Source organism: Pseudoalteromonas sp. P80D2, from assembly GCF_036680945.1.
Classification (GTDB): domain Bacteria; phylum Pseudomonadota; class Gammaproteobacteria; order Enterobacterales; family Alteromonadaceae; genus Pseudoalteromonas; species Pseudoalteromonas shioyasakiensis.
Genome location: NZ_JAZDAR010000035.1, coordinates 1 through 57,671, shown reverse-complemented (window position 1 = coordinate 57,671; position 57,671 = coordinate 1). Strand labels below are relative to the sequence as shown.

Below are 57,671 nucleotides of genomic sequence, written 5' to 3'. Positions count from 1 at the left end.
GGCTGTGCATTAAAGTGGGTTTGTGGCCTTTTTCAAGCTCCCATGCGACATCGTAAAGTCCGGCAGCAAAGGCAGGACCAATTAATGCAAAGCCAACGACTGCAGGCAATATAACTAAGTGCGTATCAAACTGATAAACAAAATACATGATAGTCGCAGGTATCAAGGTAAATACTAATCCGTAGACTAGACTCAGTATGGGCGCATTAGCGATATCTTTAAATGCAAGTGCTAACCAATGAAAAGGCGCACCAATTGAAATTTTCGAGCTTTCTAAACAGCGTGCAAACTCATGGTGTTTACTCATAGAAGATGAAGCAGGCATAATATATCCTCTTTTATCGTTACTTCTTTAGGTTTAGGTTATCTGTGCAATTCTTGCAACATTGGTGATCTAATAGGACATCTGTCCTGTACTTTAAACACATATGATTAAAGTATTACGCTTTAGACAAAAATAAGGTTTAATAATGGAAAAGGTATTTCACTTAGGGCTTACTCGTCAGGACTTAAACGGCGCAACCCTTGCGATTGTCCCTGGCGACCCTGACCGCTCAGCACGCATTTCAACACTTCTCGATAACCCTGAATGCTTAGCGAAGACCCGTGAATTTCATGTATACCGAGGTGAGCTTAACGGCCACAGTGTTGTAGTTTGTTCTACCGGTATTGGCGGCCCATCTACATCAATTGCTGTTGAAGAGCTTGCTCAGCTAGGTATTGATACCTTTTTGCGTATTGGCACGACCGGTGCAATTCAGCCACACATTAACGAAGGCGACATTTTAATTAGCCAAGCTTCAGTTCGTTTAGATGGTGCTAGCCAGCATTTCGCACCACTAAGCTACCCTGCTGTGTCTGACTTCTTTGCAACACAAGCGATGGTAAATGCATGTGATAAGCTAGGAATTAATTTCCACATTGGTATTACTGCATCGAGTGATACTTTCTACCCGGGTCAAGAACGTTACGATACTTATTCTGGCTATGTTCCTCGCTCATTCCAAGGCAGCTGTGAAGAGTGGCAAAAACTAGGCGTGATGAATTATGAAATGGAATCAGCAACACTATTTACTATGTGTGCCGCCCTTGGCTTACGCGCAGCCTGTGTTGCAGGTGTATTAGTAAATCGTACTAAACAAGAAATTCCGAATGTTGACCACGGCGAGATTGAGAAAAAATCAGTCGCCGTCGTCATTGAAGCTGCAAAACTATTGCTAAACTAGTTTAGCAACACAGTGCTCAAATGCTGGTGGGTTTGCAAAGCTTGCCAGCACACTTTTAGCCACCTCATATTGATTTTCTGCCCCTTGTGTTTCTAACAAGGTGATTGACTTAACTGTTTTATCATCAAAGGTTAAGCCCGCAAGATAAAACTGACTCAATGCACTTTGTAATGGCGAAAGGCTTGGACTATAAGCAGCATTTTCAGCATAACTTCCGTAAAAGTCACCTTCATCAAAAGTCGTTAATTTTACCGCGCTAAAGTTACCTGTGTATGGCACGTATGCATTGAGTGCCAATTGAATAAGTTTAGCATCATCAATCGAAAGCTCAGTAAACTGTTTATCGCTTTGCTTATTAGAAAATAAACAGGCTTCATTGCCTAGGTCTTTTGGGCCAAATGAATAAGGTAATAACTCATGCAGATTAAAGTCACGTTCTGGCAATAAAATCTCAAGTGAGTCTGCGGTGCTCAATTCATTCATAAATTGACGGCAGTAACCGCAAGGTGCATCGCTAATAGCAATTTTTAACACTGCTTGCGCGCCATTAAGCCATGCATTATTAATGGCTGATTGCTCAGCATGAACGACCAAACTCAATGCTTGATGAGAAAACTCAACATTTGCGCCAAAATAGAAATTTGTTTCGCCTTGCTTGTTTAACCCAACTGCAATGGCGCCCACATTGAATTTAGAAATAGGCGCGACAGAAAATAAACTTGCGACGGGTACACAAGCTTTTAGTAACTCAAGTTGGCTAACTTGAAACTGCTGACAAAGAGAAGAAATATCAGATTGAGATAAGATGCCACGTTGCTGTTTAAGCTGGGCAAAAAGAGAATTTTTTTGTTGATCATTGAAGCTAAATGGCTCTGAATTTTGAGCTAGTTTGCTTGCATCTATCCTAGTTGCTGTCATAACAAATTATAATTATTAATTGGCTAAACAGTTTAAAAGGTTACGTAATGAATTGCTAGGTTTTGGCGGTAAACATCAAGGTAAATCGCACAATAAAAGCTAAAAATTAGCGGTATTTGTAAGCCCAGATATACACAATAAAATAGCGATGACTAGCTCGACTAATTATTGACGAACCAGCCAATTTTTTGCTTTGTTAAAACATTCAAAGTTTTCAGCTTGTAAGTTATAGCGCTTTGCTTTTTGCATAAATAAGTCGTGCATAAAACCATCAAAACTTACAACTATTGCTACAACAGCTTTTTTCAAAGAGTTTGCCACTTCCGGCATAATGGTGAATAAATCAGCAGGTGCGAAATTGTGCGTCATCTCAGACACATCAACGAGTATTTTCTCTGACCCATGTAATTCTGAATATTGTTGGGCAATTTGGTAAAAATTTATCACATCCTGTGCACTAGCAGTCCCTCTTAACGTCATCATCACGAGTGACGTCGATGCATCATAAGTGATGCAAGTAGACACGTTTGGCATAAGTTACTCTAAAAAAGCGTGGGGGTTGATTTGGCTTAACGGTAGCTGAACCAAAAAGCTGGGCTATTTTATTAATATCGCCTCTCTAGTCAATACCTAGCAATAAAATAGGTATGACCAGTTGTAAAATTCAGATTTTAGGATTAGATCTACTTTAAAGAGTTGTTATGCAAATTCATATCTTATTTACTTTAGACACAAGTATGAGTTTTCCTTTCATAGAATCAGCTTTTTCAGATAAACCTATATTTAGTTAAAATTTATAATATTTAGCGTTAATTAGACAGCAAAATGGGTGAGCGTTTTTTAAGCTCACTTTTAAATGGATTGGTGTGTCATGAAAGCGCGATTGGTTATATTATTTGGCTTTACCTTGTTGATTTTATTAATTTCAACAACACCTAAAGCGATGCCCATTAAAGAATTTGAAAAGCTTAGAACCTCAATAAGGCAAAGCTACGCCAGTTCACCTCAAGAAGGGCTTGAGTTTGTCAATGCGCTGATTGAAACTACCGAACTAACACTAGAACAAAAGATTATAGTCACTAATTATAAAGCTTGGTTTTTGCTTGAGACTGACAAGCTTGAACAAGCCATGGAAACCATTGTTAAGTACATGAATATGGTTTCTCAATCTGATGAAAAAGACCTCATGTATGGCTATTTTAATATTTCAGGGGGCATTTATGCGCGCTTAGGTCTATATGAAGAAGCCTTAGCGTACTATCGCGATGCCATGCCATTTGCACAATCTCGAGATGAGCGTTTAGTTTATCAAACCGAAAATAATATCGCTTTAGTAAAGCTACGTTTAAACCGTTATAAAGAAGCTGCCGACTCGTTCACATACTATCGAGATTATGCCCACAGTAAAAATCAAACTCTCAACGAATCATTTGCAAGTAATAATTTAGCGCTAGCTTTAATTGGGTTAAAACAGTATCCAGAAGCACTCAAGATTATCAATGAAGCTATTGGGCTGCAAAGCCAACACAACTACACCACTCACCTTGCTTCAAGCCTTGTTTTAAAAGCCAAAGTATTACGTTTTCAAGGTTTTTTAGAAGACTCAGAAAAGGTACTCAACGAGGCTTCAACGCTTATTGAAAATAAACAACTTGAGAATGAGCAACTTAATATTATTTTATGTTTAGCAGAAACGTATGAGGCACAAGGACATACTGATAAAGCACTCACAACGCTTGCATCCGTTGATACTCACACTGTTAGCCATACTAATTTTGAAACCCTATTATCGATTGCCAAATTAAGTGCAGAGCTTTACGAGCAACAAAAAAATTATGTAAATGCACTTAGCGCTTATAAACAATATTCGTACATTAACGCCGCTATTTTAACCAGACAAGCCAAAGTGAATTTAGCAAAAGCACTTGCAGAAGCCGATGTTGCCGCAAAAGAAGTAAGAATTTCTAACCTAACTCGTGCTGAGCAAATAAAAGCAACTAAAGCCAACGCATTTAAAGACCTCACGATTGTAGTAAGCATCTGTTTAGTTGTTATTTTATTTGGCTCACTTATCGCCATTAACAGCATAGACAAACAAAAACAAAAATTAACTAAAGCATTAGAGCAGTTAAAAGATACACAAGATCATCTGATTGAAATCGAAAAAATAGCCTCTTTAACAGCACTGGTATCTGGTATGGCGCATCAACTTAATACCCCTATTGGCACCATAGTGACCGCAAGTTCATTAATCGATGATTACATGGAAGGTTTAGAAGAAAAATTTAAAGCCCGAGAGCTCTCTAGCAAACATTTTCATAAGTTTATTACCGATACCAATAGCGCTAAAGAGTTGGTGATCAGTAGCATTAATCGACTTGCCGGAATTGTCGAAGAATTCAAAGCGCTCAATGTGTCTATTCACCTTGATAAACCAATGAGCAAAATACAGCTACCAAGCTTTATTAGTCATCGTTTATACCCTTTGAGTAAACATCTTGGTAAGCAAATTGAGTTTAAAATTCATGGTGATGAGGCTGTTATTACGTCATATCCAACTATCTTAAGTGATGTATTAAAAACCTTGGTTATTAATTCCTGCGAGCATGGCTTTGTTAATTCTGACCAAGGTGTTGTCGAGGTAACAGTTAAAGCCTATACACATGTGGTTGAAATTACTTACCAAGATAACGGCGTGGGAATAAACGACGAAATACTTCATGAAATATTTACGCCATTTTACACCACTAATTTAGGCGGAAATCATTTAGGGCTTGGTTTAAACGTGGTATTTAACGCGGTTAAATATAACCTAAGAGGGAAAATCGGCGCCGAGCCATGTAACCACGGCGCACGATTTGTTATTAGCCTACCAATCGATGCTCGATTGGTCGATGATACTAGCTATTAACCGGTATTACGCATACCTGCAGCGATACCTGTCATAGTGATCATCAAGGCATTATCAATATCGCCTTCAGATCCCTCGTCAGCTTCGCGTGAACGACGCAGTAACTCGACTTGTAATAAGTTAAGTGGATCTGTGTACGGGTTACGAAGTGCGATTGACTCTTTGATCCAAGGTTGGTCTGCAAGTAAGCTCTTTTGTGGGCTAAGCGACTGAACAAGCTCAATCGCCTCGCTCAATTCTTGACGTAGCTTCACGCCTAATGGCTTATATTGTTCAGTTACTAGTGCATCATCGTAATGCGCACTTAACCATGTATCTGCTTTACTAAATACCATTTCTAGCATCTCTAAACGAGCACGGAAGAATGGCCATTTTAAGCTCATTTCATGAAGTGTCTCGATGCCATACTTATCTAAAGCAGCTTTAAGGCCTGTTAATGCACCCAACCAAGCTGGAAGCATTAAACGGTTTTGGCTCCATGCAAAAATCCATGGAATAGCACGAAGGCTTTCTACTCCACCGTTCGGGTTACGCTTCGCAGGGCGAGAACCAAGTGGTAATTTAGAAAGCTCTTGCTCTGGCGTTGCCATTCTAAAATAAGGCACAAAGTTTTCATCATGGCGCACAACTTGACGGTAATGCTCACAAGAATCTGCACTAATAAGCTCCATAACATCACGCCATTCGCTCTTAGGCTCTGGTGGCGGCAACAAGTTACTTTCTAGAACTGCACCGGCATAAATATTTAAGCTTTGTAGCGCTACAGCAGGCAAACCAAACTTAAAGCGGATCATTTCACCTTGCTCTGTTACACGTAGGCCACCTTTTAATGAACCTGGAGGCTGTGAGCGAAGAGCTTGGGCAGCTGGCGCGCCACCGCGACCAACAGTACCACCACGGCCGTGGAATAAAATAAGTTCAATACCGCGATTTTCGGCTAATTGTACCAGCTTATCCATAGCTTCATATTGTGCCCAACCGGCAGCCATCATACCTGCATCTTTTGCTGAATCTGAGTAGCCGATCATGACATTTTGCTGGTTTTGAATATGACCTCGGTACCAAGTGTTATCAAGTAAACATTCGATAACCTCTTTACCATTATTTAAGTCGTCTAACGTTTCAAATAATGGCGCAACCGGTAAGTTAAACTTACAACCACTTTCTTTAAGCAATAACTGCACTGCCAGTACATCAGATGCGGTACGTGCCATCGAGATAATATACAAGCCAAATGTTTGAGCATCTTGCGCTGCGATTACATCGAATGTATCTAGCACCTCTTGTACTTCTGGGCTTGGTTGCCAATGTTTTGGAATTAGCGGACGTCGAGAGTTTAGCTCAGCAAGTAAAAACGCTTGTTTGTCTTCTTCTTGCCATTGATGGTAATCACCTAAACCTAAATAACGTGTTAGCTCAGAGAAAACATCACCATGACGCGATGAATCCTGACGTACATCAAGTTTTGCAAGGCGCAGACCAAAGCTATTAATACGGCGCAGAACATCAAGTAGCAAGCCATCGGCAACTACTTTCATGTTGGTCTTAATAAGCGAGCGATAACACACTTCGATTGGGTGTTTAATTTGCGCGATATCGGTAATTAAATCTTCAGAATCAGTGCGCTTTTTCTTAATTTTAGCGCCCAAATGCGTCACAGTTTCAGCAATTTGATTCTTTAATTTTTTAAGTACCGCACGGTAAGGTTCAAAGTCTTGGCCCGCAAGCTCAATAAGCTCATCGCTTGCATCCGACATAGATAACTCATTGCTTAGCGTTTCGATATCACGCGAATACAAATCAAGTGCCATCCAGCGACCATGATCAAGTACTTGCTGTGTGACTTCAGCAGTTACAAACGGGTTACCATCACGGTCGCCGCCCATCCAAGAAGTAAATTCAATTGGGCTGAAATCAATAGGTAGCTCTAAATCAAGCTCTGCTTTTACGTCTTCGCCAAACTCACGTAAGAAACGCGGAACAGCGTGCCATAAGCTATTTTCAATAACCGCAAAACCCCATTTAGCTTCGTCAATTGGCGTTGGGCGTGAGCGACGAATGTCATCGGTATGCCACGCTTGGCTAATAAGTTGGGCAATGCGGTTTAATAAATCTGCACGTTCACTAGGTAAGTTGTCTTTACGCTCTAAAGAGGCAAGGCAATCACTTAATTCTACGTGTTTATTGATCATTGTACGGCGTGTCACCTCAGTTGGGTGAGCCGTCAGAACTAAATTGATGTGGAGTTTTGAGAGTGTTTGCGCCAAGTGATTAGGATCAACTTGACCTTGCTTTGATGCTGTTGCTAACGCTTTTAATGTTTGAGTGAGAGGGTTTAGTTGGCAAAAACCAACATCATTAAAGCGAGATACGGTATGAAATTGTTCAGCAACATTAGCAAGATTCAAAAAATGATTAAATGAGCGTGCAACCGGTAATAGTTCTTCATCTGTGAGAGCGTGTAGTACTTCGATAAGCGCTTGTCTGTCGGCTTCGTTACCACTACGTGACGATTTAGATAAAGCACGAATCTCTTCTACCTTATCTAAAATGGCTTGTCCTTGTGCATCTTTAATGGTTTGACCCAGCATTTGTCCAAGCATACTAACATTACCGCGAAGTGCAGCGTATTGTTCACTCATTCTCATACTCCTTTCTTTAACTAAGTTGAAAGTACTTACTGCACAGTATTTAGCCAAGCACGAACGCAGCTAAACACTGATCCCTTTTATTAATATCATTGTCAGCGTTAATTTAATAGATCGAATTTTCTAACATACTCGTAAAAAAGAATAACCAATCTATAAACATAAAAGTGTAATAAATACGCAGCTTAGTCAGCTGCAAAGCGTTAAAGCCAGCTCAATTGGTAAAATGGACTTACCAATTTAAAAGGTAAAATCCCCGTAATTTAAGGCATCCTTAAAGTTTGCATGGTCAAATTTTTACCCGCCTTTTTTATGTGTTTGTAGGTTTAGATCAAGACAAACAGAGCTACTATCACTTTATTAGTTGGTGATAGTTTGAGCGAAAAAATTTTCAAATATTTTTATAACAGGTCAAAAATGCAACTCTATATTTTGTGCGGTGCAAGCAGTGAAATTGCAAATGCCTATTTCACCACTCTATATAAACGAATAAACACGGGTCATATCGTAACCATCAGTCGAGGTGAATTTAAGGCAAGTTTTAATGAATCTATAAGCAATGAGATAAGCCACCAGCATTTTATTACTGACTACTCAGAGCAAAGCTTAAGTGGTATTGCGAAAGAACTTGCCGGTGGCCAATATGATTTGGCCCAGTTGATGATATTTAACGGCCTATTGCATGATCCAGATAATGTGCCTGAACGTAAACTTGAACAAATATCTGAGCAGCACTTTATAAATAGCATGATGACAAATGCTCTACTACCAATTCGCTGTGTGACGTTATTCTCATCGCTTTTAAAGCCACAAGTTTCAACTGTGGTGTGTGCCCTTAGTGCACGTGTTGGTAGCATTCGTGATAACAAGTTAGGCGGTTGGTATAGCTATCGGGCATCGAAGGCGGCATTAAATATGTTATTTAAATCTGCAGCAATTGAACTTAGCAGACGCTATAAAAAATGCCACTGCGTGTTATTTCACCCAGGTACTACTGATACGCCATTATCAAAACCTTTTCAGGCAAATGTGCCCGAAGGAAAGCTATTTACCCCTGAGTTTGTAGCTGAGCAATTGTATTTATTGATAAGTGATGCTGACTATTTACAACAATCACACAACCCTGCCTACTTTGACTGGCAAGGAAAACCCATAGACTGGTAACAGGAAATTTATGCATTTAACAAAACAAGCCATTGCTGATTTAGAAAACCGCTACCGCGCCCATCTAATTAATAGTTTGTCGGGGTTTAAAAGTGCCAACTTAGTCGGCACACAAGATAATAATGGCCAAACTAATTTAGCCATTGTTAGTTCAGTATTTCATCTTGGGGCACATCCCCCTTTAGTGGGTATGATAATTCGCCCTCATTCAGTGCCTCGCCACACCCTAGAGAACTTATTAGCGACTAAGCACTACACGATTAACCATGTCAACAAAGACATTTATAGCAAAGCGCACCAAACATCGGCACGCTACGACAAGGACGAGTCTGAATTTGATGCAACAGGGCTTACTACTGAATACCTAAATGACTGTACAGCGCCTTTTGTTAAAGAAAGTAAGCTTAAATATGCGCTTGAGCTGAAAGAACACCACCACCTTGCAATTAATGGCACTGAGCTAATCATAGGTGAAATAACCGATATCTACTTAGATGAGGCTTGCTTGCAAGAAGATGGCTTTGTCGATATTGAAGCCATTGATACAGTCGCAGTGAGCGGGCTAGATAGTTACCATGTAACTGAACGTTTAGCCCGCTTAGCGTATGCTAAAAAATAATCTTTAATTTAAGCACTAGAGTATAAATGGCTTAGGCGCATGGGTTAACACCTCAAAGCCAGATTCGGTGACAACAATGTCATCTTCTAGGCGCACACCACCATAGCCTGGTATATAAATGCCAGGCTCAATGGTGATCACATTACCAACTTCAAGGTTGTAGTCTGTCAATGTGTTAATAAATGGCACTTCATGTAAAAACAGCCCTAAACCATGACCAAGACCTTTACCCGCATACTCGCCAAAGCCCCCCTCTGCAATTACATTGTTTGATATAACATTTAAATCTAAACAATTAACACCTGGTTTAACCATTTCAAGTGCCGCATTTTGTGCATCGAGTACGGTATTATAAATACGGGTTTGTTTTTCTGACGCTTCGCCAATGATGTAACTGCGGGTCATATCAGAGCGATAACCATTTACAACCGCACCAAAGTCAAGGGTTACAAAATCACCTTGTTTTAAAACCTGATCTGACGGGTTACCATGCGGCAAGGCTGAGCGTTCTGCAAACAGCATAATAGTAGCAAACGACATTCCTTCTGAACCGAGCTTTTGCATTCTAAATTCAAGCTCTAACGCAAGGTCACGCTCAGTTACACCCGGTTTAAAATAAGGTAGCGTTTGTGCTAATGCTTCATCAGCGATGGCTGCAGCAGCTTTAATTTGTGCAACTTCCCAGCTATCTTTAACGCGTCTTAGTTTTTCAATTAAACCGTTTACCGCTGTTAAAGTGTGGCCGCTTAGCTCATCTGCCACACCTTGCCAAATTGCTACCGTGACATAACTTGCATCAAATGCGACATGGCTGTTCGGGTTAAGGTGTCTATTTATACAATGGCCAAGGGTTTCGTTGTCTCTGTCTCGACAAACAATTTCGAACCCTGTTGTTTCAGCAATTGCACGTTGGTGGTATCTGTAATCAGTGATCAACACACACGCATTTTGAGTAATTAATGCATAAGCAGCATTACCGCTAAAACCACTTAAGTAACGAATATTTTCATGACCAAGTACTAACATGGCGCTGTAACCTTGTTGCTCTAGCAAGGCTTTAAATTCAGCTTGTCTTTTTAAGTAATTAACTTGCATTGTCGCTCCTTATTTTTTGCGCATGCTAACAGTTATGTCCATAAATACGAATATTATGCGATTAGTCGCAGTGAGTTTGCATCAGCTGTTTACTCAAGCCACAATGCACAAAAAACCAAGGAGTACACAATGACAACTTACGGTATTGGCACACAAACGCCAGAGCAGGCGCTTGACTCTTTGTCAGATATGACAACAGATTTAACCCCTATTCAAAATGACGAATTTCATGCACGTATCGCAAAAGCACAAGCGTATATGCAAGCAAACAATATTGATGCAATATACTTAAATGCAGGCACTAACCTAGCCTACTTTACAGGTATGCGTTGGTACGCAAGTGAGCGTTTAGTTGGCGCTATTTTACCTGCTAAAGGTGATGTGCAATACATAGCACCGTTTTTTGAAATCGGCAGCTTAAACGATTTTATGGTGATTGATGGCCCAATTCGTGGCTGGCAAGAACACGAAAACCCTTATCAACTGTGTGTAGATGTTCTTACAGAAATGGGCATTAGCAAAGATGGTACCCTTGGTATTGATGAAAGCGCACAGTTTTTCATCTACGACGGCATTAATAAAGCGAACGGCAATTACAATATTGTTAACGCACAGTGCGTAACAGCTCACTGCCGCATGCATAAGTCAGCCAGCGAACTTGCCCTAATGCAACGTGCAATGGACATGACTTTAGAAGTACATAAAGCAACGGCAAGTATGCTTTATGAAGGTATCACCACAACTGAGGTTGAAGCCTTTATTAAAAAAGCGCACCAAAAAGTCGGCGCACCGGGTAACTATTTTTGTATTGTGTTATTTGGTGTTGCGTCGTCTTTCCCGCATGGCGTTAAAAACCCGCAAACCCTTAAAAAAGGTGATGTGGTACTGATTGATACTGGCTGTAAAGTACATGATTACCTCTCTGACATTACCCGTACTTATGTATTTGGTGGAGCAACCGATCGCCAACGTACGTTTTGGCAACACGAAAAAAATGCCCAACTTGCTGCTTTTGCTGCCGCAAAAAATGGTGAGCCATGTGGCAAAGTAGACGATGCTGCAAGGCAGTACCTCGCCGAAAATGGCATGGGACCAGAGTATCAAACACCAGGCTGCCCACACAGAACAGGCCATGGCATTGGTTTAGATATTCATGAATGGCCATACCTAGTGGGTGGTAACCCTACCCCACTCGCAACAGGTATGTGTTTTAGTAACGAACCTATGTTAGTAATACCGGATGAGTTTGGTATTCGCTTAGAAGATCACTTTTATATGACAGACGAAGGCCCGCGCTGGTTTACCGAGCCTGCTCATAGCATTGATGACCCATTTGGTTTAGCTAAATAAAATTCAAATTAACTTTATAAGGCCAGTTTTCTGGCCTTTTTTGTATCTGAATTATTACAATCATTAACAGTGTGGACATTTTAGAGACAACCTATCAGCTTTTATCATGTTATGATTTCAAGAATTTAACCTAACATAATTACGGAGAATAAATGGGTTTACGTTTTAAAGTTCCACATACCCTGATACTGCTGCTGTGCATGATGGTTGTTGCGCTTATTGCTACTTGGTTAGTACCACAAGGTTTTTTCACTACTACATTAAGTGAATCAGGCCGAGAAATGGTTGTTGCGGGCACCTATCAAACAGTTGCTGAGCGCCATTACTTAACTCCATGGGATTTATTACAAGCCATACCTCGCGCTTTTGCTGCTGCTCAAGATGTTATTTTCTTTGTGTTAATTGTTGGCGGTGTATTAGCTGTTGCACGTGCCACAGGCACTGTTGATGCTCTCATTGGTAGGCTTTTAGAGCGACACGGTAAAAAACCACAACGATTAATCTTTATGGTGGTGTTTTGCTTTGCCTTAGCATCAAGCAGTATTGGTACCGCCGGCGAATATATTCCTTTTGTTATTATTCTTGTAGCGCTTTGTAAGGCAATGCGCCTAGATGCAATGACTGCCGTAGGTATGATAGTCGCAGGTTATGGTATTGGTTATGGTGTTTCGGCATTTAACCCATTTACGGTATTAATCGCACAGCAAATTGCAGGTATTCCTGTTTACTCTGGTCTGTGGTTACGTTTAGCTATATTCATTCCATTTGTGCTCATTGGTTTTCATCATGTTTGGCAATACACCAAAAAGGTAGCGAACGATCCGTCTAAATCGATGATGATTGGCGTGCCTTGCCCACTGGAAAATCAAACAGCAACAAGTTACCCAGCACTTGCCCTGCGCCATAAACTCATTTTAGGCAGCTTTATTATTACCCTTGCAATTGCAGTATGGGGCATCGCAACGAAGGGCTGGTACTTATACGAGCTAGGTGGTGTTTTTATTGCTTGGGGTGTGGTTGTCGCCATTTTAGGCAAACTGTCTGCTGATGAAGCAGCTAACAAATTTATAGAAGGCGTGTCTGATCTTGTTACTACTGCAGTGTTAATTGGTGTAGCACGGGGTATTGCACTAATTTTAGAAGACGGCCAAATCCTGCATAGCCTTGTACATGGCATGTCGTTACCGCTTTCTTATGTATCAGCTGAAATATCTGCAATTGGTATGTTGGTTATTCAAACCCTGCTTAATACCTTTATTCCTTCTGGTTCAGGGCAAGCTTATGTCACCATGCCACTAATGGCGCCACTAGGTGATTTAGTGGGTGTACCAAGGCAAGTCGCCGTGCTTGCTTATCAATTTGGTGATGGCTTTTCAAATATGATCATCCCTACCAATGCCGTACTTATGGGTATTTTAGGCATGGCTGGTGTGCCTTACGGATATTGGTTTAGATTCTGTTTGCCACTACTGATCAAACTAATGGTCGCAGCATCGGTTGTATTGGTATTAGCTGTAATGTTTGGCTATGGCTTAGATGTGCAGCCACAGATAAACTAACTCGTTTGGGTAAAAAAAAAGCGTCAATTGACGCTTTTTTATAATCCTATTAAAATGTTTATTATGTTAACTATGGATTAATTATGTCTTAATTAAACCTTCTTAAACACATTGCTTTAACACGTACATAGTTAAAACCATTACCATAAGCCCTTGAAAAATTGACTTCCCAACTTGATGTTGATAACACCTTACTGCTTGAAATATTAACATTACGTCCCGTACCTAAAAGCCTTAATTCAGGACCACCACTCACTGCAAAATAACCTGAAGGGCAGTTACCTGAAACCGCTCGCCTCATCACACTATAAGACGAGCTAACTGGCACATATCCGCCGACTCTAACCAGTATGCTTTGGTACGTATCGCTCGTATCTACTTCGCAAATAAAGCTTCCGTCAGGATAAATCACCCTAAGCGATGAATTAACAGGGCAAGAGCCATCTAAGACATCTTGTTTAGATGCTAAGCTTGCTTCTAAGTTATCTAAGTCAGATTGAAGAGCTGCAGTTTCTGCTTCTAAAGCTGATATTTGTGAAGCATTCGCATCAACATCACTTTGTAAAACCGCGATATCATTTTCATTCGCTGTTATACGCGCAGATAAATCACTGATATCTTGTTGAATGAGCATTACATCAGCTTCAATGCTAGCAATAGATGCGCCTGTGCTTGCTGCTAAGGCGTCTAAGTCAGCTTTATTTTGATCTATTTGCTCTTGAAGATGCTTAAAAGGAACACCATTTGGTGTTTCTCCATTGCCTTTTCCAGATGGTTCTGCATGTAATTGGGTAACGAGTAAAGTACTCGCAGCCAAAACGGCTAGTTTTAATCTTGATTGAGTATTCATAATATACCTCCATTTAATGATCACTATCGTGCTAGAGGTATATCCAATTACATAAAACTTCATAAGCCACACTCTAGTGGTTTAAAATACACAACATTGTAGGTATGGATTTATCTCTACCAACGAATTAACGTTAGTCACTGTTAACCCAAAAGCACTATTTAGTGGTGTATTTAAAGAAGTCTGACCAAAAAAAAATGTAAACTTAAATATTAAAAAAGTTTACTTTATAGCTAGTTCCAGAAAATGAAAGTTCAATTACTATAAAGTAATGCCTAAAAATTGAATATAAATTAGTATGCCTCACATCAGGAGGCATTCTTATTAGGAATTAAGTTCGGTACAGCACTTTAATTACATGCCAACCAAAGCGCGTTTTCACTAAATGAGGCTCTAAGATTTCGCCGCTGAAAGCTACTTTGTCAAACTGTGGCACCATTTGCCCACGTCTAAATTCCCCCAAGTCGCCGCCTTTTTTACCCGACGGACAAGTTGAATGTTTTTTAGCTAGGGTCTGAAACTTAGCACCTTTTTTTAGTTGCTTGATAATGTCTTCAGCTTGTTCTTTGTGCTTAACAAGAATGTGCAGTGCGTGCGCTGTATTTGCCATGGAAAATCTCGAAAATTAAAACGCGCATATTTTATCACGGCAATCACCACTGAGCCACTGCGGCTATTTATGTTTACTTGTTGCCTGCAAAAATCCTGTCACCAAACAAAATTGCGCAATGTAATACGTTATCATTATTGCGATATCTGCATGGGCTATTTCTAAATAAAAACGATTAAGGCCAAGAATAGAGTCTGATATTACAAACACTGCCCCACCTAACACTAAAAAGCCGTTCGACTTATCCGTCATCCAAGTAAGGCTTGCCATTATGGTAAGTACCAACATATAGAAAAGCACAGGGACGAGCATGTCATTTAAGTTTGGATAGAATAAGCAAAAAACGATGATGGCCAAAAATAGATAAAGAAGTACAACGTCTAGTCGCCAGTTTTTAATTGGCAACATGGTAATGATATAAAAGGTATGGCTTATAAAAAAAGCCGCTAAACCACCTATAAAGAGTTGCCCTGTATCAAGGGCTAGCAACACATCACCTAGTGCTGAAAAACTAAGAGCGAATAATAAAGTAATAAAAGTGCGATTTTGTACCTGACTACGCCTTTTTAACACCATCACAATCAATAGGCCGATTGGTAATGTTTTAAATAGCTCCAAAAAAGGTTGAGGCAATGCTGGCTGTAATAGCAGTAAAGCAATGTAAAACGTACTTAGGGTTAGAAAGAGAATGTTCATATTGTTATTATTGTTGTTTGTTCCCAATAATGAGAATAGCAAGCTTTGCTTTAAATGTTTATAAAAAATGCTGCTTTTGTCTTTCAGTCAGTAACTTACACTGTGTCCGTTTGCCAAAAAAACGATAACGATTACGACCAACCCAATCATACATACGATCGCGAATGCATTTTGGCAGTAGCTTGAAAACGTTAGCCAAAGAGAATGGAAAACCTAGTTGAGTTGCGATAAATAACACAGCATCACTTTGTTTATATAGCTGGTTTTTATCAATGACTAACATTGAGGAAAGTGGATCTTTAACTGCATGAGCCTTTAATAAACGCTCACCTTTATCGCTTTGCATTGGGCATAACTTAAAAGTGATTTGCTTATCAAAGCGAACAATAAACCGCACACAAAAATGGCACAGATTACACTGACCATCAAACAGGATGACTGGGCAGTGAGTTTGCAAAATTAACCGCTTACTTGCACGACTTGTTTACCAGTAAAGCCACCTGCAAGTTGTTTATTTAAAGCTGCTGAAACAGCCTCAGCGTTAAAATCAACGGCATGGATTTGTGGTAGTTTGATCTCACCACGGGCTGCATTATCGAGTAATAAATTTCCCATAAAACTCAGCTTTTGTTGCGCACATAAGCTATTTGCAAGCCATGCACCACCTAAGGATACAATGCCAATATTTGGTGCGCGTCTAAACATCAGTTCTTGTTCAAACTTAGGTAACTCATTTAAACAGGCAATACGGCCACAAAAGCGCATAAGCTCAACGTTACGAACAGTGGTATCACCACCAATACAATCAAGCACTGCATCAAAGCCCTGCGGACCTAATTCACGGCGAATTTTATCTTCAAGTTTTGGGTCTTTGTAGTCAAACACCACATCAGCACCTAATTGCTTAAGTAACTTATGATTGTGTTTGCTAGCAGTGGTAAATACGGTTGCGCCACGTTGCTTAGCAAATTGAATAGCGAATTGGCCAACGCCGCCTGCACCTGCATCAATAAACAGTGAATCCCCTTCGCTTAGCTGCAACTTATCAAGGGCAATTAATGCCGTCATACCTGAACAAGGTAAAGTTGCAGCATCTGCCGGTGATACGTTATCTGGCACAACCGATACCGCATAGTTTGGTACCGTTGTGTATTCAGATAACACACCTTGGTCACCAAGGCTGGCGTGCCATACAACACGTGCACCCACACCAGGGAATACACCTTTATTTGCTTGAACAACCACGCCAACAGCATCATGGCCTAATACATGCGGGTAATGCCATTTACAAAAACCTTGTTTTGCAAAGTTGGCATCACCATGATTTAAGCCCACATATTCAACTTTTATCAAGAGCTCGTTGCCTTCAGGGCTCGGTACTGGCACAGAAAGCTCAGATAACGCAATCGCGTCATTTGGCTCAAGCAGTGCGAGCGCGCGCATTGTTGACGGAAGTTCTGTAGTTTGTTGAATATGTGACATTGAATACTCTGGGTTAAAGGTTGTTTAGTTCAAAGCTCCAGCGACCATTAAACGCTTGATAAGCACTTACTTTGGCCTGTAACGAAGCAATTGTTGAATCAACAGCGTTCTCTTGCGCTATTAAAACATCCTGTCTCGCATCTAACAACTCTAAGTAAGGAATTTGTCCTTCTTGATACATTGCTTGAGCTTGACCAAATGCTTTATTCGCATAATTAAAACGCTGATCAGCATAACTTAACTGTTGCTGCTGTTTGACTAGTCTTTGTAAAGTAAGTTCACTATCGCTAATGGCTTTTAATACTTTACTTTGATAGTCACTGTAAGCGGCTTCACTTAAAAACTGCTGTGCATCACGCTGCGCTAATAATGCAGGATAGCTGAGTAATGACCATTCAACTTTTGGCGTTACTTGCCATTGTTGCACGGTATCTTCTAAGCCATTACTGGTTAAGCTCACCACACCTGCAAACCCTGCCAGACTAATATCTGGCAGTAGTGCTTTTGAGGCGGCAACACTTAGCGAATAAGCCTGACTAAACTGATACAAAGCACTGGTAATATCTGGTCTGAGAGCCATTGCTTCACTGGCTTTAGTAAACGAAACGCTAAATTCGTGGCTGAGTAACTCAGGCTCTTCTATCAAAGTTATGTCGCTTGCAAGTCGACCAGTTAGTACCGCAAGGGTTGCGAGGTCACGATATTGCAAGTAACTAAGCTCAGGAATAAGCGCTTGTTGCTGCTTTAACTGCGCAAGGGTACGGTTAAGATCAAGCTCATTCGCAACCCCCTCTTCTACTCGCGCTTTGAGCACATCTATACTTTGCTCGAGCGCCTCGATTTGCATCTCAATGATAGCTTGCTTTTGCACATTACCTTGATAGCTTACATAGCCTTGCACTACAGCTGAAACCACTTCAACCTGTAATGCTCTTAGCTGCTCTGCTTGGTTTAGTGCACCTGCATTAGCTGCATCCACCAGCGCTGTAATACGGCCAAACAAATCAAGCTGCCAATTAACATTAACCCCTGCGTTTGATTGGCGCGTAATTGCGCCATCTAAGCTGCTGCGCTCTGCGCCTACGCTTAGGCTGCCCTGCGGATAATAATCCGCGCGGGCTGCACCTAAACGGGCAATGGCTGCATCAAGCTGAAGTTGACTGGTTTTTAGGTCGTGATTCATTGCTAATGCATCAGTTACTAAATTGTTTAACTGCGGCGAATCTAAACGGCGCCACCAATTATTTTCGCTCGCACCTTCGTTTTGTTCACCAATTTGTGTATCGCTAACAAATTGTGTCAGGCTCACTTGCTGCTCTTGCATATCGACGCTTTGTGCGCAGCCTGCCAGTGCTCCGGCTAACAGCATTGCACTAACTAGTTTGCCGTGTTTAAAGATTGCATGAAGAGGCTTATGCATCATGTTGCTCCTTCTGCGATTTTTTAGTTACTAACATATAAAACACCGGGGTGAACAATAAGCCAAACACGGTTACACCAATCATGCCTGAGAATACCGCGTTACCCATGGCATGACGCATCTCTGCACCTGCACCAGTTGCTAAAACAAGGGGGACAACACCTGCTGTAAAGGCAATTGACGTCATTAAAATTGGGCGAAGTCTTAAGCGACACGCTTTAATAATGGCTTCAAGGTGAGACAGCCCCGTTTTATGCTGATCTCGTGCAAATTCAACCATCAAGATGGCGTTTTTGCTTGCCAGTGCAACCAGTACGATGAGTGCAATTTGCGTGAAGATGTTGTTGTCATCACCAACAAGCCACACACCTAACAAGGCCGAGAAAATCGTCATAGGCACAATCAAAATAATAGCCAGTGGTAATCTTAAGCTCTCGTATTGGGCAGCAAGTACCATGAACACAAGTAATACAACCAGTGGGAAAACATACACCATGGTATTACCTGCTAATATTTGCTGATACGTTACTTCTGTCCATTCAAACTCGATACCATTTGGTAATGTATCGGCAAGGATTACTTCAATCGCATGCTGTGCTTGGTCTGAGCTATAACCTGGCGCAGGGCTACCATTTAGTTCAGCTGTTGGATAACCGTTATAGTGCATTACACGATCTGGGCCTGTTGTTGGCGTTACCGTTAATACAGAGCCTAATGGCACCATCTCACCCATACGGTTACGTACCTTAAGATTCAAGATTTGATCTGGATCTTGACGGTAATCGGCATCAGCTTGTGCATTAACCTGATAAGTACGACCAAACAAGTTAAAGTCATTGACGTACACAGAACCTAAGTACACTTGTAAGGCATTAAATACTTCATCAAGTGGAATACCTTGAATAAGCGCTTGCTCACGATCAATGTCGATATCCATTTGTGGTACTTGAATTCTAAAGGTTGAGTATAGGCCCATTAACGCAGGGTCTTGTTGTGCTTTAGCAATGGTTGCTTGTAAGCTATTAAAGAGTTCCTCAAAGCCTTTGTTAGCACGGTCTTCAATTTGTAGTTTAAAGCCACCTGTTGTCCCTAAACCTTGAATTGGCGGTGGCGGGAATACCGCAACAAACGCTTCATCAATAGTCGCAAACCTTTGATTTAACTGAGCCGCAATTGCCATTGCTGACATACTCGGATCTTGGCGCTCTTCAAAAGGTGCAAGTGGAGTAAACATAATGCCGCTGTTAGGGCTATTTGTGAAACCATTCACCGATAAACCAGGAAACGATACTGTGTTTGCAACACCCGGTACTTGTAATGCAATTTTTTCCATTTCTTGCACGACTTCTTGAGTTCTATCTAAGCTTGCCGCATCTGGTAACTGTGCAACAGCAACTAAATATTGCTTATCTTGCTGTGGGATAAAACCGCCTGGTACAGCATCGAACAATTTAACTGTGCCACCAACAAGCGCAACATAAGCAACTAATACAATCACACTCATACGAATTAGCTTTTGAACCAGCTTTTCGTAGCCATTGGCGCCTTTATCAAATAAGCGGTTAAAAGGTTTAAATAGCCAATTACCGAATATGCGATTTAATAACTTAGTTAAACGGTCTGGTTTTGCATCATGACCTTTTAGTAACAACGCCGATAACGCAGGCGATAGTGTTAACGAGTTAAATGCTGAGATAACCGTCGAAATTGTAATAGTTAATGCAAATTGCTTATAAAATTGACCAGATAACCCCGTAATAAACGCTGTTGGAATAAATACCGCACACAATACAAGTGCAATGGCAATAATTGGTCCTGTTACTTCGGTCATCGCGACACGGGTTGCTTCAAGTGGCGATAAGCCCTGCTCGATATTACGCTCAACGTTTTCAACCACAACAATGGCATCATCAACAACAATACCAATGGCAAGAACCAAGCCGAATAGCGATAAGGTATTAATCGACACACCCAACCATTGCATAACCGCAAACGTACCAATCAAAGATACAGGTACCGCAATAAGCGGGATAACCGATGCACGCCAAGTTTGTAAGAACACCACTACAACAATAACCACTAACGCAATTGCCTCTAGTAGCGTTTTAATAACAGCATCAATTGAGCCGCGTACGAATACAGTTGGGTCATAAACAATGTCGTATTCAACACCTGCCGGAAAGTCTTTTGATAAACCTTTCATGGTTTCACGCACTTGATCAGAAAGCTCTATCGCATTTGACCCCGGGCGCTGGAATACCGGCATTGCAAGGGCTGGTTGACCATCTAACATCGCTCTTAGTGCATAAGTGTCTTGGCCTAATTCAAGGCGTGCAACATCACTTAAACGTGTAAGCTGACCTTGCTCACCTACTTTGATGATCACATTTTCAAATTCTTCTTTTGAGCTTAAGCGCCCTTTTACATTCATCAGAATTTGAAATTGATTACTTTTCGAAGTTGGTTGTGCACCTAAACTACCCGCAGCTACTTGTTGGTTCTGCGCGCGTAATGCATTTACTACGTCCATGGCTGTTAAGTCACGAGCAGAGAGTGCATCAGGGTTAAGCCAAACACGCATTGAGTATTGACCACCACCAAACATACGAACATCACCCACACCAGGAAGACGTGCAATTTGGTCTTTGATATACAAATCGGCATAGTTGGCTAAGTAAGTTGTATCATGCGTTTTTTCTGGTGAGTATAAATGCACCACCATGGTTAAATCTGGTGATGATTTTTCAGCGACAACACCTAAACGCTGAACTTCTTGCGGTAAGCGTGGTAGCGCACTGTTAACACGGTTTTGTACTTGTACTTGCGCACGATCTAAATCAGTCCCTAATGCAAAGGTAACTGTTAACGTCATACGGCCATCACTGGTTGCTTGCGAAAACATATACAACATGTTTTCAGTACCATTGATTTCTTGCTCAAGCGGCGTCGCCACTGTTTCAGCAATTACCGTTGGGTTTGCACCCGGGTAACTTGCCGTCACAACAACAGTTGGAGGCACTACCTCTGGGTACTCACTCACTGGCAATTGAAATAACGAGATTGCCCCTGCGATGAGAAAGATAAGCGACAGCATCGCTGCAAAGATGGGTCGCTGGATAAAAAAGTGTGAAAATTTCATTTTGACCTACTGTTTAGCAACCAAATCTGAGTGATTATTTGAAAGAGTGAATGCAATTCCATCGCTATTAATAGTGACTGTGTTTGGTGAAATAGGCATACCAGGACCAACACGCGCCGGGCCATTCACAGCAATCACATCATTTTCGTTTAGACCCGATGTAATCGCTCGTAAGCTGCCGTAACGCTCACCCACAGTCACTAATTTATATTCAAGAACATTGCCTTCACCTACGGTAAGTACAAAGCGATTCTTTAAATCAGTCCCAATTGCACGTTCTGGCACGATGACTTTTTCGCTCACTTTATTGGCAGCAAGTTTGATACGAGCAAATGAACCCGCACGTAATTGTTGTTCATCGTTTTCAAACACTGCACGTACACGAAGAGTGCCGGTAGTTTCGTTGATTTGGTTATCAATGAAGTTGATTTTGCCATTGTAGTTAAAGCTGGTTTGACCCACTTTTTGCATCACAACCGCTTGTTCACTTTGCGCTGTCACATCAGCAAATGACCGATTCCACGTACGCTCATCAATATCAAAATAAGCATACATTTGCTGGTTTGAAACAATGCTTGTTAATACGCTTTGACCTGCAAGAACATTGTTACCTTTGGTGATATTCGCACGAGATACAACGCCATCAATTGGCGAACGCACTTGCGTAAATGCTAAATCAAGCTCAGCGGCAGTAAGCTCAGCTTGTAGTGCTAGCAATTGTGCTTCGCGTTGTCTTAGAGTTGATTTACGAGACTCAGCTTGCTCCGTTGAAATCGCTTTTCGCTCTGTTAAGCGATCTGCGCGTTTTGCTTCACTTTTAGCTTGCTCAAGTGCCGCCTTTGCGCTCTCGATTTGCGCTTTTAAGCTATCTACTACGGCAGCAAATGGGCGAGCATCAAGGGTGAAAAGCAAATCGCCTTCTTTTACGCTGTCACCTTCTTTAAAGTTAATTTTATCGATAACACCCGAAACACGCGGCATAAGCGCAACTTCTTGTGGCGCCTCTAAACGCGTTGTATAGGTGTGCCAATTTTGTACCGGCTTAACAAGCACTTGTGCTACATCGATTGGTTGTAATTGCTGTTGCTGCGCTGCTTGATTGGCTTCTGTGCCACATCCTGCAAGCGTTAAGCTCGCAATGGTCACTGCCACTGCAAGAATAGATTTGTTCATCACGACTCTCCTGTTAATAGATTGGAGACAATATTACGGAACTAATTAGCGGATAAAAATGATAGATTTTTAAATTCATTAATGCCAGAATGGCACCAATAAAGTTTAAGGAACTGCTATGGATACCACCAGCCGCTTATTAATGTTGCTTGAAGTGATTGAACGAGGCTCATTTGCCAAAGCCGCAGAGTCTAGAAATATAGACCGCTCTGTCATTTCAAAACAAATTAGCCGTCTTGAAGATGAATTAGGGGTGCGTTTACTTAATCGAACCACGCGCTCTTTTTCGTTGACTGCCGCTGGCGCTGAAATGGTAAAAAAAGCAGCTGAACTCAGAGATTTGTTATCAGATACCGTAAGACTTGCAGAGAATTACCACCAAGAACCCCGTGGTACGTTAAAAATTACCTCATCAAGTATTATCGGTAAGCGTTATATTCAGCCTGTAATTAATGACTTTCAAAAACGTTTTCCGCAAGTTGAAGTAGAGCTTCGTTTAGACGACAGACTGATTGATTTAGTATCAGAGGGCTATGATTTGGCTTTTCGTGTTGGCGAACCAAAAGACTCGTCATTCATTGCTCGTAAAATCGCCCGCAACCGTATGTTACTTTTAGCCTCACCTGAGTTCATCGAAACATACGGTATGCCTAAACATGTTGAAGACTTAAAAGAATTACCTGCTGCTAGCTATTCAAGCCCAAGTAAACGCATTGGAGGTATTCGTTATCGTAATGCCGATGGCGATATTATTGAACAAAATATCAAAAGCGTCTTTCGTGCGAACGATGCCGAAGTACTTTTGATGAAGGCTATCTCAGGCAATGCTTATGTGCTAGCACCGGCTTTTATTCTTGATGATGAAGTTAAGCGTGGCGATCTCGTGCCTATTTTAACCGATATGGAATTACTCGATTACAGTGCGGTGTATGCAGTTTACCCACACAGAGACTTACCAGTAAGAACACGTTTATTCTTTGATGCTATGCGTGAATACATAGGCAAAGATATTCCGGTATGGGAAGCAAACATTCCTGACTTTGACACTATGTACAAAGGCTAACTTGCTAAGCTTGAATAGCCACTAACTCGCTTTATTTTGATTGCTTAATTCATAAGCCGTTACCACTCTATTTCGGCCTTGCTGTTTTGCTTGGTATAGTGCATCGTCAGCACGCTTAATAAAGTTTTTTAGGGTTTGATTTGGCATGTAGCAAGCAACACCAATACTAATAGTCAAATTAATAGCTTGCTCGTCTATGTTGTGGATAGTCGTTGATAACTGCTCGCGCAGCATATCTGCAAATTCATATGCACTTTGCGGGTCGCTGTCAGGTAAAAAAATAGCAAACTCCTCACCACCAATACGAAAAACATAGCCTCTGTTAATGCGCTGCCTGAAGAAACTGGTTACTTCAATTAAAATGCGGTCGCCCACATCGTGGCCGTATTGATCATTAATATTCTTAAAGTAATCAAGGTCTAGCATTAAAATAAACAAACCATTTTTGTTTTTTAGCTCAACTTCAAAATAATGGGTCATCGCTAAGCGGTTACCTGCCCCGGTTAAAGGATCAAGTAAGGCTAAGTTTTCGAGCCGCTTACCGTATTGTGCACGACTATTCTCAAAAGTATGAGACACCGCCCATATACTGATGTAGGTAAACGAAAAATTAAGTAAAAAGTTAACACTATTGAGAGGTTCAAGACTTGGCTTGGTTAATAGAATAACACCTTGTAGCACAGCCACTATCAGCGACAAAACTTTGCCGTATTGTTTACCTAATAACAGATAAAACAAGACCGGTAGTGAGCAAGTCCAAATAAACAACAAACTTTTAATGTCGCTGAGATACGTGCCTAACGTGATGAGTAGCGATAAGAAAACGCACAATGTGAGTGATTGCCAAAGATGACCGTTGCGTTTTCGAGTATAAAAAAAGATATAAAAACAAAACGATGCAAAAACGACTTCTAATGCCCCAAGAACAAAAAAGTCATTAATAAAAAGATTAAAACCAGCGAATATTCCTGCAAGTACACCAAGACAAAAGCCCATCCATTTAAGAACGTTATTTCGTAATGCTTGAGTGCCTCTTAGCGCCCCAATATCCATCAGGTTTCTCGTTATTGTTGTAATTGCCTAATTTTAACGCGAAACAAGTAATATAGGAACAAGTTATTACTAAAAAGTGCATAAAGATGCACTCTATTACAGTGAATATTAAATCAACTAGCCCCAAAGCTTTAGGGGGAACACTCCCCAAATCACTAAAATGACAGACCATTGCAATGTGCAAAACATTGCAAAACCATTCAAGTAATTAATAAGAGGCATTTTTTTATAATTTAATACACGCCATAAACCAAACAACATGGCAAACGGTAAAATTGTCGTTGCTATAGCTAAAATACTACTCGCGGGTGTTACCTCACCAATACGCAAAAATGACTGAGTCAAGAACAATGGCAGTGGAACCAGCAAAAATGTCGTAGCTAAAAAAGGAATCAGTACTTTTCTCATTAAGTTAAAACGGCCTAAAACCAAACAAATAGAGCCGTAAATCAGTATCCATATCAAACCGATTAACCCAAATAATAAACTCAACCACATTGGTACCAGTACCCAAAGACTGGTCTGCTTATATGTTCGAAAACCATCGGTGATTAAGTGTTTACCACCGTCAGAAATATATAGTGCATGAGAAGCTACTCGCTTTGTGTTCTCGCGAAATAAATTACCGCCCACAGGGTGCAAGACTTTCTTGTGCCCCTGAAAGGGTTTAAGTACTAAATCCCCCCCATCCAATGATACAGATGCAAAATGAAGTAATTGGTCAAAATACTCAAAACGTTTCATTCGGGTTGGAGAAAGTGTGTAAAAACCTTGCCATTCATCTACTTTTAATTCTGAGCTTAATGGCGTCAATGGTTTATATTTTTTAATATCAAGGTGATTAATCAACATATCATCAAATTGTTTATAATCAGCTGTTTCGATATCAGCATTAAAAGCTATAAAAAATGCTTTTTGCTCATTTGGGAAATAACAAAAGTTAGTCCGATAACCCAAAGTAGAGCCACTATGACATTTACCTACTACACCATGCCTATCGCGAGTTGTAACTCCAAACGCGTAACCAATGTCCGTTAATTGATTTAAAGCGGCTTCGGTTTTGAAAGGCTTACCCATACTTTTTAACAATGAAGATTCGATAAATACCCGCCCATTTACTTTTCCATCACCCATCAAGAATCTAGCAAACAGTGCCATGTCATTAGCTGTTGTTGTGAATTGTCCTGCAGGCCTTAAATACATAGGAAGTGTGACTTGGCTGACACCATTTTCGAAATAACCCATTGCAAGCATTGGATCGTGAAAAGCCCCCTCTTGTGATACAAATTTAAACGTACTCATGTGCATACCCAGAGGCGCTAGTAATTGTTTATCGAGGTATGCTTCGTAGCGCTCATTAACAACCGCTTCAATCACCATACCAAGTAAAGCATAACCAATGTTAGAGTATGAAAGGCGGCTACCTGGGCGATTTCTTATATGTAATTGATTTGGAGCAATAGTATTTTGTAGGGCTGTATCAGGCTCTGCTTTTGTCGTCAAAAGTTGCCAAAGTCGAATATCTTCGAGACCAGATGTGTGATCAAGCAAGTGTCTAACCCGAACAGGGTTTGTTGAAGCCCAGGAATTCTTAAAATCAATATCAGATAAAATTTCATCAACCGGAGTATCGAGAGACAGTTTACCTTCTGTTACAAGGTGTAATACACCAGTGGCAATAAGCGTTTTAACAATAGAACCACTCTGAACTTTGTTATCAGTCGTCATTTTCGAATCTAAACCTGCGAGCCCTTTCGCCCCTAATTCAATTTCACCTTCTGAAAAGGTTGACCAGACGACCCCAACTAAGGATTCATTATTCAATGCTTGTTCAATTTGAGTAGACAATTCACTTTGTGACGTTAACTTTTTTCCCAGTGCGGGAAAGTGAGACACGAAAGAAGATAAAATCAGTACGATATAGAGTATTTTCACAATTTTTTCATTTTTATTTTTATAGATCAGTCCCAAGGCTTAAAACATAAACCCTACTGTTTTAAATTCTTAGGCTATAGTGGCAAAGCGTATTATGGTTAAAATAAACAACTGAACTCCAGTAGAATTTTAGTCATCGATTAAGTCAGCCACTTCATCAATTAATTCATCAAACTCATCGTGAATATTACGACGTTGTTTTTCGGTTAACGTAGGCTTTAGCTCCAATAGTAAGTTAACGTAGTTATCGAGATTTTTATCATCGGCGGCAACTAACTCATCGCTCATAAAGGCAAAACGATCATTAATAATAACAGCAAGTTGTTGGTTGAAATCTGCTGGTTTTTGTTTTTGCATAAACAGCGTTTTTAATGTATCTAAACGCTTTTGTTTGTATTGCATCCACAGTAAAAATGTACTGACTCGAGTATTTGATGAGTTCTCTATCAGTGTTTGTTGCTGTGCAGATAGCTTGGTACCGAACCACTCTTTATAGTTTTCAAGGTTTTCTTCTAAACGTTCTTTTTTATGTTGCTCAGGCGATTTTTCTTCGTGCTCTTTGTACTCATCGTTAATGTTTTCTTGCAGTGCAGCAACAAACTCAACTCGCTGTTCATATGAAAGAGAGTTTGCTAAATCAATAAGTTCAGGCTCGATTTTATCAACCAGCGTTTGCCAATGCTGCTTTGCTTGTACGAAGTGTGCTTTAAGTTCGTTATGATCAACTTGCTTATCTAACATGGCCTTTAAGCTTTCAAGATCACGTTTGTATAAAGGGAGTTGTGTTTCTCGATGCCAATCGCGGCTGGTTTTGACGATATGCTTAAATTTATCAGCTTGGTCACTGTTGAGGTCAACATAATCATCAATCCAAAACCCTGATAACCAACCTAAGTTATTGTAAGTGAAGCTAGGAGAACACCCAGCAACGGTGAACAACAAACTAAATACGATTAGATACTTTGATAGCTTTTTCATTGTAGTTTTTTCAAATCCTGTTTCAAAACAAAGTAAACATACCACCGAGAACAAATATTCAGCAATAGCAATTAAATGAAATTAATTATCATTTAAGTATTGACGAACAGCTAAACCTAAGTAATAATCGTTATCAACAACTTGGTTGGCTAAACTATTCTCACAGCAACATCATGCTGTTAAAGGCTTTGATGCTGTTTAACCAAGTTAGTTCAAGACGTAACTCTTGATTGTCACCTGTTTCCTCGACCCAAACATAGACATAAAACGTTACACTTTACTTGCTACATTGCTCATATCGGTGACGGTAGATATGACACGAAAAAGCCCGCTACGGGCTTTTTTTATTTCTTTAATTTTTCTGTAAAATCTGTATCTTAAGCCTACTTGTTAATTGCAAAGCTTGCCGCTGTCTATAAATTGGGCATTTGCAGCTGTTGGGTCTAAACTAAAAGTGATGTTTTGCTCAGTGGCTGTTTGGCAATGCATTTTATCAATAGCTCAATGCTTTGTTATTGATACCTAACACACATTTGGAGGCAGACTATGATCAAGCCTAATTTTAAATCACTATTGCTCGCTAGCACGTTAATCTTGTCACCTTTAGCAAATGCCAGTCTTGAAGATGCCCAATTAGCGGCAAATGAAGGTCGTTTTGAAGAAGCGCTTCATGAATTTAATTACCTTGCAGACAGAGGTTATGCCCCTGCAATGTATGAGCTTGCTAAAATGTACGAAGGTGGCTTTGGTGTGCAACGCGACTACCGTAAAGCAGCAGAGTTGTACGAAAAGGCAGTAAAAAAAGTACATGCTGATTCAATGTTTGCATTAGGTGTACTTTATCAAGAAGGTAAAGGTGTCAAACTTGATAAAGAAAAAGCAATTTCATTATATGAAATGGCATCACAAAAAAATCACCCAGCAGCGCAGTTTAATTTAGGGGTTATGTACGCCAATGGTGAAGGGGTAATTCAAGATTACCGCACAGCGCTTAGCTGGTACCAAAAAGCGGCAGCAAATAACTTTACTCTTGCTCAGTTTAATATGGCATTGATGTATTACGAGGGTTTAGGTGTTCCTAAGAATCTCGAGAAATCATACATTTGGAATACCATTGCTGAATACAACGGCAACATGGATGCAAGCCATAGCCGTAAGCTTGATGAGCGCAATATGATGCCTGCAGAAATTGAAGCTGCGAAAGAAAAAGCAGACGCGATTTATGCAAAAATTCAGGCTGGTTTATACGCACCTGATGGGCGTCTATAACAAGCAGTGTACTTGCGCTTATCAGCGCAAGTACATCCATTTTAATAGTTTGATAAGCAACTTATTTTGCTTTAACAACAAGCTGGTACGTGGATTAAATTTACCTGATACTAAGGTATTTCGTGCATGGCTAAAGGTTTTAAAGCCCTCAATACCATGATAGTGCCCCATCCCAGACTCACCAATACCACCAAATGGTAACTGATCGGCTGTTACTTGCATCAATACATCGTTAATTGCCAATGTACCACTTCTGATTGATGCGCTTAATTTGCTGATTTTGTCTTTGTCATGACCCAAAATGTATAAGGCAAGAGGTGATGAATCGGCATTGATGGTGCCAATCACCTGTTGCAGTGATTCATAACTCACAATTGGCAGTAAAGGACCAAAGATCTCATCTTGCATTACCTGCATATCGTCATTTAGTTGCGTTAAAATATGCAAACCCATGCGATGTTTAAGTTCATCGACTTGATGCCCTTCTATTGGCTCAAACACTTGAGCCCCTTTGTCTTTTGCATCATTTAATGTCGCAATTAAACGTTGATATTGTCTATCAGAGACAATAGACGTTAGATTCTTACCTTCAACACCTTGTTTAAAGTGCTTTTTATACAATTCACTAAGTTGCAGAACTAACTGATGCTCAAGCTTTTTAGGTACAAATACATAATCAGGCGCAACACATATTTGCCCTGCGTTATTTAGCTTGCCAAATAACAGAGTTTTTGCAGCCTCTTTGATATTCACATCATCAAGAATCACAACCGGTGATTTACCGCCTAACTCAAGGGTCACTGGGGTGAGGTTTTTACTGGCCGCTTGCATCACTTTACGCCCTACTGATGTTGAGCCAGTAAATAGTAAATGAGCAAAAGGTAAATCACAAAAAGAGGAGGCAGTGTCGGCTTCGCCTTCAACAATAATACAGTGCTCAGCAACGTCACCGTCTATTATTTGCTTAATAACAGCATTAGTATGTGGGGTAAATTCGCTTAGTTTTAACATCACGCGATTACCCGCCGCTAATGCGCTAAGAGCCGGTACTAATGCTAATTGAATTGGGTAATTCCACGGCGCAATAACACCCACGACACCTTTAGGTTGGTAATGAATATGTGCCGATGAAGGCCATAAACTGATACCCACACTGCGTGATTCGTTTCGTGACCATTTAGGTAAGCGCTTTATGGTGTCGGTTAATGATTTTACCGTTGGCAATAAGTCACCCAGTACCGTATCGAACTCGGTACGGTAACCAAAGTCTTTGCTTGTTGCTGCAACTAGGGCTTGCTCATTTTCAATTAGGCGGGATTTAATCGTTTTTAAAAGCTTAATACGCTGATCAATGGCTAAATAAGGCTCTGCCATAAAAGCATCGTTGAGTTTTATAAATTCACTCTGTAATTGTGCGTGTATATCAGTCAAAACATCATCTCTTGATAAACGATTTTAGCCACTATAACTAGCTAAATTTATCTGAGCAACTTTATAAATGTAAAAACAGCGCTCATAGTGAGCGCTGTTATTGGTTGGAATAGGTTGAAAACTTAAAGGCTTAACTAAAAACCAAATACCACTGCGGCAATAGTCATAGTAACTACAGTGATCATCGCAATAGCAATTATGTTCAGTGCAAATCCAGAGCGGATCATATCGCGCATTTGAATTTGCCCAGAGCCGAACACTATTGCATTAGGCGGTGTCGCAACTGGCATCATAAACGCACAGCTACACGCAATAGCCGCTGGAATGACCCATACCAGCGGTGTACCAAATACTGACTCAGCAACAGGGCCTAATAGTGGTAAGAAACCTGCAGCTGTAGCTGTGTTACTAGTGATCTCAGTTAAGAAAGTGATTAAGGTTGCCACTGCTAGAACACTTAACACCAATGGAATTGCACTCGCCCCTTCAATCATGTGAGCAATATACTCAGCTAGGCCAGATGATTTGATTTGCGCAGCCAGTGTTAAGCCACCACCGAATAGAAGCAACACGCCCCACGGTACTTTAGCGGCACTTTCCCAATCAAGAATACGCTCACCATCACCTTTGTTTGCCGGTAACACGAACAACAATAATGCTGCAGCAATAGCAATACCCGTATCAGAGATTTTTAAGCCCGATAAGTCGGCAAGTACAGGTCTGAAGATCCAGCATACTGCCGCTAAAACGAACACGGCTGCTACGCCTTTTTCAGCGCGCTGCATTGCACCAAGCTCTTGTAACTGCGATAAGAATAACGATTTAGTATCTTTACTTGCTGCTTTGGCACAATCGGTATCTACTTTATAAGCAAACTTAGTTAACCAAACCCAACATAAAGCCAGCATAACAGTTGCAAGAGGTACACCTACTTTCATCCACTCAGCAAAGCCAATATCAATTTTGTAGCTGTCTGATAAATACGCAGCCATAAGTGCATTAGGTGGGGTACCAATTAAAGTAGCAATACCACCGATACTTGCACCATAAGCGATTGATAATAACAACGCTTTACCAAATTGATCATTTTCAGGGTTAGACTGTTTAACCAACATAGTAATTGACATAGCAATTGGTAACATCATCACAGCAGTTGCTGTATTTGACATCCACATTGATAAAAATGCCGTTACTAACATCATGGCTAAAATTTGTAGGCTTGGCTTAGTACCAGCACGAAGCATGGTATTGAGTGCAATACGCTTATGTAAACCCCAACGCTCCATCGCGATTGAGATCAAAAAGCCGCCTAAGAATAAAAAGATCAAAGGGTGTGCATAAGGTGACGCGACCCCTTTGATTGCTGCAATGCCAGCAAGAGGTGATATAACCAGTGGCAATAATGAAGTAGCAGGAATAGGCACAACTTCGCTTACCCACCAAGAAGCCATCCAAAATGCAAGGCCTGCGGTACGTAGTGCTGATACACTCATACCCGCTGGTGGATCGATTAAGCAAGTTAATAACATCACTAATGGGCCCAGCAGTAACATTACTGTGCTCATTAATGGGCGTGGCTGTGAGCCATCTTTTGTTTGATTTACTAATGACATACCGACTCCTTAGAACTTGTATTTAAGGCCAATTGCAACGCTGTTGTCTGATTCAAGTTCTAAATCTAAATCAGTATAGAATAAGTATGCTGTGGTTTGTTTATCAAAAACATAGTCTACACCTGCTGTCCATTGTTTACCTTCTTCAGCATGGCGAATTTTTGAGTCGTCTTTAACATATTGCAGCTTAGGTACCCATTTATCGATTGCATAGCTTGCGCTAAGTGCATAGCCATTGCCTTCTTTCGTACCGTCGGTTGATTCGCTACGCTGGAATAAACCCGCTAACTGTAGGTTATCAAGTTTCCATGCTGCAACAACACGGCTCGCTGTTAACTTATTAAGTGCATCAACATGGCTGATAGCAACATAATAGTCTTTAGATTTTAATGCACGGTCACCATAAATAACCGTTGCCGCAAAACCATCTTCATCGTTGCTACTGTCATCTTTTGGTGCATAAGTTAACGCAAGTGATGCGCCACCGTATGTTTTTGAGCTGTAGGTAATGGTATCGCCGATACGGTCTTGACCTGGGATCAACTGAGCAATATCTGCTTGGGTTTCGTTAAAACCGTCTACTTTACCTTCTGAGTATTTAAAACGAGTGTCGTTACGACCTACAACCACTTCACCAAAATCACCTGCAAGGCCTAAGTAAGTATTACGAGCTGAAAATGGCTCGCTGGTATCGTCATGTTCAAAGCCTTTTACTTGAACTTCGTATTTGAATACTGCTTTTAGCGACTCAGTTAGTTTGTGGCTACCTTTAATACCAATACGAGAAAAAGGTGCTTCGATTTGCGTACCTTCATCTGCATAGCGCATAACGCCTGTATCTGTGTTTGCTATTTGAACTTCTGCTTTACCGTATACCGCGTAGTCTGCTGCCATTGCTGAGCCAGCTGTGCTCGCTAAAATCACAGCCGCTGCTACGCGTGTTTTTGTCTGAGTGTATATTGTTGTCATTATGCGCCCCTTATTAGGTTCAAATTGTTGTTCCTAACTGTTAAGGCAAGTTGGTTGCCAACTTAGTTAATTTTAAAAAAGCTGTTAAATAACAGTAAATTAACTTTATTGACGTAAAAGAGGCTGTTTTTTATGGGTGGATATCCACACATTTTTAAAAATGTGCTGTCACCAGTTCCACCCATTGTGAAGAGTTTAATGTGAGAGAGTTGCTTAGTCTTTGAACATTTCGCGATTAATACCGTATTTGGTCATCTTGTCGTAGAGGGTTTTACGTGCAATTTGTAATGTGGCCATGGTGTCTTTTATGCTGCCATTGTTTCGTTCTAGCGCTTCTTCGATAAGTGACTGCTCATAAAAGCTAATTTTCTCAGCAAGGCTTAAGTCTTGAGCAAGCTCGTTGTCACTGTTTGCATCACTGTACGAGGCAAAGGCCAGATCAGAGCCTAGCAATACCGCACGTTCAGCCTGATTTCTAAGCTCTCGCACATTACCCGGCCAATCGTAAGCAAGAAGTCGCTGCTTTGCTTCACTACTTAGTGGTGCAGGCGGTTTATGAAAACGTGTCGCTGCTATCGAGCTAAAATGTTTAAACAGCAGTGGAATATCGGCCTTTCTGTCTCGTAATGCCGGAATACTCACTTTAACTAAGTTTAAGCGGTAATATAAATCGGCTCTAAACTCCCCCGCTTCGACCAGTGTCATTAAGTCTACTTTTGTAGCTGCAACTATACGCACGTCTAAATCAATGGCGTGGTTATCACCTACAGGCGTTACTTTACGCTCTTCAAGCACCCTTAATAACTTTACTTGTAAACTTGCAGGCGTTGACTCTATTTCATCTAAAAAGACAGTACCGCCTTTAGCAAATTCAAATTTACCTTGGCGAGATTGCGTAGCACCTGTGTATGCACCACTGGCTGCACCAAAGAGTTCGCTTTCAATCAGTTGCTCGGGAATTGCACCGCAGTTTATGGCAACAAAATTAGCCGCTGATCTGTTACTTTGATCGTGCAAGTAACGGGCAACTAACTCCTTACCTGTTCCTGTTTCACCTTCTATTAAAACATCAGCGGGAGTATCGATAACTGCATTGAGTAAATGCATCATTTGTTGCATTTGCTCGGTTTCACCTAAAATTCGCACACCCGGCGCAGAGGTTTTCTCTACTGCGATTTTTAAGGCGCGGTTTTCCATCACTAAAGCACGTTTTTCTGAAGCGCGCGCGATACAATCTAACAATTGCTCTGTTAAAGGTTTTTCGAATAAATCATAAGCGCCAAGCTGCATGGCTTTAACAGCTACAGATACATCGGCAAAGCCGGTAAGAAAAATAACCGGAAGTTCACTATCAAAGGCTTTCACTTGTTCTAAAAGTGCCAAACCGTCCATTTTTGGCATGTTTATGTCGCTTAAAACGATCCCTTCAAAACGACGACTTAATTTTGAAAGTGCCGCAGTTGGCTCACTAAAACACTGAACTTGATAACCTTCAATCTCAAGGAGTTGCTTTAATGAATCGCGGATCACCGCTTCGTCATCAATAACGATTACCTGATTACAGGTCGCTGCAACTACACTCATGATGGTTCCTTATTTGTTTGTAGGGTTATTATAAATTGTGCGCCGCCTTCAGGACGGTTATGCGCCGATAATCGACCGTTAAATGAGTCGATAATTTGTCGTGAAATAGATAAACCCAAACCTAAACCGTTGCTGGTTTTTGTACTGTAAAATGGCTCAAAGATGTTACCTAATGCGTGTTGATCAATACCTGGGCCTGTATCAAGAATAGAGAGTTTTACGCGGTCGTCGAATAGTTCGAGGTCGAAACTCAATTCGCGCTTTTCAGATTCACTCATTGCTTGGCTGGCATTGGTGATCACGTTTACCAAGACTTGTTCAAACTTAACGCTGTCGACCCACACCGTTATGTTTGCATCAATATCAGCAGCTTTTACCTCGATATCGTCTTGCTTTAACTGGGCGCTGGCGATCATTAACGCATTTTTTAACATGCTCGCTAAGCTTTGCTGCCTAAGTTGGGTTTGTGCGGGTTTACTAAAATGCTTAAGCTGAGCGACAATTTTGTGAACACGCTCTATTAGGGATTGCACCAGCACTAAATTTTCGCTGGCTTGCTCAATATTGCCTTTAATAAGCAGCCTCTTTGCACTTACTAAATAAGTGTTCATGGCACTTAAGGGCTGATTGATTTCATGGTTAATGCCCGCACTTAATTGACCTATCGTTGCAAGCTTAGCTGTTTGGATCAGTGCTTTTTGCGCTTTTTCGAGCGCTTGGGTTCGTTCAATTACTTCTTGCTCAAGGCTATGTCTTGAAAACAAGAGCTTTTTGTAGCCCGCAAAGCGCACCATCGCCATATGAATTAACACCACGGCAATAGCATAAAACACACTAAACCAAAGCAGCCGAGGTATTTGCGCAAGCTCCACATTAGTTACATCCACCAGCACACTGGCTTTGGCGTTTATAATGTCTATTGTTTCTGTGGCACTAATAAAGCGCGCTTGCTTGCCATTAAGCTGAATATTTTGCTGTGCGGTTTGTTCACTTAAAGACTTATGATTATGTTTAAGTAAACTCGGTTTATGTGACAAATAGCGTCTCGACTTAACCAAAGCAGCCATTTGTTCGTCGTTAAGCGATTCAAGTGACTTTAATCGCCAGTCCTCAACGTCTGACATCACTATGACGCTATCTTCTAGTGCGATATAAAAGTGAGTGCTGTCTGATGCATTAAGTAGCTGTCGGTCTTGTTCAAACTTTTTCGCATTCACTTTTAACGTGACAACGGCAATCACTTTGCCCTTCTCTATAACGGGCTCTGAAAAGTAAATGCCCCGCTCACTGGAACGCATACCTAAAGCAAAATAAGCAACTTTTTCACCTTGCTTGGCTAAATAAAAATAAGGCCGAAAAGCAAAGTTACTACCCAAAAAGGTGTAATCAACTTGCCAGTTACTACTTGCCACCACCGAGCCTGTTAAATCCATTAAATAGACATCTGATGCACCACTGGCACGTTGGATATCTTCTAAATAATAATTAACAGCCTGCTCGCCTATACCTTGCTTAACCACAAAAGATTTAACTAAATCATTGGCACTCACTAGGGTCGGAATTGTTTTAAATCGGGCTAATTCGCTTGAAAAATAATGACTTAACTGAGTAGCTTGAACACGGCTTTGTTGCTCTGCTTGTTGATAGTCGTGAGCGCGTCCAAGGTAAAAAACTAACACAAGCAACAATAAAAGCATTGCACCTGCAATAACTAACTTTTTACTTAATGACGACATTCAAACCTTTGAGAGCAGCGCAACTAGAAATTAAACTGGTAGTGTAACGATAAATCTTCTGTTGTACCAGCGACAGCGCCATTGTCCATACGTGGATCAAACACATTATATTTTTTACCTAACAGATTTTCTGCTTTGAGCATTAGTTGGCTGTTAGCGTTTAGCTGCCATTTTAAGCTGCCACCCAATAAACTATAGGCAGACTGTTTAAAGTGAGCACCGGTAACTGAACTTACTTCTACTTTATCACGCCATAGTAGGTTTAAACTCACTTGCCAGCTGTCAGATAAATTATAACTACTCACTAAGCTTGCAAAACGCTTAAAGCTCGCATTAATTGGGTCTTCAAAGTATTGCGTATAAGTACCTGTTACAGAGAACTCTTTACTCGATTGCCAAGTACCATCAAGTTCAATACCGCTGTTTTGGGTGTTAAATGAGTTTGTAAAAGTAAACAAGGCATCATTAGATTGCGTTGGCTCAATGTTTATAAAATCATTGAGTTCATTATAAAAAAGCACCGCATTAGCCTGTAACTCTGAGGTTTGATAATGCCAAACAAGCTCAGTGGTTTTGACCGATTCAGAGCGAAGTGATGGGTTACCTACTGTGACATCATCATTTGAAAAAAGCTCATTAGTAACCGGGGTTCTGAACGATTCGCCATATTGCACTTTTACGGTATGCTCTGGATTTATTACATAAACACCCGCAAGGCGAGGCGAAAGTTTACTGTCGATGTCTTTCACATCGTCATAGCGTGCCCCTACAAATAAAGTAAGTGCATCTGAATAAGGTATTTTTAACTGCCCGTAGGCGCTATATGTTTCGAAGGTATATTTAAGTGATGCAAATTCAGGAAAGTCCATCACCGTCACAATACCTTGCTGATAATAAGCGGGGTCAATAATCACTAACATCGACTCATCATCATAGTAATTAGTACGTACCCCAGCTTCGACTTGTTTAGCCTCTGCGTATTCTATACCAGCGGCAAGCTGCCATTGATTATCAAATTGATAACTCAGTTCAGTCTCAAATTTGCTATCGATCGTTTGCCAAGCTGGACCAAGTAAAAAGTCAGGTATATCGTCAAACGCAGCGATTAAACCAGCACTTGAGATATTATGTTTAGTGTACGAGTAACTAGAGTCTAGCTTTAACTTGTCGTTATTAATCCAATTATATTTAATGCCAACAAAAGTGTTATCACTAGTGTGTTGGTTTTGCGTTGAATAGCCGGCAAGGTTTAAAAATTCATCAAGAGAGGTTTCGTTGTAACGAGCACGTAATTGCAGCTTTTTGTAATCAACACCTGCTTCTAGGTAAAGCGCTTCAAGAGGATCTTTTACTCCTTGCGGGTAGCTTTCGCCGTCTTTTTGATCATACGAAAAACTCGCAAAGAGTGATGTATCATCATTAAAAGAGGTATTGAACTGCCCTGTTGCCCCGTAGCGACCATTATTGCCAACCACAAGTTGCAGAGCATTTCGCTCTTTAGAGGTAACAATATTCATCACCCCTAAAAACGCATTACTGCCATACAGCGCCGAGCCTGGACCGCGAATAAACTCTATTTTTTCAATGATTTCAATAGGAATATAAGGCATGTAAACAGAGGCTTTACCAAATGATGATTCATTGACACGCTCACCATTGATCATCACCAGTACATTGCCGCTATCAAGGTATACACCCCGAGCATGATCTTTAGGCACAGCACCAACCCAATCGCCACGGGTTGATTGCATACCTGGCACAAAATTCATTACCTCATAGGCGTTATCAACACCAAGCGCTTGAATTTGTTTACGGCTAAATACACTCATGGTTGAAGGAACAGATGACAAGGTTTCGCTGGTTTTACTAGCAATATCGACTTGCACATTAAGCAAGTCTTCAAAACTTAAAGAGAATAAGTCTTGCTCGTCAGTCGCATTTGCAACCATTGGAATGGTTGAGGCAACTGCAATTGAAAAAAGTGCTGAACATCTTAAAAGCTTCACGCTGCGAGATACCTGTACTAATAGCCCATGCTGCAAAAGCAACACCTTGTTTACACTATTAATACAAAAGATTGGCAAGCTTGCAATGTTTTTATAGTTTTAGTTGAAGACTTCTCGGAAGTAGATACAAAAAAACCCACTTTCAGCTAAAAATGGGTTTTAATTTTATTGAGCTAAGCTTAATTAAGCTGTTTCAACATTACCAGTACGCTTTGCCTTGATGTACTTATATAAACCAATAAGTGACGCCGCTATCCAGAAAATTTCGATAACAAAACTAGCAAGGTTAAAGTTATAACAAAGACTAATCAGTAACAGAATCGCACCTGTTAAGTTCATCATGTTATACACAAGGCCGGTTGGCGATGCTTTATTCAGTTGTAATAAAAAGAAAGCACCAACCACTAAGAATGTGCCTGTCATGCCAATAATATCAAATAAAAGTGCTATCACGTGCGTGAATCCATTTTGTTCATGTGTTTATACCCATACAACTGGCCCAATCCATGGGGAGGGTTGTTTTCATTCATTGAAACAGCAAACCGGTCAATAGTATCAGAGCATGAGGGATAAACGAGGATAAATGTCCGTATTTTAATTCTATTTATGCGTTACCTTACCACCGATAATTTTTAGAGCAGGTGCACCGCGGATCATTGTTTCGCGGGCGAATTGACGTTGGCAGTCAGGGCAGATACCTGTTTCATTGGTAAAGTCTTGGCTAATACGTTCAACAAAACATTTAACCAACGCTCCTTTTCCACCTTTGCGGTATTTAAATAATTGGGTTTTACATTGTGAGCAAAAAATATCGACTGTTTTGGTCGGGCCTTTTTTGTTTGGTTTTGCCATTACAACTACATTGCTAAAATAAAACCTTACCTTAACATGTTAGGGCCAGAGCCCCAAAACTAAGCCGATAACAGAAAACTGTAATATTGAATAACTTGCATTAACTAAGAACAATTTTAATGGGCGTTGTTCAAAAATATAGCCAATACCTAAGGCACAGCTAACCCAGCACAAGCCAATAATAAACCCTGTGCCAACAGCTACTCCCACATTGACATTTGCGCCAATAAATAACGATAAACTAAATGCAATTAAACAACATAAAACAAAGCTACCGCCAAACACCATAACTGGGTTAATACTCTGTAGGTCAAGTTCAGTTAAACCACAGCTTTCCATCCAAATACGTTTAAAAAGCCAAGGTGAATACCACACAGCGCCCAATAAGAAAGATGCAAGGGCAGCAAAAAAGATCGCGAAGTAATTAAGTTCTGAAAAATGCATACGCCAGACTCATACAACTAACAGGTTTAATTTGACTTTAGTTAAGGATCAGCGATGCAGCAAATCAAAAAGGCTGAGTTTTGTACCTATTAATATCTAAACCATACTTTAGGATTAACCGCAGAATTATTTCAGTTTAATAAACAATCAATTTAGTGTTGTACGGGTTTTTTCTGTAATTTACGTTGTAGGGTTCTTCTGTGCATATTCAGTTGGCGCGCAGTTTCAGAGATATTACCATTGTTGCTATGCAATACATGTTGAATATGCTCCCACTCAAGACGCTCTGGCGACATTATTTGGCTTGGCTCTGGGTTTACCGATGAGGCACCAGCTTCAACATCACCCAAGATTGTTTTTAATAATGAATTGAAATCGACAGGCTTTGGTAAGTAGTCATCAGCACCTAAACGTATAGCTTCTACTGCACTGGCAATACTGGCAAACCCCGTGAGCAATACGATACGAGCTGAAGGAAATTGTTCTCTTAAAGGTTTAATTAGCGCAAGGCCGTTATCATCCCCGAGTTTTAAATCCACCAGAAAGTGGCTTGCCTCAAAAGTGGTTGTTTTTTGTAAAGCTTGCTCAGCGTTATGAGCAAGTGAACATGTGAAGCCTTGTTTTGTAAAGCGCCTCGCAAGCGTGCTGGCAAGGTTTGCATCGTCTTCAATAATTAAAAGTTTCATACAATTTTTAAACTAACCATCGCAATCGCGCCTTGCTGTGGGTGATTACTTAGTGTTAATGAGCCATTTAAGCGCTCTAAGGTTACATTAGAAAGCATAACTGCCATTCCCATTCCATCGCTACTTGGCATGAGCTGACCGCCTAATGATGCCATTTGTTGCTCGCTAAATCCTTGACCGAAATCACGTAACGACAATGAAAGTATTTGCTCATCGATTTGCCATTTAGCTTCGATGTTGTATTGCTGATTATGGTTATTTGCCGATACGGCGTTTTGTAACAAGTTTAAAATAGCCGGTAACAGCATAGCATCACTTAAAATCGAACAATCAGGGGCGTCATTTAGCCACTGTAAGCTTTGCTCAGGAAAATGCAGAGTCATCGCATCTTGAATGGTATTTTGCAGTGCTTTAGCACTAATCACTTGTTGTGTTTCACCAGTTCTTAGTGCATTTGAAAGTGACCTAAAATGAGCAAGTTGCTCTTTACACTGAGCTAATGGCTTGGCCATTTCATGCACAATGGGGTCATCAGCTTGTTGCTCTTTAAGCTCTTCAAATAACAGCTGTAAGTTTGCTATCGGCGTTGCAAGTTGATGCGTTACTTGTGCGGCAGCGCCATCAAGCGTTAATAATTGCTCATGCCTTAATTGTTGCTCGCGGGTACGGGAAATAGTAGCTTCTCTGGCTCTTAACGTGCTGTTTAATGTGCCAATTACAAAGGCAATAACGATGGCGCTGATAACAAAGTTAATCCACATACCAATAAAATGATGAGTCATCTGCATTTGGTGCATGGTGTGTTCGGGCATTTTTATCAGTAAAAAACTATAAGCGGCGATTGCCAGCACAGCCGTGTAAGCAAGCCCTTTCGCATTAACCGTCACCGCCGCTATCATTATCGGTAACAGTAATAACGAAACAAATGCATTTGTTGCTCCACCACTTAAGGAGAGCAAAATAGTTAAAAACAATAAGTCGGCTGTCAACTGCATCAACACAGCTGCTGGCTTGGCTTTCGTTACTTTTCTATAAGCGAATATACTTAACAGCTGAAAGATTGCTTCAATACAAATTACAGCAAGTAAAGGTAATAATGGAATTTGGTATTCAAACAGAAAATATACCGCAATCACAGCAACAAACTGCACGGCGATTGCGGCGCTTCTTAAAATTAGTAGGCGACTGATCGCCGGATCGGTTTGCATAACGGACTCTTTAAAGCTTAATCATCGTCCATTGAAATTGTAAAAACAGCACAAGGCGTTCCTTGATGAAACACCATTTGCCATTGTTTACCATTAAAACGCCACAGTGACATACGCACTGAGTAGTTAAACTCTGAGCGAGCTGAACGTCTAAAGGCCGCTTGATAGCTTAGCTGTGCAATATCATCACTGAGCATTCGGCCTTTAAAATGTTGATTATAAAACTGCGGTACCACCTCAGTTGGTAGGCGGGTTAAAACTTGGAACTTATTAAATGACGTGCCATCAGCGGCTATTTCAATAAAATCATCATCAAGTAATGCATCAAGCGCTTCAGCAGATTGACGTACCTCTGGCTCAAGGAGCTGTCGCTCTGCATCAATTAAATGATTAAATAACGTCTCTTTAATTTTACCGCCCATAGTAACCCTTACTGTTTGAGCACTTTACCGCCCTTCATAACAAACTGAACCTGACTAAGTTCACTAATGTTATCAAGTACATTCATATTCACGCTGATAATATCTGCTTGTTTACCAACACTCAAGTCACCGAGGTTATCACTTTGACCTAATAGTTTAGCAGCTTCAATGGTGGCTGATTTAATAGCTTGTTTTGGTGTCATGCCATATTTAACTAATAACTCGAACTCTTTAGCATTATCACCATGCTTAGATACGCCTGAATCTGTACCAAAGGCTATTTTAACCTTGTTTTTTAACGCCAATTTAAACGATGCTTCCATTTTTGGCGCAACTACTTCGACCTTATCAGCAATTGCTTTTGGCATATTCGGATTATTAAGTACCTCTTCTTTAACTGTTGCGCCAGCGAGTAAGGTTGGAACTAAATAAGCGTCTTGCTTTTTGAAAAGCTTAACCGTGTCTTTATCTAAAAAAGAGCCGTGTTCGATTGAATCAACACCTGCTCTAAGTGCTGCTTTTATACCTTCTGTGCCATGAGCATGAGCGGTCACTTTGCGGCCTAAATGATGGGCTGTGTTTACAATGGCACTGAGTTCTTCATCAGTAAATTGCTGATTAACCCCTGCCGCTGTATTACTTAATACACCACCTGTCGCGGTAATTTTAATTACATCTGCACCGCTTTTAATTACATCGCGTACTGCACGAGTACAATCGGCAGCGCCATCACACACCCCTAAGCCACCCCCTTCTGTCGCTTTGGTGATATCACGGCGATAGCCATGCATATCACCGTGACCACCGGTCGGTGTGATCATATCTCCCGCTGCAAAAATGCGCGGGCCAACAATGTCGCCACGTTCAACTGCTCGCTTTAATGGAAAGATAACTTGATAGCTGCTACCTAGGTCGCGCACAGAGGTAAAACCTGCATCAACCGTACGTTGTAAGTACTTTAGAGAGCGAAGAGCGTAATCGGCTTCGTATTCAGTTGCCCATTGGTGTGGGTTACGTTTTGCATCTCGCTCAAAGGTAACATGAACGTGCATATCAATCAGACCCGGCAATACCATCTGATTTTTTAAATCAATAACATCTGCATCACTGAGGTTTAATTGCTGCTTTGTTAGAAAACCAGCTTTTATTGCGGCAATTTTATTGTCTTCAATAACCAGCGTTTGCTGCTCTTTGACATCTTGATCAGTGCCTACCAGAATCTTTCCAGCATGAATAATGGTGGTTTGTGCATTAACAGCAAACGAAGATAATAAAGACAGTACCGATAATGTACTTATTTTTAGGTTTATTTTTTTCATAATCGCCTCTTTTTTATACTAGGTTTAACTTAAATACTCAGTAAATGCCATTATTTACGACATAGCGCGGCAATGAACTAGTGTTAACAAGTGAATTTTGATATAACTTCGGAAAAATTTAACAAGTCTGACCACATAAAGAGAACACATTATGTCTTATGCCCAAATTACTGGCTGGGGTAAATGTATACCACCAGCAAGCATCAGCAATGATGAAATTAGCAATATTGTTGATACCAATGATGAATGGATCACAACACGTACAGGCATCAAATCTCGCCGTGTCAGCCATGTTTCTACTGCCGATTTAGCGACCGTTGCCGCAAAGCAAGCCCTTGCTTGTGCTGGTGTTGATGGTAAAGACATTGATCTTGTACTTCTTGCGACTTGTACACCATCAACTATGGTGGCAAATACGGCCTCTTTAGTGCAGAAAAACATTGGTGCGGTTGGCGCAGCAGCAATGGATACTAACGCTGCATGTTCAGGCTTTTTATATGCATTACAAGCAGCAACGGCACAAATTCGTGCAGGCATGATCAAAAAAGCGGTTGTTATTGCTGCTGAGCGCATGACTTGGTACATCAACTGGGCGCGTCGCGACAGTGCTGTATTATTCGGTGATGGTGCTGGTGCGGTTGTTTTAGAAGCTTCAGATACACCATCAGGTTTACTTGCGACTAAAACAGGCTGTGACAGTGAAGACCGCGATATCTTGCACATCGAAAACTTTGGTAGCGATTTAAATAAGTACGAGCCAATTGGCCCGTCTAACTTATTATTCGAAGGTCGCGAAATCTTCAAGCGTGCTGTTAAAGGTATGAGTGAAGCTTGTGACGACGTGCTGAACCAAGCACAGTTAGAGCTTGATGACATTGACGTATTAGTTCCTCACCAAGCCAATTTACGTATTATCCAAGCTATTCAGCAACGTTTGAAAGTAGCTGATGAAAAAGTAATGGTGAACATTGCCGACTACGGTAATACGTCTGCTGCAACAATTGCGATTGCAATTTGTGAAGCTGTTGAGCAAGGCCTTATCAAACCTAACTCAAACATTATGTCAGCGGCCTTTGGTGCAGGTTTAACGTGGGCGGCAAGTTACATTAAATGGGGCGAACGCGTGACACCTATTGCAGTGTCTGATGCAGCCTTACCTGAGTGTGATAAAACAGGCCTTGAACTTGTTGCACCAGCTGTTGCAGCATGTAAAGCGGCAGAATAATACCCCTATTATTTATAGAAAAGCGCGGCTTAGTCCGCGTTTTTTTATGAGCAAAAAATGGACTATATAATGGAATTATTAGGCATACATCACGCTGCAATCATTTGTAGCAACTATGAAAAATCAAAGCATTTTTATAATGAAGTATTAAAACTGCCGATTATCCACGAACTATACCGTGCTGAACGTAACTCGTATAAGTTAGATTTAGCACTTCCTGATGGTAGCCAATTAGAATTGTTTTCGTTTCCTGGAGCGCCACAAAGACCCAGCTATCCAGAGGCACAAGGGCTACGCCATTTGGCGTTTAAAGTTGCTGATATTGCAAAATCTAAGCAGTACTTAGAACAACAAGGCATTTCGGTTGAAGAAATAAGAGTGGATGAAATCACCGGGAAGCAATTTACGTTTTTTGCCGATCCCGATGATTTACCGTTAGAGCTTTACCAACTCTAGATTATTGGAAGCGATCTTGTAAGTAATTGAACACGGCGCGAATACCCAATGCCTCACCACCTGTAGGGCGACCTGGTAATGCACGTAAGTTCCAAGCCATAACATCAAAGTGAACCCAAGGAGTACTTGGCTCAATAAACTCTTTTAAATAAAGAGCAGCAGTGATCGCACCACCAAAAGGAGTGGAAGCACAGTTAGCAATATCAGCTACGTCACTTTTTAATAATGCTTTATATTGATCAAATAACGGAAGTTGCCATACAGGATCATGGCAGCTTTCGCCTGCATCCATCAATTTGTTAGCAACATCACGGTTATTTGCGAAAAAGCCCGGTAATTCAGTGCCGAGGGCTACACGACAAGCACCAGTCAGAGTTGCAAAATCAACGATAAGATCGGGGTTATCATTTTGTGCTTCAGCAAGTGCATCACACAGCACTAAACGACCTTCAGCGTCCGTGTTATCAATTTCTACTGTGATCCCTTTGCGAGTTTTGATCACATCACCTGGTCTAAATGCATTTCGAGAAACCGCATTTTCAACCGCAGGTACCAGTACTCGTAAGCGAATTGGTAAGTTGGCAGCCATAATTAACTGGGCAAGACCAATAACATGCGCGGCACCGCCCATGTCTTTTTTCATATTACGCATGCCTGAGCTTGGTTTTAAATCTAAACCACCTGAATCAAAACACACGCCTTTACCGACTAAGGTAATCTGTGGAGCATCTTTTGCGCCCCAGCGTAAATCAAGTAAGCGAGGCTTATTCTCAGACGCACGACCAACCATATGAATTGTCGGGTAGTTTTGCTCTAATAATTCATCACCAACCCACTCACTAAACTCACCATCAAAGGTGTCGGCTAAATCAGCCATCACTTGTGATAGGTGTTGCGGCATCATATCTGCAGCAGGCGTATTAACTAAATCACGCACTAAATTAATAGCACTTGCATGCTGCGATAGACGCTTAACTAAGCTTTCATCTTTAATAGCTAGTGTGGCACGTGGCGATGGTTTTTCTTTATATTCACTAAACTCGTAACCACCTAACACAAAACCCAGCGCTACTTGTTCTACAAATTTGTCATCACCTTGAATTTGATAACAACCTGCTGGCAGTTTTGTTGATAAGTCACCTGCTAACCAAAAGTCTTGTAAATCATTAACTAAACAATACACATGCTCAAGTGAACCGGTTTCACTATCAGCAATTAAGGCCATGCCTTTGTTTTTAAAATCACAATTCGTTAGCCAATTTTGTAAGGCTTGCGGCTGCTCGGTTAACCACGTTGATAGGTCAGCTTTAGCAATAAATGACAGGGGAATTCCCGTAGAAGAATGGCGAATTAATGAACTCATTAAACGACTCGATATAAAGAAAAGGTATTTAAGCATACCAATATCTTGATACAAAAGGTATAGGCAAAATCAGATAAGCAAAACCTAATCAGTCTTTGTTTTGCTTCTCTTTTTCTTCTTTTTCTACTTGTTGATCAATCTCTTTAATCGACTTATTGATATTGAATGAGCTAGGTAGCACATCAACACCAACCCATTGCCCCAGTTTTACAACCAAAGGAATTGTCACGGGTGCAAAGGGTAATACAGCAAATACGCCCAAACCGAGTCCTTTTAATATATCTAAAAATTGCTCATTGGCAGTATGCAATTCTTCTTTAGTAGCTTGGCCTTGGGTGTATCGCCTATAGATATGAAGCATCTCTTTTGTTTCTTGCTTTTCTTGGGCAAGTGCGATTTTAAGTGCTACCATAGCGCGCTTGAAGCGTAGAGTCTGACGCTTTTTGGTAATTTTAGCCACTCTGAATGGGGCTCGATGAATAACTTTGTATAATCGCATTTGGTTATTTTCACACAGCATGTGAAGTTCACAAAGCATAATTTACTTATATTAGTTTTTGTTTTATTCTTAATACTCTATTCGTAATTATTTTTCAGTATTAAACATGAACACACCTATACAACAGGCTGAGCCAAAACCCCAAAAGCCGGCCCCAGATGAATGTTGTGGTGGTGGTAGTTGTTGCCCATGTGTTTGGGATGAATACCGAGAAAAATTAAAGCAATGGCAATTAAACAACATTCCGCAACAAGCCTAATAGACCGTTCCAAATCCAATTTCGCTTAAAAACCAATCAAAAAATTCCTTTTTTAAAATATTTTTAGATATTTTATATACTTTCTTACGCTTAAAAGAAAAAACAAGAATAAATTATCCCTTTTGATTTCATGCACATAATTAAAAAAACAATAATAACGTGCAAATAAAAACGCCAAAAACAACATCGCATTAACAATTTGCAAAATAAATTTACAGGCTGTATAAGAGATTTACACCAAGTTTATTATTTAACTTCGGTGACATAATCATAAATATTCTAACTGGGGAAGTCAGAATGAAATTCAAAAATAATGCGCTACAACAAGCAATTAAATTTGCTCTAGCGACAACAACAGCAGGTCTGTTTGTGTCGGGTTCGGTTGTTGCTGCAGAGCAAGCAGCAGAAGAAACGAAAGTTAACAAAAACGTAGAAAAAATTGCCGTGGTAGGTACTCGTTCTGCGCCACGTTCAATCGGTGATTCACCGGTGCCAATTGATATCATTGGTGGTGAAGAGCTAGATAAAGGCGGCAACACCGATATGCTAGAGCTTTTAAAAGGCTCAGTTCCTTCTTTTAACGTTCACCAAAACCCAATTAGTGATGCAGCGTCACTTGTACGCCCTGCTAACTTACGTGGTCTTCCTTCTGACAGCACATTAATACTTGTTAATGGTAAACGTCGTCATCGCGCATCAGTTATTGCCTTCTTAGGTGGTGGTATCAATGATGGTGCTCAAGGTGCTGATATCTCAGTTATTCCAAGTATTGCCCTAAAGCAAGTAGAAGTACTTCGTGACGGTGCTGCGGCACAATACGGTTCTGATGCAATCGCTGGTGTAATGAACTTTGTATTAAAAGATGCCTCTGAAGGTGGTTCATTCGAAATTCGTCAAGGCGAATACTACGAAGGTGATGGCGATACAACACAAATTTCAGGTAACGTAGGTCTACCATTTACCGATAGTGGTTTTGCTAACTTAAGCTTCCAATATAAAACAGCTGATGCAACTAGCCGTTCAGTACAACGCCCTGATGCTGCGGCACTTAACGCAGCTGGTGTACCTGAAGTATCTTCTTTAGCACAAATTTGGGGGGCACCTGAAGTTGATGATGATATTACAATCTTTGGTAACATTGGTCTTGAGTTAAGCAACTCATCTGAATTCTACATGTTTGGTAACTACTCTGAGCGTGACGTACGTGGTGGTTTCTACTATCGTAACCCACACACTCGCCCAGGTGTTTACTCAAATGACGGCGGTGAAACACTGCTTGTTGGTGATTTAACTGGCGATATGAGCGGTAACTGTCCTACCGATATCATGATTGATGATAACGTTTTAGATAACCAAAGATACATCGATCTAGTTGCTAACAACCCAGACTGTTTTGCATTTAACGAAATGCTTCCAGGCGGTTTTACACCTAACTTCGGTGGTAACATCACAGATACTGCATTAACAATTGGTACTAAAGGTGAAATCACTTCTGGTTTCCTTGAAGGTGCTTACTATGACTTAAGCGGTACAGTTGGTTACAACGAATCTCGTTACTTCATCTACGACACAATCAATGCATCATTAGGCCCAGAAAGCCCGCGCGATTTCAGCCCAGGTAAATACTCACAGTTAGAGAAAAACTTTAACGCAGATTTATCAAAAGGTTTTGACTTTGGCTTAGCTTACGATGTAAACGTTGCCGGTGGTCTAGAATGGCACGAAGAAACATTCACAGTTGTTTCTGGTGACGAAGCGTCTTTCACAGCTGGCCCACTAACAGAACAAGGTTTTGGTATCGGTTCAAATGGTTTCCCTGGTTTCAAACCATCTGATGCGGGCGAGTATACACGTCGTAACTATGCTGCATACGTTGATGTTGAAGCACCATTCACAGAAGACTTCCTAATGGGCTTAGCACTACGTTATGAAGATTATGATTCATTTGGTTCAACAACTAACTACAAGTTAACTGGTCAATACCACTTAACTGAAGACTTAAACATTCGTGGTTCAATCAGTACAGGTTTCCGTGCACCAACTGTTGGTCAAGCAAATGTAAGTAACGTTCAAACAAACCTAAGCAGCGGTGTTCTTGTTGACTCAGCACTTTTACCACCAACAAACCCAATTGCCGTGCAATTAGGTGGTACAGAGCTTGAACCTGAAGAATCACAAAGCTATACATTTGGTGCAGTTTGGACAATTGGTGACTTATTCTTCACAGTTGACTACTACAACATCCAAGTTGATGACCGTATCAGTCAATCAGATAAAATTGAGTTAAGCCAAGCTGATAAAGACACACTTGAAGCAGCAGGCGTACCAAACGTACAAAACTTAGCGCAAGTAAGCTTCTTCACGAATGACTTTGATACAACAACCCAAGGTGTTGATGCTGTAGCTAACTACTCAACTGATTTGTTAGGCGGTAGCTCAACATTCAGCTTAGCGTATAACTGGAACGACACTGAAGTAACTAAGTCAACAGACATTACTGGTGAGTTTAAAGTAAGCCGTTTAGAAAATGACTTACCAAATCACCGAGCAACGCTTAGCTGGGCACAACAGTGGGAGAATTTCTCTGCATTTACACGTGTTAACTACTATGGCGAATACCAAGGCGTACACGTAGATTACGATGCAACAGCGAAAACAGCTGATGCTGCAGTAACGATTGATGCAGAAGTGACTTACTTCCTAACTGAAGAGCTTAGCTTCTCTGTAGGTGCGACAAACTTATTCGACCAAGAAGCAGAGAAACTTGATTTCTATGACAGTACTGGCATCCCTAACAATAACTGGGGTGGTAAATACTACGAAACGTCGCCATATGGTATCAACGGCGGCTTCTATTACGTGAAAGCTACGTATACTTTCTAAATAGAACAGCTTTCTAGGTTGAGCAATCAACCTAGAAAGTCGATACCCCGGATTTATTCTGGATATTTATAGTTAACCAAGGCGAAAGACATTTCGCCTTTTTCGTTTTATAGTAAATAAAAATAACAAATAACCCGCCATTCCTATGCTGTTACAAAAAGCGAATCAACTACTGAATGAAAACAAGCTTAAAGAGGCTGAGTTTCATTTTAAAACCATTCTCGATTCAGATCCTGAAAATGGCGAAGCGTTATTTGGATTGGGCCGTATTGCACTGCGTTTAGAACGTTATGATGCTGCGGTTTACCTTCTACAAAGAGCCTGTGAACGACTACCTCACATGCTTGAACCGCTCCATGCTCTTGCCGATGCTTTTAATGGCGTGCATTCACCGCAAGATGCATTAACTGTACTAGAATATGCTAAATCAATTGCCAGCCATAACCCTGAGCCACATTACTATCTTGCTCAGCATTATCTAACCTATGGTGAGCTAGACAAAGCGTACATTATTTTAAAGCATGCCCTTGGTATGGGAAATTACCCTGTAAAAGCATACATTTTATTTGAGTTAGTGCAGTTTGGACGTTTTAACAACGAACAAAATTACATAAATGAGCTACACCAGTTTTTAACTTTAACCAATAATCTGCGCTTAAAAATGGTGTGTTATTATGCACTGGGTAAAAGCTATGATCAGTTAAATGATACAGGACAAGCTTTTAACTACTTCAGCCTTGCTAATAAGCTACAAACAAAACTCACGCAGTTTAAAACCCGTGACTTAGTACCATTTTATCAGCGCATCATAGAGCAAAATACTGCCGAGCTAATTGATGCCAGAGACAAAACATTCACAGGCACAATCACACCCATTTTTATAATTGGCATGCCAAGAAGTGGCTCAACGCTGGTAGAGCAAATGCTGGCAAGCCACAATGACTTTGCCAGCCTTGGCGAAGATGCCAGTATCAGTAATCAGGTTGTTGCATACCTTGAACAACAAACGCAACTCCCCTACCCAGATTGCTTAGCAGAGCTGAACCAAGGGCTAATTAACAATGCCCGCAATATTTATATTGAACGAATAAAGCAAGCCCCAGTTGTGCGCCCCTTTATGATCAATAAGCTACCAGCTAACTATCAGTCACTTGGATTGATTTACTTACTCTTTCCTAACGCCAAGTTTATTAATATGCAGCGCGAGTATAATGCAATGGCTTGGTCAGTTTTTAGCAACTATTTTGCTGAAAACGAACCTTATTTTTGTTCACTCCCAGAGTTTAAACAGTATTTTGATTTGTATCAGCAGTTAATGGAGCATTGGCAAAACGTGATGCCAGAGGCGGTTTTTGATTTAAGCTATGAAGCACTTATCAGTGACAGCGAACAAACACTAACAGCCCTGTGTAAGTTCTTAAACATTGAGTACAGCACACAGTTTTTAGATTTTTATAAGTCAAAAAAACCGGTGGCAACGCTCAGCAAAACGGCTGTAAGACAGCCGTTAAGTGATAAAGCATTAGAGAAATACAAACGCTACGAGAGCGCAATGCACACGCTTATGCGTGAGTCTCAAACCAGTTCAACAAGTCAACAAATTGATCAAAACGCGCCTGTGGGTGAGTAAGCATATTTATGTGATCATAATCGACCTTATGGCCAAACTTACGGCCATAAATGGTCATCGTTTGCTTGCCGATGCCCGACTCTTCCATAAATTTTTCAATATCAATCGGCTGGCATAGGGCTTTATCTTTAATACCCGCCACATGCATAATGGGCGGCAGCGCCTTATCAGCTAATGCGTTGGCGTAATCAAAGCCATCGTCAGTATCGACCCAAGGTTTACGCTTAGCCCACTGCATACTTTGATAATGTGATTTACGGGTTTCATCATCACTGCCCCATTTCAGCTTTTTAGCAGGCACAAAACCATGCTTACGGGCAACTAATGGCGCCAAACCATACCAAATCAAATTACCTTGAATATACTTGCTTGGGTGATGGTTATACAAAGACCGTTTAGAACCAAAATAACCGCAGGCTTTCACATCATCAATCAACTCAGGAAAACGGGCAAACACACTGTTCATTAACACCCCGCCCCACGAGTGCGCCACCCAATAACGCGCAGGCTCGCCTTCAAGCTGCTTAATTTTATCTAAAAATGCAGGGATATCTTCTAAAATAGCCTCGGTTTGACCATACTTTGCATGCTTTGAAATCGCAGGTTTACTCTCACCACGACCACGTAAATCTGCCACATAGCAAACATAGCCATGCTCAGCTAAAAATGGCGCTAAACCTTTATTGCTGTGGGTGTAAAAGATTTTGCCATTTTCAACGGCACCATGCATAAAAAACACCGCAGGGCCTTTCGCATCAGTCTTACTGATACGGCGTAAATGTAAGGTTTGGCTTTCGGCGAGTTTAATAAACACCGATTCTTGTTTAATCGTCACGTTTGACCTTTTTATTCTTATAGACTCATCGTACCAGTGTTAAGTTACGCCAGTCTATTCAGCAAAGCAAGTTTTGGTGTGTGGCGATTGCCATTCAAAATGAGAATCTCAGGCACGATGAGATTTTGACTAAATTGTAACACCAATGCAGAGCCATTATTTATCGATGTTAGAAGTTCGAGTTACAGAAGCCTTTGGCTAAATGATCTCTAACAAAAAGGCTATGAAAAAGTGCTGAAGAAGTTTGTTTGGTGATTTTAATGCTACGTAATTAACATATTCTGGAGAGACGGCATTGTGCCATGTGCGGTCATTAGGCCATCATTGAGTGTGACTAGACGTTGAGCATGACCATATTAGGACAAAAATGTTTAGAGTATTTATTTGGTAGCTCAACACTAAGAGACTGATAATGCTTGGCTAAACTTGTGTAGCGAAGCGAAACTGAGCCAAGCGTTAGCAGTCACACCTTAATTGGCTTGTTATGTTTAATCACTAAGGCTAATGACACCCAAATTAAATTTATCCATTTCTTCTGGGTAATTTATTACAGTTGAATAAACCAAAGTTCCATTACAGCTTACTGTTACTTTATAAATATCGCTTCTAGATAATACCGTAAATCCTTCATTGAATTTTCCACTTACATCTCGGGTATAAAAGTTATGAATGATTTCGGCATCATTGGGGATTAATGAAAGCAAACAGTCTCCTTCTACTTCACCCGAAATAGAAACAACATTTTCACCTATTAATAATAATGAGCATCCGGAAACGACCCCAACACAAACGAGAATACAATATCGAATCATAAATTAAACATAATGCCATAATAAACAGCGCAAAATATCAGGCTAAACTAAGCGAAGAATGAGCGCAACCCCGCTGTTCTATGTCCATTGTTTAATTAATTTGTTCTGTTCTCTTTTTAAACTGTACGTATTTAACATGTACTTTATTACCGTCTGTACCAAATGCATTAGGTAAGACTATTGCTTTTCTCAGCCCTCTTAATATGACCCTTGAATGTATTCGTGGTGGATTAATACTCAATATTTTTAAATTTATTACTTTACCTTCATTTGATACATCAAATTCCACGGTGGCTTCTGTATTTGTTACTGCACAAGCAGAAGGTAAAGAAGAATTGAACCGTATTGTACTGGGTTCAAAAATACTGTCTTTACCTTCTATTGGTGCTGCGATGCTTATGGGCTCATCTAGCAAATCAACATCAGGGTCATTGCATGCTTTAGTTACGCCAAATTGGACACCAACCACAAGTAATAATGTGCTAATCATTATACCTCCTGAGAATATAACGCCGCGTTAAGGGTGCCGGCACGCAATACATAAGCTTCTGCAATGCACCGTAAACACTGAACCCAACGCAAACCAAAAATGCCACGCGTGCCAAATCCCTCTTAAACGCTTTGTTATGTGCGTACTTCCTGCTTCCAATAATTGTAAAGGTTTTCAATGTCACAGGAGCAAAGGTGCTTAATACCGCCCTTTAAAACGCTCTCAGGCCAATCCCACCACTGCATTTCAAGCAACATGGCTATCTCTGACTCCGAAAAACGGAACTTAATATGTTTTGCTGGATTTGAACCGACAACCTCATATGGCGCTACATCTTTGGTTACGACAGCTCTACTTGCGATGATGGCGCCATGACCTATTTTGACGCCAGACATAATCATTGCTTCTGAACCAATCCAAACATCATTGCCAACTACAGTATCACCTGCGCGTTGAAATCCATCAGTAGCATCGGCGAAAATCTCATTGTCTTGGTAAAAGAATGGAAATGTACTAATCCAATCGTTTCTATGCCCCTGATTTCCCGCCATCATAAACACCGCGCCGGAGCCTATTGAACAGAAACTACCGATAATAAGCTTATCAACATCATCTCTGTCCGGACTGAGATAACGAGCACAGTCATCAAAGCTATGGTTGTGATAGTAACCAGAATAGTAGCTATGCTTGCCTACAATAATATTCGGGTTTGTCACTTGTTGCTTTAACGTGATCCCCGAAAAAGGAGATTCAAAATAATTCATAATCTTAATTTATCCTAGAAGCACATAACGCTTTGCTAAGGGGCAATTGACTGTTGGCAATACTTGCGCGAAGCGCCAAGCCAACTGTTAATTGTCCCAGTGAGTTTACGAACGAACTTGAGCAACTTGTTATAAGCCATCTTTAGCACCATGCGTAAACAGTAAAAACTTGGGGGCATAACCCGTAAATACAACATGCCCTGATATATATGACATACCAAACGTCACGATACCTAATAGCCAAATACTATGATCATATGGTTCAGTGAACGCAAAAGTTACCGTAGCTAAAATAGCAAACAATGAGAGTACAAAGATGAAACCCGCAAGCACCCTAAAAGGAGTTCTAACTTTAGCTAATTGTTCCTTCGGTAAACTCATATCTTCCTTTGGCTTATAACGCTTGGCTAACCGGCGCAAAATAGCAGGCTAAAATTAGCGACGAAGGAGCGCAAGCCTGCTGTTTTGCGTCCCTAGGTTTAGGCACTTGTTATGTATTTTTTAACCTTAGCTTATACAAACCAGTTAACCTTTTTGATAAGCCCATACAAATCATCACTGCATAGAGCAATGCAACAATATTCCACCCTAGATAAATTAGAACTCCAGTATTAATAAAGCTATTAATATACAAAGCCCAACCTAAATTTCGGTCTATTGCTCCTTGGGCAAAGTCAGTACTATTTACTGTAAATAAAGCAACAGTCCCCATTAACGCAAAAATGAAGAAAAGTACTGAAACAGGATAATAAATCCACACAACTTCAAAATATGCACTTAAAGCGAAGATTATGGTGATTATTGCCCACCTAATTGTTTTCATACTCAAAACCTAAGAAATACATAACGCTTGCCGTAAACGGCACAAAATAGCAGGCTAAAATTAGCGACGAAGGAGCACAAGCCTGCTGTTTTGTGTCCTTTGTTTAACGGCCTTGTTAGCAGTTGCTTTGTTTCCGCCATGCTCTTATTTTTTTAACTAAAGAGACTTCATTTTCACCAGCTACTGAAGAGCCATAAAACTGCGGGTTAATTTTGAAACCATAAGGCCCCATAACTCTGTACTCTGGAGCAACTGAGATAATTACGAGACCGGCTTTTAGGCCTCCAGTAGCTCTATGAACTGGATTTTTGCAACCTCTCACGGCTTTTTTAGGTATGGTCTTCATCCCAAAAACTGTGCAAACTTTTAAAGAATCAGAGTTAAGCTCCAATGCTCTACCACGTGGGAAGAACAGCATTATTTGATAACCAAATTCACACAATACAATCCATATGAGACACGCAACAAAAACAATAAAGTAAAAATCACTTAACTCATTAAAATTAACAACGCTATCAACAAGATCTTGCCACAAAGCATTGATCAGCCACACTCCACCAATAAAAAGAAGTATGTTCAGAATTAATGTTGATAATTTGAAGGTAAAATTTTCGTTGTTCACTTTTGACTGCTAACGCCCTGTTAATGGGCGGATTACGCTTGGCTAAAATTAGCGAAGAATGAGCGCCAGCCAAGCAGTAAGGCGTCCATTTTAAACAGCTTGTTAGGTTACGAACCTCAATCTACATTGTGATACTGTGCTGCTTGTTCGTAACAGTTAACACATACGACTGACATTTGATTAAACTCTCTGAATCTTTCTGTCATGCCGTCCTCTTCCTCAAAAACAGCCTCACATTGATAACACCAAGCTTGAAGATCATTTGGAACGCTTGAATTTTCAATGAAACCGAGAGGCTCTCCCTCAGGTTTGACAAGATGACCACATAGTACGGCAGCCACTCGCTTTCCATGCTTACCGCAATCAATATACATCGGTTCTATATCTGTACTCATTAGTAACCTAACGCCCGCATAATGGGCGGATAAAGCTTGGCTAAAATCGCGAAGAATGGGCGCCAGCCAAACTTTAGACGTCCATTTTTAATGCGCTTGTTAGGTGTACTTACACTCAAATGTTTTGTGTATATGCATTAATACCAATTAATTCGGAAACACCATTACCCGATTTTAAAGCGAAATTTATTGAAGAAACAAACATATCCAATGATAAAACTTCAAATTGAACCGTAAATTTTGCTGAATTCGATTCGCCATCTGAAACTGAAATAAATACAGCAGTATGGCCAGCAGAATCGATGCAATAAAACTTAAGAAAACAGTGTCCATAAGATGAGTCGACTTCACCTACTTCGAAGATTATTTCATCCGAATTAGACTTGGGAAAACTAGACAAATTTTCTGCGAGATCACGCAGCGATTGAGCATTAAAATACTGCTCCGTTTCTCCTGCGAATCGCTCATTGCATGCCTTAACCCATATTTTGGATGGATCATCTTGCAAAAACTCGAGCTCTAATCTGGGTTGCATCTATATGTACACCTAACGCCCAGCACAGCGGCTGGCAAAGCTGGCACGTAATTGCGCAGCAATTTGAGTGACAGGTTTGACAGTCCGTTGCTGCTGCTTGTTAAGCATTTCTTGCTCCTGAAACTGGATAACCCCACTCGTTTTCTTTACGGACTATGAAATACCATAAATCCGAACCATTTTTCGGTGTTTTAGCTGATGAGGTGTAAATACACTCGCCATTTGAGCTTGTAGTTAGAAGCACTTGCTCGATAACTTCTTCTTCCATTCTCGATCCTTTAGAAATTATCTTCAACTCGAACAGTTCGTCATTCCATGGTTCTCCGAGAGGCCGAGATAGCTTAACCTGAATATGCAATCTAGATTCTGAATCCAATTCACAACTAGTTTCAGTGCTTGGCATCCAGTCCGGCCTTAATCCCTCAGAAAACTCCTTCCTTACCTGAATTATGGATGGTTCATAGCCTTGGTCAGCTTCAATTTCACCTATGCATCCCCAGCAATCACCACCACAATCGATCGATAATGGATCACCCTTAACTTCTAGTTCTCTATTGCAAATGTGACAATGTGAATTCATAGGACTGATGCTTAACATTTTAGTATTTATGCGACACGCAGTTTGTGTTGCATAATCGCTTGTTGGACTGAG

General features: G+C 40.7%; 54 protein-coding genes (1 of these 54 running past the window's edge). 13 read left to right on the top strand and 41 right to left on the bottom strand.

Annotated features, from left to right (window positions below; translation table 11 throughout):
- Positions 1-325: the 5' portion of a DUF2189 domain-containing protein gene (locus VRK28_RS09945; protein ID WP_054564098.1), read on the bottom strand. It extends 455 nt beyond the left edge of the window; the window shows 325 of its 780 coding nt (coding positions 1-325); the start codon lies at positions 323-325; its stop codon lies off the left edge, out of view.
- 145 nt (positions 326-470) lie between these two features.
- Here VRK28_RS09945 and udp point away from each other — a divergent pair, with 145 nt between their 5' ends.
- The gene (gene udp, locus VRK28_RS09940) at positions 471-1,226 is read left to right on the top strand and encodes a uridine phosphorylase (RefSeq protein ID WP_058584290.1); all 756 of its coding nucleotides are present in this window, start codon (positions 471-473) and stop codon (positions 1,224-1,226) included.
- Here the strand turns inward: udp and cdd are convergent.
- Together cdd and VRK28_RS09930 are read right to left on the bottom strand one after the other, a co-directional pair.
- Positions 1,218-2,144 carry a cytidine deaminase gene (cdd, locus tag VRK28_RS09935; protein WP_062565517.1) on the bottom strand — a complete coding sequence of 309 codons (927 nt, stop codon included), beginning with the start codon at positions 2,142-2,144 and terminating at the stop codon, positions 1,218-1,220. The two genes, udp and cdd, sit on opposite strands and share 9 nt — an antisense overlap.
- Positions 2,145-2,309: 165 nt before the next feature.
- Entirely contained in the window at positions 2,310-2,678 is a 369-nt protein-coding gene (locus tag VRK28_RS09930; protein ID WP_062565518.1) for a hypothetical protein, read from the bottom strand.
- Between the two features lie 337 nt (positions 2,679-3,015).
- Between VRK28_RS09930 and VRK28_RS09925 the strand changes: the two genes are divergently transcribed.
- Entirely contained in the window at positions 3,016-5,055 is a 2,040-nt protein-coding gene (locus VRK28_RS09925; protein WP_062565519.1) for a tetratricopeptide repeat-containing sensor histidine kinase, read from the top strand.
- Here the strand turns inward: VRK28_RS09925 and ppc are convergent.
- On the bottom strand, positions 5,052-7,697 hold the full coding sequence (gene ppc, locus VRK28_RS09920; RefSeq protein WP_062565520.1) for a phosphoenolpyruvate carboxylase: 2,646 nt from the start codon (positions 7,695-7,697) through the stop codon (positions 5,052-5,054). The genes VRK28_RS09925 and ppc overlap by 4 nt on opposite strands.
- Positions 7,698-8,120: 423 nt before the next feature.
- Here ppc and VRK28_RS09915 point away from each other — a divergent pair, with 423 nt between their 5' ends.
- Both VRK28_RS09915 and VRK28_RS09910 read left to right on the top strand, forming a co-directional pair.
- Entirely contained in the window at positions 8,121-8,867 is a 747-nt protein-coding gene (locus VRK28_RS09915) for an SDR family oxidoreductase (RefSeq protein ID WP_062565521.1), read from the top strand.
- Positions 8,868-8,877: 10 nt separating this feature from the next.
- Positions 8,878-9,486 (top strand): flavin reductase family protein, encoded by a 609-nt coding sequence (locus VRK28_RS09910; RefSeq protein ID WP_062565522.1) that lies wholly within the window; start codon positions 8,878-8,880, stop codon positions 9,484-9,486.
- 15 nt (positions 9,487-9,501) lie between these two features.
- On the opposite strand, the gene VRK28_RS09905 is transcribed toward VRK28_RS09910, so the two are convergent.
- On the bottom strand, positions 9,502-10,581 hold the full coding sequence (locus VRK28_RS09905; protein WP_062565523.1) for a M24 family metallopeptidase: 1,080 nt from the start codon (positions 10,579-10,581) through the stop codon (positions 9,502-9,504).
- A gap of 129 nt (positions 10,582-10,710) precedes the next feature.
- On the opposite strand from VRK28_RS09905, the gene VRK28_RS09900 reads away from it, so the two are divergent.
- A complete protein-coding gene (locus VRK28_RS09900; protein ID WP_062565524.1) occupies positions 10,711-11,931 on the top strand; it encodes a M24 family metallopeptidase in 1,221 nt (406 codons plus the stop codon).
- Positions 11,932-12,083: 152 nt separating this feature from the next.
- Complete coding sequence (locus tag VRK28_RS09895) at positions 12,084-13,490, top strand: YfcC family protein (RefSeq protein ID WP_062565525.1); 1,407 nt, start codon at positions 12,084-12,086, stop codon at positions 13,488-13,490.
- Positions 13,491-13,578: 88 nt separating this feature from the next.
- Here the strand turns inward: VRK28_RS09895 and VRK28_RS09890 are convergent, their stop codons facing one another.
- The 8 genes from VRK28_RS09890 to VRK28_RS09855 all read right to left on the bottom strand — a co-directional run bounded on the left by VRK28_RS09890 (position 13,579) and on the right by VRK28_RS09855 (position 22,860).
- Positions 13,579-14,340: a hypothetical protein gene (locus VRK28_RS09890; protein WP_062565526.1), complete on the bottom strand. Its 762-nt coding sequence runs from the start codon at positions 14,338-14,340 to the stop codon at positions 13,579-13,581.
- 331 nt (positions 14,341-14,671) lie between these two features.
- The gene (gene ppiC / locus VRK28_RS09885) at positions 14,672-14,950 is read right to left on the bottom strand and encodes a peptidylprolyl isomerase PpiC (protein ID WP_055021968.1); all 279 of its coding nucleotides are present in this window, start codon (positions 14,948-14,950) and stop codon (positions 14,672-14,674) included.
- Positions 14,951-15,013: 63 nt separating this feature from the next.
- Complete coding sequence (locus VRK28_RS09880) at positions 15,014-15,646, bottom strand: lysoplasmalogenase (RefSeq protein WP_062565527.1); 633 nt, start codon at positions 15,644-15,646, stop codon at positions 15,014-15,016.
- Positions 15,647-15,704: 58 nt separating this feature from the next.
- Positions 15,705-16,103, bottom strand: coding sequence for a thiol-disulfide oxidoreductase DCC family protein (locus VRK28_RS09875; RefSeq protein WP_062565528.1), 399 nt, complete (start codon positions 16,101-16,103; stop codon positions 15,705-15,707).
- 2 nt (positions 16,104-16,105) lie between these two features.
- The gene (locus tag VRK28_RS09870; protein ID WP_062565529.1) at positions 16,106-17,128 is read right to left on the bottom strand and encodes a zinc-binding dehydrogenase; all 1,023 of its coding nucleotides are present in this window, start codon (positions 17,126-17,128) and stop codon (positions 16,106-16,108) included.
- A 13-nt stretch (positions 17,129-17,141) separates the two neighbouring features.
- The gene (locus VRK28_RS09865; RefSeq protein ID WP_062565530.1) at positions 17,142-18,548 is read right to left on the bottom strand and encodes a TolC family protein; all 1,407 of its coding nucleotides are present in this window, start codon (positions 18,546-18,548) and stop codon (positions 17,142-17,144) included.
- Positions 18,541-21,687 (bottom strand): efflux RND transporter permease subunit, encoded by a 3,147-nt coding sequence (locus VRK28_RS09860; RefSeq protein ID WP_253048711.1) that lies wholly within the window; start codon positions 21,685-21,687, stop codon positions 18,541-18,543. The genes VRK28_RS09865 and VRK28_RS09860 overlap by 8 nt, the downstream gene beginning before the upstream one ends.
- A gap of 6 nt (positions 21,688-21,693) precedes the next feature.
- The gene (locus VRK28_RS09855) at positions 21,694-22,860 is read right to left on the bottom strand and encodes an efflux RND transporter periplasmic adaptor subunit (RefSeq protein WP_062565532.1); all 1,167 of its coding nucleotides are present in this window, start codon (positions 22,858-22,860) and stop codon (positions 21,694-21,696) included.
- 118 nt (positions 22,861-22,978) lie between these two features.
- On the opposite strand from VRK28_RS09855, the gene VRK28_RS09850 reads away from it, so the two are divergent.
- Complete coding sequence (locus tag VRK28_RS09850; RefSeq protein ID WP_055199166.1) at positions 22,979-23,923, top strand: LysR family transcriptional regulator; 945 nt, start codon at positions 22,979-22,981, stop codon at positions 23,921-23,923.
- A 21-nt stretch (positions 23,924-23,944) separates the two neighbouring features.
- Here the strand turns inward: VRK28_RS09850 and VRK28_RS09845 are convergent, their stop codons facing one another.
- The 3 genes from VRK28_RS09845 to VRK28_RS09835 all read right to left on the bottom strand — a co-directional run bounded on the left by VRK28_RS09845 (position 23,945) and on the right by VRK28_RS09835 (position 27,889).
- Entirely contained in the window at positions 23,945-24,976 is a 1,032-nt protein-coding gene (locus VRK28_RS09845) for a GGDEF domain-containing protein (protein ID WP_062565533.1), read from the bottom strand.
- A gap of 117 nt (positions 24,977-25,093) precedes the next feature.
- Positions 25,094-26,911, bottom strand: coding sequence for a serine hydrolase domain-containing protein (locus tag VRK28_RS09840; RefSeq protein WP_332393862.1), 1,818 nt, complete (start codon positions 26,909-26,911; stop codon positions 25,094-25,096).
- A 129-nt stretch (positions 26,912-27,040) separates the two neighbouring features.
- The gene (locus tag VRK28_RS09835) at positions 27,041-27,889 is read right to left on the bottom strand and encodes a DUF6279 family lipoprotein (RefSeq protein WP_062565535.1); all 849 of its coding nucleotides are present in this window, start codon (positions 27,887-27,889) and stop codon (positions 27,041-27,043) included.
- Positions 27,890-28,435: 546 nt separating this feature from the next.
- Here VRK28_RS09835 and VRK28_RS09830 point away from each other — a divergent pair.
- Positions 28,436-29,158, top strand: coding sequence for a tetratricopeptide repeat protein (locus VRK28_RS09830; protein ID WP_054563984.1), 723 nt, complete (start codon positions 28,436-28,438; stop codon positions 29,156-29,158).
- A gap of 21 nt (positions 29,159-29,179) precedes the next feature.
- Here the strand turns inward: VRK28_RS09830 and VRK28_RS09825 are convergent, their stop codons facing one another.
- The 13 genes from VRK28_RS09825 to VRK28_RS09765 all read right to left on the bottom strand — a co-directional run bounded on the left by VRK28_RS09825 (position 29,180) and on the right by VRK28_RS09765 (position 43,428).
- Positions 29,180-30,532, bottom strand: coding sequence for a coniferyl aldehyde dehydrogenase (locus tag VRK28_RS09825; RefSeq protein WP_082710934.1), 1,353 nt, complete (start codon positions 30,530-30,532; stop codon positions 29,180-29,182).
- A gap of 191 nt (positions 30,533-30,723) precedes the next feature.
- A complete protein-coding gene (locus VRK28_RS09820; protein WP_058584394.1) occupies positions 30,724-32,154 on the bottom strand; it encodes an SLC13 family permease in 1,431 nt (476 codons plus the stop codon).
- Between the two features lie 57 nt (positions 32,155-32,211).
- Positions 32,212-33,171 carry a porin gene (locus VRK28_RS09815; protein WP_062565537.1) on the bottom strand — a complete coding sequence of 320 codons (960 nt, stop codon included), beginning with the start codon at positions 33,169-33,171 and terminating at the stop codon, positions 32,212-32,214.
- 213 nt (positions 33,172-33,384) lie between these two features.
- The gene (locus VRK28_RS09810; RefSeq protein ID WP_062565538.1) at positions 33,385-34,755 is read right to left on the bottom strand and encodes a sigma-54-dependent transcriptional regulator; all 1,371 of its coding nucleotides are present in this window, start codon (positions 34,753-34,755) and stop codon (positions 33,385-33,387) included.
- On the bottom strand, positions 34,752-36,491 hold the full coding sequence (locus VRK28_RS09805; RefSeq protein ID WP_062565539.1) for a sensor histidine kinase: 1,740 nt from the start codon (positions 36,489-36,491) through the stop codon (positions 34,752-34,754). The genes VRK28_RS09810 and VRK28_RS09805 overlap by 4 nt, the downstream gene beginning before the upstream one ends.
- A gap of 23 nt (positions 36,492-36,514) precedes the next feature.
- Complete coding sequence (locus tag VRK28_RS09800) at positions 36,515-38,497, bottom strand: TonB-dependent receptor plug domain-containing protein (RefSeq protein WP_244269391.1); 1,983 nt, start codon at positions 38,495-38,497, stop codon at positions 36,515-36,517.
- A gap of 183 nt (positions 38,498-38,680) precedes the next feature.
- The gene (locus tag VRK28_RS09795) at positions 38,681-38,950 is read right to left on the bottom strand and encodes a CBU_0592 family membrane protein (protein WP_054552127.1); all 270 of its coding nucleotides are present in this window, start codon (positions 38,948-38,950) and stop codon (positions 38,681-38,683) included.
- Between the two features lie 147 nt (positions 38,951-39,097).
- On the bottom strand, positions 39,098-39,349 hold the full coding sequence (locus tag VRK28_RS09790; RefSeq protein WP_054563976.1) for a hypothetical protein: 252 nt from the start codon (positions 39,347-39,349) through the stop codon (positions 39,098-39,100).
- Between the two features lie 39 nt (positions 39,350-39,388).
- Positions 39,389-39,793 (bottom strand): DUF1761 domain-containing protein, encoded by a 405-nt coding sequence (locus VRK28_RS09785; protein ID WP_054563975.1) that lies wholly within the window; start codon positions 39,791-39,793, stop codon positions 39,389-39,391.
- Between the two features lie 152 nt (positions 39,794-39,945).
- Positions 39,946-40,479: a response regulator transcription factor gene (locus VRK28_RS09780; RefSeq protein ID WP_062565540.1), complete on the bottom strand. Its 534-nt coding sequence runs from the start codon at positions 40,477-40,479 to the stop codon at positions 39,946-39,948.
- On the bottom strand, positions 40,476-41,687 hold the full coding sequence (locus VRK28_RS09775) for a sensor histidine kinase (protein ID WP_332393859.1): 1,212 nt from the start codon (positions 41,685-41,687) through the stop codon (positions 40,476-40,478). Before VRK28_RS09775 ends, VRK28_RS09780 begins: the two co-directional genes overlap by 4 nt.
- 17 nt (positions 41,688-41,704) lie before the next feature.
- Positions 41,705-42,109, bottom strand: coding sequence for a nuclear transport factor 2 family protein (locus VRK28_RS09770; protein ID WP_054563972.1), 405 nt, complete (start codon positions 42,107-42,109; stop codon positions 41,705-41,707).
- Between the two features lie 8 nt (positions 42,110-42,117).
- On the bottom strand, positions 42,118-43,428 hold the full coding sequence (locus VRK28_RS09765) for a metal-dependent hydrolase family protein (protein ID WP_332393858.1): 1,311 nt from the start codon (positions 43,426-43,428) through the stop codon (positions 42,118-42,120).
- Between the two features lie 151 nt (positions 43,429-43,579).
- Here VRK28_RS09765 and VRK28_RS09760 point away from each other — a divergent pair, with 151 nt between their 5' ends.
- Positions 43,580-44,653 carry a ketoacyl-ACP synthase III gene (locus VRK28_RS09760; RefSeq protein WP_054563970.1) on the top strand — a complete coding sequence of 358 codons (1,074 nt, stop codon included), beginning with the start codon at positions 43,580-43,582 and terminating at the stop codon, positions 44,651-44,653.
- Positions 44,654-44,722: 69 nt separating this feature from the next.
- Positions 44,723-45,109 carry an SMU1112c/YaeR family gloxylase I-like metalloprotein gene (gloA2, locus tag VRK28_RS09755; RefSeq protein ID WP_062565543.1) on the top strand — a complete coding sequence of 129 codons (387 nt, stop codon included), beginning with the start codon at positions 44,723-44,725 and terminating at the stop codon, positions 45,107-45,109.
- A gap of 1 nt (position 45,110) precedes the next feature.
- Here gloA2 and VRK28_RS09750 read toward each other — a convergent pair whose 3' ends face one another.
- Positions 45,111-46,472, bottom strand: coding sequence for a leucyl aminopeptidase family protein (locus VRK28_RS09750; RefSeq protein ID WP_054563996.1), 1,362 nt, complete (start codon positions 46,470-46,472; stop codon positions 45,111-45,113).
- Between the two features lie 88 nt (positions 46,473-46,560).
- A complete protein-coding gene (locus tag VRK28_RS09745; RefSeq protein ID WP_054563995.1) occupies positions 46,561-46,971 on the bottom strand; it encodes a hypothetical protein in 411 nt (136 codons plus the stop codon).
- Positions 46,972-47,077: 106 nt separating this feature from the next.
- On the opposite strand from VRK28_RS09745, the gene VRK28_RS09740 reads away from it, so the two are divergent.
- The 3 genes from VRK28_RS09740 (at position 47,078) to VRK28_RS09730 (ending at position 51,743) form a co-directional block, all read left to right on the top strand.
- Positions 47,078-47,230, top strand: a complete 153-nt coding sequence (locus VRK28_RS09740; protein WP_082401749.1) for an oxidoreductase-like domain-containing protein — start codon at positions 47,078-47,080, stop codon at positions 47,228-47,230.
- Between the two features lie 297 nt (positions 47,231-47,527).
- The gene (locus VRK28_RS09735) at positions 47,528-50,113 is read left to right on the top strand and encodes a TonB-dependent receptor plug domain-containing protein (RefSeq protein WP_062565544.1); all 2,586 of its coding nucleotides are present in this window, start codon (positions 47,528-47,530) and stop codon (positions 50,111-50,113) included.
- 145 nt (positions 50,114-50,258) lie between these two features.
- The gene (locus VRK28_RS09730; protein ID WP_062565545.1) at positions 50,259-51,743 is read left to right on the top strand and encodes a tetratricopeptide repeat-containing sulfotransferase family protein; all 1,485 of its coding nucleotides are present in this window, start codon (positions 50,259-50,261) and stop codon (positions 51,741-51,743) included.
- Here VRK28_RS09730 and VRK28_RS09725 read toward each other — a convergent pair.
- The 10 genes from VRK28_RS09725 to VRK28_RS09680 form a co-directional block, all read right to left on the bottom strand.
- A complete protein-coding gene (locus VRK28_RS09725) occupies positions 51,676-52,578 on the bottom strand; it encodes an alpha/beta fold hydrolase (protein ID WP_062565546.1) in 903 nt (300 codons plus the stop codon). The two genes, VRK28_RS09730 and VRK28_RS09725, sit on opposite strands and share 68 nt — an antisense overlap.
- Positions 52,579-53,066: 488 nt before the next feature.
- The gene (locus VRK28_RS09720) at positions 53,067-53,282 is read right to left on the bottom strand and encodes a hypothetical protein (protein WP_063527368.1); all 216 of its coding nucleotides are present in this window, start codon (positions 53,280-53,282) and stop codon (positions 53,067-53,069) included.
- Positions 53,283-53,481: 199 nt separating this feature from the next.
- Complete coding sequence (locus VRK28_RS09715; protein ID WP_062565547.1) at positions 53,482-53,880, bottom strand: hypothetical protein; 399 nt, start codon at positions 53,878-53,880, stop codon at positions 53,482-53,484.
- A gap of 134 nt (positions 53,881-54,014) precedes the next feature.
- Entirely contained in the window at positions 54,015-54,644 is a 630-nt protein-coding gene (gene catB / locus VRK28_RS09710; RefSeq protein WP_062565548.1) for a type B chloramphenicol O-acetyltransferase, read from the bottom strand.
- Positions 54,645-54,773: 129 nt separating this feature from the next.
- Complete coding sequence (locus VRK28_RS09705) at positions 54,774-55,025, bottom strand: hypothetical protein (RefSeq protein WP_062565549.1); 252 nt, start codon at positions 55,023-55,025, stop codon at positions 54,774-54,776.
- 109 nt (positions 55,026-55,134) lie between these two features.
- A complete protein-coding gene (locus VRK28_RS09700) occupies positions 55,135-55,467 on the bottom strand; it encodes a hypothetical protein (protein ID WP_062565550.1) in 333 nt (110 codons plus the stop codon).
- A 115-nt stretch (positions 55,468-55,582) separates the two neighbouring features.
- On the bottom strand, positions 55,583-56,089 hold the full coding sequence (locus VRK28_RS09695) for a hypothetical protein (protein ID WP_062565551.1): 507 nt from the start codon (positions 56,087-56,089) through the stop codon (positions 55,583-55,585).
- 116 nt (positions 56,090-56,205) lie between these two features.
- A complete protein-coding gene (locus VRK28_RS09690; protein WP_055022527.1) occupies positions 56,206-56,484 on the bottom strand; it encodes a hypothetical protein in 279 nt (92 codons plus the stop codon).
- Positions 56,485-56,599: 115 nt separating this feature from the next.
- A complete protein-coding gene (locus tag VRK28_RS09685; protein WP_062565552.1) occupies positions 56,600-57,019 on the bottom strand; it encodes a hypothetical protein in 420 nt (139 codons plus the stop codon).
- A 100-nt stretch (positions 57,020-57,119) separates the two neighbouring features.
- A partial coding sequence (locus tag VRK28_RS09680) for a hypothetical protein (RefSeq protein ID WP_332393854.1) occupies positions 57,120-57,671 on the bottom strand: 552 nt, incomplete at its 5' end.

Coding starts and splice junctions, on each gene's coding strand:
- VRK28_RS09870 (WP_062565529.1), bottom strand. CDS start 17,128: ATGTCACATATTCAACAAACTACAGAACTTCCGTCAACAATGCGCGCG.
- gloA2 (WP_062565543.1), top strand. CDS start 44,723: ATGGAATTATTAGGCATACATCACGCTGCAATCATTTGTAGCAACTAT.
- cdd (WP_062565517.1), bottom strand. CDS start 2,144: ATGACAGCAACTAGGATAGATGCAAGCAAACTAGCTCAAAATTCAGAG.
- VRK28_RS09900 (WP_062565524.1), top strand. CDS start 10,711: ATGACAACTTACGGTATTGGCACACAAACGCCAGAGCAGGCGCTTGAC.
- VRK28_RS09930 (WP_062565518.1), bottom strand. CDS start 2,678: ATGCCAAACGTGTCTACTTGCATCACTTATGATGCATCGACGTCACTC.
- VRK28_RS09865 (WP_062565530.1), bottom strand. CDS start 18,548: ATGCATAAGCCTCTTCATGCAATCTTTAAACACGGCAAACTAGTTAGT.
- VRK28_RS09915 (WP_062565521.1), top strand. CDS start 8,121: ATGCAACTCTATATTTTGTGCGGTGCAAGCAGTGAAATTGCAAATGCC.
- VRK28_RS09685 (WP_062565552.1), bottom strand. CDS start 57,019: ATGCAACCCAGATTAGAGCTCGAGTTTTTGCAAGATGATCCATCCAAA.
- ppc (WP_062565520.1), bottom strand. CDS start 7,697: ATGAGTGAACAATACGCTGCACTTCGCGGTAATGTTAGTATGCTTGGA.
- VRK28_RS09905 (WP_062565523.1), bottom strand. CDS start 10,581: ATGCAAGTTAATTACTTAAAAAGACAAGCTGAATTTAAAGCCTTGCTA.
- VRK28_RS09760 (WP_054563970.1), top strand. CDS start 43,580: ATGTCTTATGCCCAAATTACTGGCTGGGGTAAATGTATACCACCAGCA.
- VRK28_RS09750 (WP_054563996.1), bottom strand. CDS start 46,472: ATGAGTTCATTAATTCGCCATTCTTCTACGGGAATTCCCCTGTCATTT.
- VRK28_RS09700 (WP_062565550.1), bottom strand. CDS start 55,467: ATGAAAACAATTAGGTGGGCAATAATCACCATAATCTTCGCTTTAAGT.
- VRK28_RS09715 (WP_062565547.1), bottom strand. CDS start 53,880: ATGATTAGCACATTATTACTTGTGGTTGGTGTCCAATTTGGCGTAACT.
- VRK28_RS09740 (WP_082401749.1), top strand. CDS start 47,078: ATGAACACACCTATACAACAGGCTGAGCCAAAACCCCAAAAGCCGGCC.
- VRK28_RS09825 (WP_082710934.1), bottom strand. CDS start 30,532: ATGGCAGAGCCTTATTTAGCCATTGATCAGCGTATTAAGCTTTTAAAA.
- VRK28_RS09845 (WP_062565533.1), bottom strand. CDS start 24,976: ATGGATATTGGGGCGCTAAGAGGCACTCAAGCATTACGAAATAACGTT.
- VRK28_RS09880 (WP_062565527.1), bottom strand. CDS start 15,646: ATGAACATTCTCTTTCTAACCCTAAGTACGTTTTACATTGCTTTACTG.
- VRK28_RS09830 (WP_054563984.1), top strand. CDS start 28,436: ATGATCAAGCCTAATTTTAAATCACTATTGCTCGCTAGCACGTTAATC.
- ppiC (WP_055021968.1), bottom strand. CDS start 14,950: ATGGCAAATACAGCGCACGCACTGCACATTCTTGTTAAGCACAAAGAA.
- VRK28_RS09745 (WP_054563995.1), bottom strand. CDS start 46,971: ATGCGATTATACAAAGTTATTCATCGAGCCCCATTCAGAGTGGCTAAA.
- VRK28_RS09705 (WP_062565549.1), bottom strand. CDS start 55,025: ATGAGTTTACCGAAGGAACAATTAGCTAAAGTTAGAACTCCTTTTAGG.
- VRK28_RS09790 (WP_054563976.1), bottom strand. CDS start 39,349: ATGGCAAAACCAAACAAAAAAGGCCCGACCAAAACAGTCGATATTTTT.
- udp (WP_058584290.1), top strand. CDS start 471: ATGGAAAAGGTATTTCACTTAGGGCTTACTCGTCAGGACTTAAACGGC.
- VRK28_RS09835 (WP_062565535.1), bottom strand. CDS start 27,889: ATGAAAAAGCTATCAAAGTATCTAATCGTATTTAGTTTGTTGTTCACC.
- VRK28_RS09785 (WP_054563975.1), bottom strand. CDS start 39,793: ATGCATTTTTCAGAACTTAATTACTTCGCGATCTTTTTTGCTGCCCTT.
- VRK28_RS09820 (WP_058584394.1), bottom strand. CDS start 32,154: ATGAGCACAGTAATGTTACTGCTGGGCCCATTAGTGATGTTATTAACT.
- VRK28_RS09860 (WP_253048711.1), bottom strand. CDS start 21,687: ATGAAATTTTCACACTTTTTTATCCAGCGACCCATCTTTGCAGCGATG.
- VRK28_RS09850 (WP_055199166.1), top strand. CDS start 22,979: ATGGATACCACCAGCCGCTTATTAATGTTGCTTGAAGTGATTGAACGA.
- VRK28_RS09805 (WP_062565539.1), bottom strand. CDS start 36,491: ATGTCGTCATTAAGTAAAAAGTTAGTTATTGCAGGTGCAATGCTTTTA.
- VRK28_RS09735 (WP_062565544.1), top strand. CDS start 47,528: ATGAAATTCAAAAATAATGCGCTACAACAAGCAATTAAATTTGCTCTA.
- VRK28_RS09890 (WP_062565526.1), bottom strand. CDS start 14,340: ATGAATACTCAATCAAGATTAAAACTAGCCGTTTTGGCTGCGAGTACT.
- VRK28_RS09780 (WP_062565540.1), bottom strand. CDS start 40,479: ATGAAACTTTTAATTATTGAAGACGATGCAAACCTTGCCAGCACGCTT.
- catB (WP_062565548.1), bottom strand. CDS start 54,644: ATGAATTATTTTGAATCTCCTTTTTCGGGGATCACGTTAAAGCAACAA.
- VRK28_RS09895 (WP_062565525.1), top strand. CDS start 12,084: ATGGGTTTACGTTTTAAAGTTCCACATACCCTGATACTGCTGCTGTGC.
- VRK28_RS09730 (WP_062565545.1), top strand. CDS start 50,259: ATGCTGTTACAAAAAGCGAATCAACTACTGAATGAAAACAAGCTTAAA.
- VRK28_RS09810 (WP_062565538.1), bottom strand. CDS start 34,755: ATGAGTGTAGTTGCAGCGACCTGTAATCAGGTAATCGTTATTGATGAC.
- VRK28_RS09910 (WP_062565522.1), top strand. CDS start 8,878: ATGCATTTAACAAAACAAGCCATTGCTGATTTAGAAAACCGCTACCGC.
- VRK28_RS09775 (WP_332393859.1), bottom strand. CDS start 41,687: ATGCAAACCGATCCGGCGATCAGTCGCCTACTAATTTTAAGAAGCGCC.
- VRK28_RS09765 (WP_332393858.1), bottom strand. CDS start 43,428: ATGAAAAAAATAAACCTAAAAATAAGTACATTATCGGTACTGTCTTTA.
- VRK28_RS09925 (WP_062565519.1), top strand. CDS start 3,016: ATGAAAGCGCGATTGGTTATATTATTTGGCTTTACCTTGTTGATTTTA.
- VRK28_RS09770 (WP_054563972.1), bottom strand. CDS start 42,109: ATGGGCGGTAAAATTAAAGAGACGTTATTTAATCATTTAATTGATGCA.
- VRK28_RS09690 (WP_055022527.1), bottom strand. CDS start 56,484: ATGAGTACAGATATAGAACCGATGTATATTGATTGCGGTAAGCATGGA.
- VRK28_RS09815 (WP_062565537.1), bottom strand. CDS start 33,171: ATGACAACAATATACACTCAGACAAAAACACGCGTAGCAGCGGCTGTG.
- VRK28_RS09855 (WP_062565532.1), bottom strand. CDS start 22,860: ATGAACAAATCTATTCTTGCAGTGGCAGTGACCATTGCGAGCTTAACG.